The sequence below is a fragment of the Collinsella sp. LCP21S3_A9 genome (assembly GCF_052118785.1).
Taxonomy (GTDB): Bacteria; Actinomycetota; Coriobacteriia; order Coriobacteriales; family Coriobacteriaceae; genus Collinsella.
The window spans coordinates 1-57,671 of sequence record NZ_JBQKGN010000009.1 but is presented as its reverse complement, the minus strand read 5'-3'; the positions used below and the strand labels follow the sequence as shown (position 1 = coordinate 57,671).

At 59.7% G+C, this 57,671-nt stretch carries 37 protein-coding genes, 1 tRNA gene and 1 other RNA gene (1 of these 39 running past the window's edge); 16 read left to right on the top strand and 23 right to left on the bottom strand.

The annotated features are described in order from the left end of the window. On the top strand, positions 1 to 278 hold the final stretch of the coding sequence (locus ACTQ05_RS05455) for a restriction endonuclease subunit S (protein WP_441538249.1). The gene continues 910 nt to the left of window position 1, outside the view; 278 of the gene's 1,188 nt are visible here — the last part of the coding sequence; its start codon lies beyond the left edge, outside the window; its stop codon occupies positions 276 to 278. Here the strand turns inward: ACTQ05_RS05455 and ACTQ05_RS05450 are convergent. Next, entirely contained in the window at positions 244 to 714 is a 471-nt protein-coding gene (locus tag ACTQ05_RS05450; RefSeq protein ID WP_441538248.1) for a restriction endonuclease subunit S, read from the bottom strand. The genes ACTQ05_RS05455 and ACTQ05_RS05450 overlap by 35 nt on opposite strands. Further along, on the bottom strand, positions 711 to 2,279 hold the full coding sequence (gene xerA / locus ACTQ05_RS05445) for a site-specific tyrosine recombinase/integron integrase (RefSeq protein WP_441538270.1): 1,569 nt from the start codon (positions 2,277 to 2,279) through the stop codon (positions 711 to 713). The genes ACTQ05_RS05450 and xerA overlap by 4 nt, the downstream gene beginning before the upstream one ends. 629 nt (positions 2,280 to 2,908) lie before the next feature. On the opposite strand from xerA, the gene ACTQ05_RS05440 reads away from it, so the two are divergent. The 6 genes from ACTQ05_RS05440 (at position 2,909) to ACTQ05_RS05415 (ending at position 8,203) form a co-directional block, all read left to right on the top strand. After that, positions 2,909 to 3,151, top strand: a complete 243-nt coding sequence (locus tag ACTQ05_RS05440; RefSeq protein ID WP_441538246.1) for a hypothetical protein — start codon at positions 2,909 to 2,911, stop codon at positions 3,149 to 3,151. Between the two features lie 38 nt (positions 3,152 to 3,189). Beyond that, a complete protein-coding gene (locus ACTQ05_RS05435) occupies positions 3,190 to 3,546 on the top strand; it encodes a hypothetical protein (RefSeq protein WP_204672427.1) in 357 nt (118 codons plus the stop codon). 15 nt (positions 3,547 to 3,561) lie between these two features. After that, positions 3,562 to 4,956 carry an FtsK/SpoIIIE domain-containing protein gene (locus tag ACTQ05_RS05430; protein WP_441538243.1) on the top strand — a complete coding sequence of 465 codons (1,395 nt, stop codon included), beginning with the start codon at positions 3,562 to 3,564 and terminating at the stop codon, positions 4,954 to 4,956. 171 nt (positions 4,957 to 5,127) lie between these two features. Further along, positions 5,128 to 6,315: a Rep family protein gene (locus ACTQ05_RS05425; RefSeq protein WP_441538241.1), complete on the top strand. Its 1,188-nt coding sequence runs from the start codon at positions 5,128 to 5,130 to the stop codon at positions 6,313 to 6,315. 82 nt (positions 6,316 to 6,397) lie between these two features. Beyond that, positions 6,398 to 7,591, top strand: coding sequence for a tyrosine-type recombinase/integrase (locus tag ACTQ05_RS05420; protein WP_441538239.1), 1,194 nt, complete (start codon positions 6,398 to 6,400; stop codon positions 7,589 to 7,591). A gap of 165 nt (positions 7,592 to 7,756) precedes the next feature. Beyond that, positions 7,757 to 8,203, top strand: a complete 447-nt coding sequence (locus ACTQ05_RS05415) for a low molecular weight protein-tyrosine-phosphatase (protein WP_441538237.1) — start codon at positions 7,757 to 7,759, stop codon at positions 8,201 to 8,203. Positions 8,204 to 8,357: 154 nt separating this feature from the next. Here the strand turns inward: ACTQ05_RS05415 and ACTQ05_RS05410 are convergent, their stop codons facing one another. From ACTQ05_RS05410 to ACTQ05_RS05400, 3 genes are all read right to left on the bottom strand, one after another. Beyond that, positions 8,358 to 9,719: an ATP-binding protein gene (locus ACTQ05_RS05410; RefSeq protein ID WP_432317693.1), complete on the bottom strand. Its 1,362-nt coding sequence runs from the start codon at positions 9,717 to 9,719 to the stop codon at positions 8,358 to 8,360. A gap of 182 nt (positions 9,720 to 9,901) precedes the next feature. Further along, entirely contained in the window at positions 9,902 to 10,231 is a 330-nt protein-coding gene (locus tag ACTQ05_RS05405) for a TIGR04076 family protein (protein WP_427747806.1), read from the bottom strand. After that, complete coding sequence (locus ACTQ05_RS05400) at positions 10,224 to 11,048, bottom strand: PfkB family carbohydrate kinase (protein WP_441048922.1); 825 nt, start codon at positions 11,046 to 11,048, stop codon at positions 10,224 to 10,226. The genes ACTQ05_RS05405 and ACTQ05_RS05400 overlap by 8 nt, the downstream gene beginning before the upstream one ends. A gap of 675 nt (positions 11,049 to 11,723) precedes the next feature. On the opposite strand from ACTQ05_RS05400, the gene ACTQ05_RS05395 reads away from it, so the two are divergent. The 4 genes from ACTQ05_RS05395 (at position 11,724) to ACTQ05_RS05380 (ending at position 18,572) form a co-directional block, all read left to right on the top strand. Next, a complete protein-coding gene (locus tag ACTQ05_RS05395) occupies positions 11,724 to 12,230 on the top strand; it encodes a MarR family winged helix-turn-helix transcriptional regulator (RefSeq protein WP_441538235.1) in 507 nt (168 codons plus the stop codon). Next, complete coding sequence (locus ACTQ05_RS05390; protein WP_441538233.1) at positions 12,223 to 14,037, top strand: ABC transporter ATP-binding protein; 1,815 nt, start codon at positions 12,223 to 12,225, stop codon at positions 14,035 to 14,037. The genes ACTQ05_RS05395 and ACTQ05_RS05390 overlap by 8 nt, the downstream gene beginning before the upstream one ends. Next, positions 14,030 to 15,949 (top strand): ABC transporter ATP-binding protein, encoded by a 1,920-nt coding sequence (locus ACTQ05_RS05385; RefSeq protein WP_441538231.1) that lies wholly within the window; start codon positions 14,030 to 14,032, stop codon positions 15,947 to 15,949. Before ACTQ05_RS05390 ends, ACTQ05_RS05385 begins: the two co-directional genes overlap by 8 nt. 475 nt (positions 15,950 to 16,424) lie before the next feature. Next, positions 16,425 to 18,572 (top strand): Tex family protein, encoded by a 2,148-nt coding sequence (locus ACTQ05_RS05380; RefSeq protein ID WP_441538229.1) that lies wholly within the window; start codon positions 16,425 to 16,427, stop codon positions 18,570 to 18,572. A 224-nt stretch (positions 18,573 to 18,796) separates the two neighbouring features. On the opposite strand, the gene ACTQ05_RS05375 is transcribed toward ACTQ05_RS05380, so the two are convergent. The 5 genes from ACTQ05_RS05375 to ACTQ05_RS05355 form a co-directional block, all read right to left on the bottom strand. Then, positions 18,797 to 19,501, bottom strand: coding sequence for a transaldolase (locus ACTQ05_RS05375; RefSeq protein ID WP_441538227.1), 705 nt, complete (start codon positions 19,499 to 19,501; stop codon positions 18,797 to 18,799). 325 nt (positions 19,502 to 19,826) lie between these two features. After that, complete coding sequence (locus tag ACTQ05_RS05370; RefSeq protein WP_089573144.1) at positions 19,827 to 21,218, bottom strand: PTS ascorbate transporter subunit IIC; 1,392 nt, start codon at positions 21,216 to 21,218, stop codon at positions 19,827 to 19,829. 71 nt (positions 21,219 to 21,289) lie between these two features. Next, positions 21,290 to 21,565 carry a PTS sugar transporter subunit IIB gene (locus ACTQ05_RS05365; RefSeq protein ID WP_022094539.1) on the bottom strand — a complete coding sequence of 92 codons (276 nt, stop codon included), beginning with the start codon at positions 21,563 to 21,565 and terminating at the stop codon, positions 21,290 to 21,292. A 75-nt stretch (positions 21,566 to 21,640) separates the two neighbouring features. After that, the gene (locus ACTQ05_RS05360) at positions 21,641 to 22,087 is read right to left on the bottom strand and encodes a PTS sugar transporter subunit IIA (protein WP_154517874.1); all 447 of its coding nucleotides are present in this window, start codon (positions 22,085 to 22,087) and stop codon (positions 21,641 to 21,643) included. Positions 22,088 to 22,096: 9 nt separating this feature from the next. Continuing rightward, positions 22,097 to 22,807: a transaldolase gene (locus tag ACTQ05_RS05355; protein WP_117564350.1), complete on the bottom strand. Its 711-nt coding sequence runs from the start codon at positions 22,805 to 22,807 to the stop codon at positions 22,097 to 22,099. A 348-nt stretch (positions 22,808 to 23,155) separates the two neighbouring features. Here ACTQ05_RS05355 and ACTQ05_RS05350 point away from each other — a divergent pair, with 348 nt between their 5' ends. Then, positions 23,156 to 23,947, top strand: coding sequence for a DeoR/GlpR family DNA-binding transcription regulator (locus tag ACTQ05_RS05350; protein WP_195838607.1), 792 nt, complete (start codon positions 23,156 to 23,158; stop codon positions 23,945 to 23,947). Positions 23,948 to 23,988: 41 nt separating this feature from the next. On the opposite strand, the gene ACTQ05_RS05345 is transcribed toward ACTQ05_RS05350, so the two are convergent. Next, on the bottom strand, positions 23,989 to 24,819 hold the full coding sequence (locus ACTQ05_RS05345) for an HAD-IIB family hydrolase (protein WP_441538225.1): 831 nt from the start codon (positions 24,817 to 24,819) through the stop codon (positions 23,989 to 23,991). 75 nt (positions 24,820 to 24,894) lie between these two features. On the opposite strand from ACTQ05_RS05345, the gene rlmKL reads away from it, so the two are divergent. Continuing rightward, positions 24,895 to 27,462, top strand: coding sequence for a bifunctional 23S rRNA (guanine(2069)-N(7))-methyltransferase RlmK/23S rRNA (guanine(2445)-N(2))-methyltransferase RlmL (rlmKL, locus tag ACTQ05_RS05340; protein ID WP_441538224.1), 2,568 nt, complete (start codon positions 24,895 to 24,897; stop codon positions 27,460 to 27,462). 95 nt (positions 27,463 to 27,557) lie between these two features. On the opposite strand, the gene ACTQ05_RS05335 is transcribed toward rlmKL, so the two are convergent. The 4 genes from ACTQ05_RS05335 to ACTQ05_RS05320 all read right to left on the bottom strand — a co-directional run bounded on the left by ACTQ05_RS05335 (position 27,558) and on the right by ACTQ05_RS05320 (position 33,145). Beyond that, the gene (locus ACTQ05_RS05335; protein WP_441538222.1) at positions 27,558 to 28,271 is read right to left on the bottom strand and encodes a response regulator; all 714 of its coding nucleotides are present in this window, start codon (positions 28,269 to 28,271) and stop codon (positions 27,558 to 27,560) included. Between the two features lie 4 nt (positions 28,272 to 28,275). Beyond that, the gene (locus tag ACTQ05_RS05330) at positions 28,276 to 29,901 is read right to left on the bottom strand and encodes a sensor histidine kinase (RefSeq protein WP_441538220.1); all 1,626 of its coding nucleotides are present in this window, start codon (positions 29,899 to 29,901) and stop codon (positions 28,276 to 28,278) included. Positions 29,902 to 30,089: 188 nt separating this feature from the next. Beyond that, positions 30,090 to 32,117, bottom strand: coding sequence for a KUP/HAK/KT family potassium transporter (locus ACTQ05_RS05325; RefSeq protein WP_427719648.1), 2,028 nt, complete (start codon positions 32,115 to 32,117; stop codon positions 30,090 to 30,092). A gap of 158 nt (positions 32,118 to 32,275) precedes the next feature. After that, positions 32,276 to 33,145, bottom strand: coding sequence for a nitroreductase family protein (locus tag ACTQ05_RS05320; protein WP_441538219.1), 870 nt, complete (start codon positions 33,143 to 33,145; stop codon positions 32,276 to 32,278). 213 nt (positions 33,146 to 33,358) lie between these two features. On the opposite strand from ACTQ05_RS05320, the gene ACTQ05_RS05315 reads away from it, so the two are divergent. Continuing rightward, a complete protein-coding gene (locus ACTQ05_RS05315; RefSeq protein ID WP_441538217.1) occupies positions 33,359 to 35,659 on the top strand; it encodes an LTA synthase family protein in 2,301 nt (766 codons plus the stop codon). A 312-nt stretch (positions 35,660 to 35,971) separates the two neighbouring features. Here the strand turns inward: ACTQ05_RS05315 and bilS are convergent, their stop codons facing one another. The 6 genes from bilS to tadA form a co-directional block, all read right to left on the bottom strand. Then, the gene (bilS, locus tag ACTQ05_RS05310; protein ID WP_427727654.1) at positions 35,972 to 36,523 is read right to left on the bottom strand and encodes a flavodoxin family protein BilS; all 552 of its coding nucleotides are present in this window, start codon (positions 36,521 to 36,523) and stop codon (positions 35,972 to 35,974) included. Positions 36,524 to 36,634: 111 nt separating this feature from the next. Continuing rightward, on the bottom strand, positions 36,635 to 38,494 hold the full coding sequence (locus ACTQ05_RS05305) for an ABC transporter ATP-binding protein (protein WP_441538215.1): 1,860 nt from the start codon (positions 38,492 to 38,494) through the stop codon (positions 36,635 to 36,637). Next, entirely contained in the window at positions 38,495 to 40,378 is a 1,884-nt protein-coding gene (locus ACTQ05_RS05300; RefSeq protein ID WP_441538213.1) for an ABC transporter ATP-binding protein, read from the bottom strand. 341 nt (positions 40,379 to 40,719) lie between these two features. Then, an RNA gene (gene ffs, locus ACTQ05_RS05295) (signal recognition particle sRNA small type) lies at positions 40,720 to 40,815 on the bottom strand. Positions 40,816 to 40,909: 94 nt separating this feature from the next. Next, positions 40,910 to 52,885: a Spy0128 family protein gene (locus ACTQ05_RS05290; RefSeq protein WP_441538211.1), complete on the bottom strand. Its 11,976-nt coding sequence runs from the start codon at positions 52,883 to 52,885 to the stop codon at positions 40,910 to 40,912. A gap of 573 nt (positions 52,886 to 53,458) precedes the next feature. Next, positions 53,459 to 55,240, bottom strand: coding sequence for a tRNA adenosine(34) deaminase TadA (tadA, locus tag ACTQ05_RS05285; RefSeq protein ID WP_441538209.1), 1,782 nt, complete (start codon positions 55,238 to 55,240; stop codon positions 53,459 to 53,461). 51 nt (positions 55,241 to 55,291) lie between these two features. Between tadA and ACTQ05_RS05280 the strand changes: the two genes are divergently transcribed. Further along, positions 55,292 to 55,381, top strand: a tRNA-Ser gene (locus ACTQ05_RS05280). A 2-nt stretch (positions 55,382 to 55,383) separates the two neighbouring features. Here ACTQ05_RS05280 and ACTQ05_RS05275 read toward each other — a convergent pair. Next, the gene (locus tag ACTQ05_RS05275; RefSeq protein WP_427747789.1) at positions 55,384 to 55,968 is read right to left on the bottom strand and encodes a TetR/AcrR family transcriptional regulator; all 585 of its coding nucleotides are present in this window, start codon (positions 55,966 to 55,968) and stop codon (positions 55,384 to 55,386) included. 211 nt (positions 55,969 to 56,179) lie between these two features. Here ACTQ05_RS05275 and ACTQ05_RS05270 point away from each other — a divergent pair, with 211 nt between their 5' ends. Next, on the top strand, positions 56,180 to 56,731 hold the full coding sequence (locus ACTQ05_RS05270; protein ID WP_427719860.1) for a LemA family protein: 552 nt from the start codon (positions 56,180 to 56,182) through the stop codon (positions 56,729 to 56,731). 517 nt (positions 56,732 to 57,248) lie between these two features. Here the strand turns inward: ACTQ05_RS05270 and ACTQ05_RS05265 are convergent. Then, on the bottom strand, positions 57,249 to 57,671 hold a 423-nt coding region (locus ACTQ05_RS05265), incomplete at its 5' end, for a transposase (protein WP_441538207.1).

Below are 57,671 nucleotides of genomic sequence, written 5' to 3'. Positions count from 1 at the left end.
GCAAGTTCATCGCCCTGGCAAAAGATCGAGCAACGACAATGGGCCATATCAAGCGCTCTGCATTGGCCGAAGCTGAGGTGTTAATCCCACCTGCAGATGTCTTGGGCAAGCTGACTGAACAAATGCAGCCTGTTGTTGATCAAATGATTGGGCTCAAGGTTGAGGCGCGCAAGCTTGGCGAGCTTCGTGACGTACTTCTGCCCAAGCTCATGTCTGGCGAAATCGACGTCTCGAAGGTCGACCTTACGCCGCTAAATAATCATTTGTGCGCTGGTTGAGACTAATCTTTTTATCGAGATCGCCCAATAGCTTAGCGGATCGATTCTGCACGGAAAGACTGGGAAGTTCGACAATCTGCCTAGCCAACATCCTGACTGACAGGCCTGGCTGGGCAGATTGAGCTGAAAGTCGTCCAAGATTCATTATTGATAGAAGGTAGGCAAGATATCTCGTATTGTGATTGCTATTTGCCTGAACAACGACGGCGTGCTCTGTCATGTACGCTTTCCCCGAAAAGTAGCGCACGTTGCCACAAGCAGCTCCTTGTCTTCCTACGACCGCACATTCGCCTTCAAAGTTGAAGGTACTTGTATATCCTCGAATGCCGTTTCCCCCTATAACGGGAAACTCGCCGGTCTGTTTTATCCTTGAAGCAGATATTCCTTTTCCACTTTTTATCCGAGAGCACACTTCGTTCAGCTGATATGAAATCATTCCAAGTACCTTCTATGTGATGCTTTCACGTTGTTCTGGTTCACCATCGCGTAATGCATGGTGGTGTCTATTCTCGCATGCCCGAGAAGCTTTTGCACTTGTTCAATGGGCATGCCCTTATCAATTGCGTGTGTAGCGAGCGTCCTGCGGAACTTGTGGGGGTATACGCGTTCGACTCCGCTACGTTTGCCGAGCTCTCTTAGACGTGCCTCGACTGTCCCTATGCTCAATCTCGAGGCTCTTCCGCAAAGGGACACAAACAAGGCAGGACAATCGTCTTTTCTGCTATCAAGATAAGCTTGCAGATGAAGTTTTGCTCTGGCATCAAAGTAAACTGGCCGCTGCTTATTCCCTTTACCAGTGACAATGCACTCTCGCTCTTGAAGGTTGACGTCGGCTACGTTGAGCCCAACAAGCTCCCCAACACGCATGCCGGTGGTGGCGAGCAAATCGACCAGCGCAAGATCACGTATAGAAGAGCATGCGTCGCGAATGTTCTCTAAATCCTCGTCCTGTAGAATCTCTTTCGCTCTTGTTGCTGTTTTCACCCGTTTTATCCTTCTGACAGGACTCTTAACAATGTAATCTTCGTCTTCCAGCCAAGAGAAAAAGCTTGAGAGAATGCGACGGATGTTATCTATAGTGACTTTACTAGCCCCTCTGCTGCGCTCATATTCATTGAGGTACCGGCGCAGGTCGTCGCTCTCGATTAGTACGTATGGCTTTGCCACTGTCGCCGACATGGCCGCTATCGTGCTTTCGTAGTATGAAATTGTGCGTGGAGAGCAACCTTCAACTTTCTTTGCTGTGATGAAGAGGGATAGCAGCTCGGAATCGTCCTTCGGCATTGGGTTGAGCTCTTCTCGTAGTACTCCGACAAGTCGTTGTAGCTGGCTACTTGAGAGGACTGTTCTCATCCGCTTCATGATGTTGTTGATTGCTGATTCCATCTGAATTCCCTTCTTCGGAGGCGATGGAATCATTTTCTCGAAGTTACAAGCTGGACGAGAAAAATGATTATTTGGCTGCATAGGCACTTCGACTTGCGAGACGTCTATTTCGCCGGACATGAGTTTGGGAAGTATGGAGTCTCTTAGCGCCTCGAGCGCTTTGTTTTCTTCAACGTTTTGACGATACATCTCAAACAAGTCGTTCAAATTGTAGATCTCATCTGGGCTAGGCATTGTAAGCCGCAAGTTCTTCAGATTCCTCTGGCTAATCTTCATCTGTACAGCGCCGGTGACAATGTGTTTGATAGCTGTCCTGGAGAGCGCAATGTATATCGCCTCGAGTGAATAGATTGAGGAAGCCTTGAGAATGTGGGCATGGTTGTTTACCCAGTACTTGCCCCATACATACTGAAGAATAGGTTTGCCGTCGTCGCTGATAACGGTTCCATCTTCTCCTAGTAGTATGCGAATCCCATCAAACAGATAATCGTCCACGTAATCCATGATGGCAGTCGCACCGTAATAGGGATATGGACCTTTGCGCTGCGCTCGATCTCGACTATTCAGTGGAATACGTTTTGAGTCTTCCAGGTCGACAATATCGCCGAGTGACACCTCTGTGTGGGATTTGTCTAGCGCATGCTCAAAAAGAGCGGTAGCCAACTCAAGTAAATAATCATTTGCCGCTCAGAGCAATAGAGATGCCAGATCTGAACGATATTGGATTTTGAGATTCCTGGTCTTCTCCGAGAGAAGGTTGAGACGAAACGAGAGGCGCACAGCATCTCGATTCATCTGATTGATTGTGTGTTGCTTAACCTTGATGCCTCCAGGCATTCAATCCAATACGGTCCCGAGTTACAGCGACTAATTGGCAAAGAGCGCCGATTAAATAAATCCGCCACCTTATAGAGGGCTCTCCAACTTATCCATTTCACATTTTGTTCACAATCAGACGGAGGGAATCTTCTCATAAACGAGGGGAAGTCCTTGCGTTCTCCCAAAAGACAAAAGATGCCTTCTACCTGGTCTTTTATTAGGGTATAGTGGCAGCAGCAAAGGAAATTGCAATCTGTAAGTTCCTCTGCAGACATTGTCCATTGACCGTTTCCGGTGCGAGATGCGCCTAGGCGCTGACAGAGTGATTATCCCGGATTAAATCAAGGCAATGCGACGGAATGATCTGTCCTTCGTCGCCAATCCTCCGATCGGTTCAAAGAAGAACTTGAAAGGAGGTGAGTTGCGTGGATAAGTGCATCGATTACTACTTCGACATCCGTGATATGGGCACCATCCTTCTTGAAGAAGGCGCATATGATGCCCTGCGCAAGGATTGCCATCTGCTCGGGAGCACCACTGCCCGTGTTGAGCGATACCTTAGCGGCAGCACACAGGACGATTTGGAGCTTCAAATCGGCCCGCTCAAGCTCAGGGTTCGCGGCTTCGATGAAGCAGGGTATCTCCACTCAGCGTTAATGGACGTCTAATCGCACATGTAGCAACTCCAATGGAAAGGAGGCTTCTCATGAAGAAGCTTTCGCAGTTCAACGTTTTCGATTTCGAGGCATTTTCTAAGGGCAAGCTCTATCTTTGCACGGGTCAGTCCGAGTGGAAGGACTACAACACGGGCGAGCACCTTGGGACCAAGGTCGAGGTCGTAATCTACCGTGACGACACTGCGTACGTCCAGAAGGAGGGCGAGTCTGTAAGCAACCGCTTCGAGAAGCTCACCTTCAAGGTGAAAAAGGATGTTGAGGTTCCCACCGAGGCCATCATCGAGCCGGTGGACGCGGTCGCCACCATCTACGGCGATTACCGCAACCAGCTCTCGGTCAAGTGCGCGGATATCAAGGTCCTTCGCACCAAGAGCCAGAACGGGTAAGGCAGGCGGTGCGGCATGCTGTACTTCAGCAAAGACGCGCCCCGCCTCGCATTCGCGGCCCCCAGCGTCCAGCTAGCGGCGCTGGGGGTCGCCCTTTTCCTGTCGGGACTTGGGGCGCAGGGGCTTGCGCTTGCCCTAGAATCCATTCCTCCCAACTTGCTTGATGATCCCAGAGCGCTCATCGAAATCAGCTCTGCTTTCCGGAACGTTGGGGCCGCTCTCCTTGCATCCGCGTTCCTGACTGCTGTGCTCGCGCTTATCATCTGCTGGAAAGCGACCGACGCCCAGCGAATGCGGATCATGGTACGCAGGGGGCTCTTCGACTACTCAATGGGTAACCCGCTTCACCTCAAGGAAGGCGAGCGACTGCCGTCCGTTCGCTGCAGGAGGACGGAACTAGGATCATATGAGATCGTTGTCGGGATCGCTGCTTCACGGGTTGAAGACATCTCGAATATCTCGTCGAGCATCAGCGCGAGCCTTTCCAGCCGCTTCGAGGGTCTCGCCGTTACCCAGACGGACATCGACGTGGCATTCAACTCTGTAACATTCACCGTTGAGGACGTGACCATCGACCGAAGCTTGTATTGCGATAGCGTGGAAGACCTTCGCTCCGGCAGACCTCACATCCTCGTCGTCCAAAGGGGCGCTTCCATCGATCTCTCGACGTCTGGGTCCATGCTGGTCGCAGGCAAGACAAGGAGCGGGAAGACCACGGGCATCATCGCGCTCCTTCTCCAAGCCCTTCATGCCGGGCCCGATGACCATGGTTCCCGCGTAACGATCATCGACCCGAAGAGGGCGGAGCTTTCGCAGCTTCCCCATGTGGTAACGCTCGACGCAGACGGGGGCGGGCGCGCCGTCCTCGACGCTCTCCGCGACTTCGCCGATTCCGTGACAGAGCGGCAGGCATACCTCAACACGCTGGCTCGAGAACGGGGCGACGCCGTCAAGTGGTGGGACGCAGGCCTCCATGTCTCCCTGCTCTTCATCGATGAGTACGTCAGCGCTCGGACGATATTCCCGCCGCGTGCGTCCAAGGATGACCCAGACTACTGCCTTGCGACGTTCGACAACCTAGTCAAGCGCATCGTGACGATGGGGGCGAGCGCGGGTTGCTACGTGATCATCAGCATCGCGGAGGCGTCTGTCGAAAGCGGCGGCTTGCCCGCCATGCTCCGAAGCGCGATGAGCACGAAGGTGCTGTTCAGACCGACGCTCCCCGAGGCCCGCCTCATGTGGGACGCCGAGAAGGTGAAGGACATGCCTGCTCGCACGTATGGCCCGGGTGACGCCTGGTTCTCAAGCACGGACGGCATCCACGACCGCGTTTCCTTCGTTCACTTTCCGGTGATGCGCTTTCCCGTGTATGGGGAAATGGGCCGTCTCCTGAATCTGTACTACTCGTAACCGCCAATGCTCCCCGCCGAGCGTAGCGAGGCGGGGAGCACGTTCTTTGTTCCATCCAGTCGTTTCTATTCATTTATGCCGTGGGCCGGGCTTGTTATGGCCCACGGCACCCGATAAGAGGTGCCAAAACCACCCCGCAAAGCCCTCGATTATGAAAGGAGTGCCGGAACAATGCCAAAGCGCACCTCAATACCGAAGAGCCGCACCCTCATGTATACGCAGCAGCTATCGCATTTGCCCTTCAGCGACGTCGATTCCCTCTACGAGGCCGTCGAGAGCAGGCTCGGCCCGAGGCGCTATGCGGGCATCATCCACGACCATGACATGAAGGACAACGGCTCGCCTGTTGCAGACCACGTCCATGTGATGATGTCGTTCAGCAACCCGCGCTCCCCCTCAAACGTCGCGAAGCTCTTGGGCGATAAGCCGCAGAGCATCGAAGTCTGGACGGGGAAGACCGCGGAAAAGAACGGCTTCTCCTACCTCTGTCACCGGACCGCTGGCGCACGAGGAAAGTTTCAATACCCACTCGATGCCGTCCGTGCGAACTTCGACTACGTCAAGGAGATGGAGAGCATCGAGGCCGACGTCATCCGCTCCACCAGTCATTCGAACATCAAGGTGCTCCTCGACGCGCTTCTTGACGGCTCCATCGACAGGGAAGCGCTTATCTCGCAACTCTCGGGTTCGGAATACGCCCGCGCGCGGAAGCAGATCGATGATGTATACGCCCGCAGGCTTCAGGTGCAGGCGGCGGAATGGCGAAAGCGGATGCTCGAAGAGGGCAGGGAGATCACCACCATCTGGATCTTCGGCCCACCCGGCGCAGGGAAGACGTCGCTTGCAAAGAAGTATGCGGAAGAACATGGCACAGGCTACTTCGTGTCCGGCTCCACGCGCGACATCTTCCAGGGATATACGGGGCAGCACACCGTCATCCTCGATGAGCTGCGACCGAAGTCTATCGGGTACGCCGACCTCCTTCGCATCACGGATCCGCATGCGCTGGAACATGAGGTCATGGCTCCCGCTCGCTATTTCGATAAGGCGCTTGCAGTCGAGCTCATCATCGTCACCAGCCCCTACGACCCCCTGCAGTTTTACAGCGAGCAGGTCGGCGGCATGCGCTCCCTGCGCAGCTATGACGTGGTCGACGGCTTCGGACAGCTTGAGCGCCGTCTGGGTCTCGTGGTCGAGATGCAGCAGAAGGAGATTTGCGAATCACGCTTTGACGCAAAGCTGGGTAGCTATTGGCCCGTCAAGGGTTCCGAGCGCCCGAACCCGTTTTCCAGCTTCGGGCGCGGCGCTCAACCCCCAAACCGCAACAGCGAACAGCTCTACGAATCGCTGCTGGGTTAGGAACCTGGCATTTCAACCGCCTCGCTACGGTAGAATGGGCCCATCGTTTGCGAGGCTCCCTTCATAGAGAAAGGAGGCTCACATGGCCGAAAGAAGAGACAGCAAGAATCGCATCTTGAGGCCCGGAGAGAGCCAGCGCGCTGACGGCAGATACATGTACAGGTACACCGACTCCAACGGCAAAAGACACGCTGTCTACAGCTGGACGCTTACCGATAAGGACTTCGCTCCCAAGGGCAAGAAGCGGGGCACATCGCTTCGAGCCCAAGAGAAGCAGATCGAATTCGATATGCTCAACCAGGTCGTTCCCAATGGAAACAACCTTACGGTTCTCAGCCTTGCGGAAGCGTATACGTCTCTGCGAGCCGGGGTGCGGAGCAGCACCCGCGCCGGCTACAAAACGGTGCTCAACGTCCTGCGTAAAGACCCTTTTGGGTCTCGTCGCATCGACAAGGTGACGTTTGCGGAGGCCAAGGCGTGGCTCGCGCGTCTTCAAACCGTGGATGGTCGCGGCTACAGCAGCATCCATTCGATTCGGGGCGTCCTTCGCCCCGCCTTTCGAATGGCCGTCGAAAACGACTGGATTCGAAAGAACCCCTTCGACTTTGAGCTGGCCGCGGTCGTGGTGAACGATTCGGTGACACGGGAAGCGCTGACGCGGAAACAAGAGCGCAGGTTCCTTGAGTTCGTCAAGGCCGACCGTCACTACTCGCGTTATTACGAGGGCATCTTCATCCTGTTCAAAACCGGGTTGAGGATATCCGAGTTCTGCGGCCTGACAATTGCCGATATCGACTTCGGGGCGCGACGCATTCGGGTCGAGCGGCAGCTACAGAGAACGAGCGACATGCGCTACGTGATCCAGGAGCCGAAGACCGAGAAGGGCATCCGGTTCGTCCCGATGTCCGATGAGGTTGCCGAGTGCTTTCGCAAGGTCATCACGCAGAGGCCCGCGCCGGAAAGCGAGCCCGAAGTCGACGGTATTAGCGGCTTTCTGTACTTGGACAAGAACGGTATGCCCTTGGTCGCCTTGCATTGGGAGCACTACTTCCAGCGCATCGTCGCCAAGTTCAACTCGATCTACAAGGAGGAGATCCCCAAGGTGACACCTCATGTCTGCCGTCATACGTTCTGCAGCAACCAGGCTCGCGCCGGGATGAATCCCAAGGTGCTCCAGTACGTGATGGGCCACAGCGAGATCGGGGTGACGCTCAACACGTACACGCATCTTGGCTTCGAGGAGGCTCGCGAGGAGATGAACCGGCTATCCGCCTAAACATGCGTGGTGTACGGAGCTCGGTTTTACACCATTTCCTACACCGCATCGGGATGAAAAAACCGGTTCGTATATGAGAGGACGCGTTTTACGGAGTATCGGAAGTCGAAGTAGGATATATGCTGTTATCTGCACTTTTGCTCATATATGAAAGGGTTTGGGACGATGCATAGAATCCTCTTCGTCTGCCACGGCAACATCTGCCGCTCGACGATGGCCGAGTCGGTGTTTACCGAGCTCGTGCGCCGCGCTAGGCGCGAGGTGGAGTTTGTCATCGATTCCGCCGCGACCTCGACCGAGGAGCTTGGCAACCCGCCACACCACGGCACCGTTGCCAAGCTGCGCGAAGTCGGGATTCCCGTCGTCGCCCACCGCGCACGCCAGGTGCGTCGCGCGGAGTATGGCGACTGGGACCACATTGTCTATATGGACGACGAGAACGCGCGTGGCCTGCGTCGCATCTTTGGCGACGACCCCGACGGCAAGATTACGCGCTTGCTCGATTGGACCGAGCGGCCCGGCGACGTGGCCGATCCCTGGTACACCGGCAATTTCGATGCCACGTACCGCGATGTGCTCGCCGGCTGCACGGCCATGCTCGAGCAGCTGTAGGCAAGCGAGGTCGCGGGCCACGCCTTCGGCGCGAAACAAGCGCGGATAATCTTCCACATGAAAAATGAGCGTGGGTTTTCTCCCACTTTGAGCGTTCAAGTGCGCTCTAAACGGGAGAAAACCCACGCTCATGAATGTGACAAAGGGACTAGCCCTAGACCGGCTTGACCTCCAGCTTTATCCCCTCGGCGCAGGAGTCGCCCAAAACATCCGAAAGGGCCCAGGTCGCATATAGCGGCAAATAGAGAACTGCTCCGTTGCGCTCAACGTTGCCTCTCGAGAAAACAATCCCGAGCCTTACGCCATATTCAGCCGTATCAAGCACATGACCGAGCGCTGCGTGCGCGTGGTAATAGGAGCCCGATTTAACCTCGATCGGAACAGCCGTCCCATCCGGTCCATCGACCACAAAGTCCACTTCACCGCGCTTTTTTGTCTGATAGTAGTAAAGCTGGCGATTTTGGGCAGCCAGCTGCTGGGCCACCACGTTTTCGTAAATGCCGCCCAGATTGGGCTCCTTGCTATCAAGATACGCCGCTTGGGCGACTCCAACGGGGTAGCGCGCCATCAACATGCCCGTATCCGATTGATAGAGCTTGAACTGCGATGGCCGTGCCGTCTTGAGCAGGGGCGATTTTGGCTCGGTTACGATATCGGCTTTGAGAGCAACGCCGGCATCGACAAGCCATACAAAATCTCGCTGATACTTCTCGTAGTGAGCCTTGGGGTCAATGGAATTGAGCACGAAGCGCTTGTTTTCGCCCTCGAGCATAATAGGGAGCTGATCGTAGATGCTCTGCACCTGAAGGGCTCGCCCGCTTGCATACTTGGAGATATCCCGCCGGTACTGTTCATTGAGCTCTGACTGTAGCTGACGAACAGAGGCAAGGTCGCCCTGCGTGTCAAGGAAACGCTGCACGACCTCCGGCATTCCGCCGACAACGGTATAGGTCCTGAAGTTTGCCATCATCGCGTCATGAATGTAATCAGGAATGGGCCTCTCGCTGATACACGCGTCACGTATCGTTTGGCGAGCCCCCTCGCTCACCCCGATTGCCCAGCAAAACTCCTCAAAATCGAGCGGGAACATCCTAAGCTCGTGGACATACCCCACGGGATAGGACCTGACGCCCTTGAACTGAGTCCCGAGCATTGACCCCGAAAACGCCCAACGGCACCTCCCGTCCTCAACAAGGAACTTTGCCATCGTCATGATGTCGGGGGCCTCTTGGACCTCATCGATAAACACGAGCGTTTTGCCCGGCGCAATCGACTTTCCCGAAAGAAGCGTCACCCTGCTGATGAAATCATCGGCATCCCGCGCCTCGAGAAGAGCATCTTTTGCCTGGCGGTTTTCCATGAGGTTAAGCTCGATGTAGGTTGCATGGTTGGCTTTGCCAAATGCGCGAATCGAATAGCTTTTGCCAATCTGGCGAGAACCCGTAATGAACAAGGCCTTTTGCTCGGAAGACTTCAGCCAACGCTCCAGCTCTGCCGCTATTTTCCTGCGCAGCATAGGCTCCCCCTCAGTGTCATCAAATGAAATGCAAAGTTTTATACGCTTAATTATCGATGAAACGCAGAATTTTTAGAACCTAAAATCGGATGAAATGCAGAGATTTGAGATTATAAGCAAAAAGAAGGGGCACCACCGGCGAATGTGGCAAATGGACTGTCCCTTTGCCACATTGCGCTCAACTACTCGTCGACGATCTCGGCAAGCCAGACGTTCAGCGTATCGACCTCGGGGCAGCAGAACTTTGCCGTGCCGGGCTCGTTGCCGGGCACAGTTCCGCCATAGCGCAGAATGTCGATATAGGGAAAGCCAACGTGACAGGCCATGGCGCACATCTTGCCGCGATCGCGGTCGAAGTCGAAGACGTCGCCCGGCTTGTGACCATGGTGGCAGCGACACGTCCCCAACTGGTCCACGCAGCTCACTCGGATACGCGGACGCTTGCCCCGCGGCGCGCCGAGTGGCTTGTTCTCGCCCGCAGGCCTGATGCCGCCCTCGCCAGCATTACTCATGGTCAATCACATCCAGGCAGGCCTCGATGGGAAGACCGGCCGACTTGTCCTCTTGGTCGGCATTGCGCTCGATAAGCTCGGCCACCACACGCATGGCATCGGACGTCGCGCGCTGCAGACTCCAACCTGCCATAACGCGGCCGACGAGCACTGCCGAGAACGTATCGCCCGTGCCCGGGAAATAGACCGGAATGAGCTCAAAGGGAATCGTAAAGTACTCCCCCGCTACATGGTCGTAACCGATAACCGCGTTCGTGCCATTGACCACGGTGCTCGTAATGACCACCGACTTGGCACCCAGCTCGCGCACGGCGTCCACAAGGGCGCGGGCCTCTTCGGGCGTAATTTGCTCGGCAATAGGCCTATCGGCAAGCAGGCACGCCTCGGTATAGTTGGGCACCGCGTAGTCTGCGCACTCCAGCAGGTGCCGCATAAGGCCAATCGTGGACTCGGGCACGCCCGCATAGAGCTTGCCGTTGTCGCCCATGATGGGGTCGACGAACACCTTGGTGCCCTTTTGCGCACGGCGGTGGCAAAAGTCCGAGATGATGCGCGTCTCTTCCTCGGTCACGATAAAGCCGGTCGAGATGGCGTCGAACTCAAAGCCGAGTTCTTCCCAGATGGCAAGACTCTGACGCACGTACTCCGTGGTGTCGTGGATGTAGAACTTGGGATAGTTGAGCGTATCGGACACAAGTGCCGTCGGCAGATTGTGGATACGGTAACCCATGTGCGACAGCACCGGCAGCATGGCGGAAAGCGCGACCTTGCCGTAGCCGCACATATCGTTGATCAGCAATAGCTGAGTGTTCTTCATGAGTGTCCCCCTTGGATCGGGCGCGGCGCAACGGCGCCACAGTGCAACTAAGTGTAGCGCAGGGGACGTTGCGAGCGGAGTCGAGCGGCACGAAGGGCAAATTGTTGCGGAAAGGTTTCGGAAACGAGGGGCTAGCTTGCTTCATTGCGGCTCATTTGCCGCCACTTATTCAGTGCCATTTCAAAACTATGCCGGATTACGGGGCTGAACCTGAATGAGCCAACCACACCCCTTATTTTCAAATCATAGCGAACCTTCTACCTGCGGTTTTCTTTTTACCAATTTCGGCATGGTCGGCAATCCGTCATTCAGCCCCGTAATCCGGCATAGTTTTTAAGTTAGTCGTTGGGGACGTTCTTAAACGACTAGTCAAACAAGAACGTCCCCAACGACTATCCCAACAAGGGCAACGCCGATGTTTTGGCGAAGTCAGCGAAAACCCGCCAGAGTGAGCAAGGTGCCTTGAAACGAGGCGGCATTGACCTTCTGGTCATGCCGCCGAAGTTGAAAGGCAGATTGCCGCTCTGGCGGGTTTGCAGCGTCGAGCCGTTACGCGGTTTGGTAAAACCGCGTAACCACTAGTTTGGTACCTTGACATTGATTTCTCACGCTCCTAAATTGGTTAGGCACAAAACAATTCCACTACCTAACTAAAGAAAGGAGCAGCACTAATTTATGTGCGATGAACCTCTTAGCCTTTGTTCGCACGAGCCCGGCGGCGACCCGTCACAGCCGGCGGATGTATCCGAAGCGGTTAGCTCGGAAGACAAGCTTGCCAAGCGCATCCTCAATAACCTGGGCTTTTGCGGCCATTACATGCATTTTCATGGCGGAGGCGTGTCCGGCAAGGCGCCCATCATCTGCCTACTGGCCAAGCAGCCCGGCGGCGAGATGTCGCAGCAGGAACTCGGCATGCACTTCGGCCTCAAGCCGGGGTCGCTTTCCGAGATCCTGTCCAAGCTCGAGCTCAACGGCCTCATTGAGCGCAGCCGTAACCCCAAGGATCGACGGCAACTCACCATTCGCCTGACCGAAACCGGCCGGGAAAACGCCCGCATCGACCAGGCGGCCCGCATCCGCTTTAGAGAACGGGCCTTTAGCGCGCTCACCCACGACGAGCGCGAGCAGCTCGCCGAAATGCTCGATAAAGTCCGCAAAACCTGGGAGGAACTGGATGATTAAAACCCTCATGGGCAGCATCCGCGACTATATGAAAGTCACCGTTGCCACGCCGTTGCTCGTGCTTGGCGAGGTGCTCTGCGAGATGCTGATTCCATTTATCACCGCCAACCTGATCGACGCCATCAAAGACGGCGCCACCGTAGCCGAGATGCTTCCCACCGCGGGCTTTTTGGTGCTCATCGCGCTGACGTCGCTTGCCTTTGGCGCCGCTGCCGGCGTCACCTGCAGCCATGCGAGCTGCGGGTTCGCCAAGAACCTGCGTCACGACCTGTTCTACAAGATCCAGACGTTCAGCTTTGCCAACATCGATGAGTTCTCGACCTCCTCGCTCGTCACGCGCCTGACCACCGATATCAACAACGTGCAGCAGGCCTTTATGATGATCATCCGTATCGCCGTGCGCGCGCCGCTGGTATTGATCTTCGCCTTTACCATGGCGTTTATCATGGGCGGCAGCGTTGCCATGGTCTACCTGGTTATCATTCCGCTGCTGGGCTTTGGGCTGTTCTTTATCATCTTTAAGGTGCGCCCCATCTTCTCGCGTGTGTTCCACAAGTATGACGCCCTTAACGAGTCCGTCGAGGAAAACGTCACCGGCATGCGCGTGGTCAAGAGCTATGTGCGCGAAGACTTTGAGAAGGAGAAGTTCGCGACCGCCGCACGCGACGTCCAGATGGACTTCACCCGCGCCGAGAAGCTGCTGGCCTTTAACAACCCCATGATGAACATCTGCGTCAACGGCGCGTTCGTCGTCATCATCTACCTGGGCTCCAAGCTCATCATCACGAGCCAGGGCACGCTGTTCGACGTGGGCCAGCTCTCCTCGATCTTTACCTATGGCTTCCAGATCCTTATGAGCCTGATGCAGCTGTCGATGATCTTTGTCATGGTAACTATGGCCGACGAATCGGCGCACCGCATTACCGAGGTGCTGGCCGCCGAGTCCACGATCGCCGATCCCGCCGAGCCCGTGCTCGAGGTGGCCGACGGCTCCATCGACTTTGACCACGTGAGCTTTAAGTATTCTGCGCATGCGAAGCGCCAGGCGCTCGACGATATCGACCTGCACATTACGAGCGGCGAGACCATCGGCATCATCGGCGGTACCGGCTCGGCCAAGTCCACGCTTGTAAACCTCATTGCCCGCCTGTACGACGCCACCGAAGGCACCGTGCGCGTGGGCGGCGTGGATGTGCGCGACTACGACTTGGACGCCCTGCGCCACCAGGTCGCCATGGTGCTGCAGAAAAACGTGCTGTTTAGCGGCACCATCGCCGAGAATCTGCGCTGGGGCGACCCGAACGCCACCGACGAGGAAGTCCGCGAGGCGGCACATCTGGCCTGCGCCGATGAGTTTGTCGACGGCTTCCCCAAGGGCTACGACACCTGGATCGAGCAGGGCGGCTCCAATGTTTCCGGCGGCCAGAAGCAGCGCCTGTGCATTGCGCGCGCCCTGCTGCGTCGCCCCAAGATCTTGATCCTGGACGACTCCACCAGCGCCGTCGACACCAAGACCGATGCCAAGATCCGCGCAGGGCTGGCAAGCTATCTGCCCAACACGACCAAGCTCATCATCGCCCAGCGCATCAGCTCCGTGCAGGACGCAGACCGCATCATCGTCATGGAGGGCGGCCGTATCGCTCAGATCGGCAACCATGACGAGCTGCTCAAGACGAGCGAGATCTACCGCGAGACCTTTACCTCGCAAAACAAGATGTCTGCCGAGGGCGAAGGGGCCGTCGAGGCCGACACCGAGGCATCCGCAACGCAAGCCCAGAACCAGGAAGGAGGCGAGGCACATGAGTAAGGCAACCACCGCCGAGCACGCGCTCAACCGCAAGAGCGGCACCATGTCGCGCCTCATCAAGACGCTCTTTGGCTTCTACCCCGTGCTTTTGCCCCTCGTCGTCGCCGGCGTGGTGCTCTGCGCCGTCATCAACTCCATCGGCGCGACCTTCCTTCAGAGCGCCCTGCAGATTATTAGCGAATCGTGGCAGTCGGGCGATTGGGAAGCCGCACAGCCCAAGATCGCGCAGCTCGTGACCACCCTCGCCTGCATCTACGGCGTCGGCATCCTGTCCTCGCTGTTCTGGAACCGCACCATGGCCATCATCACGCAGGGCTCGTTGGAAAAGCTGCGCGAGAAGATGTTCAACCGCATGCAGGACCTACCGATCCGATACTTCGACACGCACCAGCGCGGCGACATCATGAGCCACTACACCAACGACATCGACACGCTGCGCCAGATGATCAGCCAGTCGCTGCCCAACCTGCTCATGACGATCATCGTCATCGTCACGGTGTTCTTTATCATGCTGTACTACAGCGTGTGGATGTGTCTGGTGATTATTGCCGGCGTCGCCTTTATGACCTTTATGACCAAGCTGCTCGGCTCCAACTCCGCGCGCTTCTTTATTGCGCAGCAGACCGAGCTCGGCGTGGTCGAGGGCCATATCGAGGAAGTTATGAACGGCCAGAAGGTCGTCAAGGCATTCTGCCACGAGTCTGCCGCCGAGGCCGATTTTGACGAGCGCAACGAAAAGCTCTTCGAGGTCTCGCAAAAGGCCAACATGTACGCCAACATCCTCATGCCCATCCTTATGAACCTGGGCAACCTGCTCTACGTGCTGGTCGCGCTGGCGGGCGGCATTTTCCTGGCGCTGGGCGTGCCCAACCTGAGCATCTCGGGCATGACGCTGTCCATCGCCGTCGTGGTGCCGTTCCTCAACATGACCAAGCAGTTCTGCGGACAGATCGGTCAGATCTCGCAGCAGATCAACGCCGTGGTCATGGGTCTCGCCGGCGCCGACCGCATCTTTGAGCTCATCGACGAGAAGCCCGAGACCGACGAAGGCTACGTGACGCTCGTCAACGCGCAGGTGAACCCCGATACCTGGCAGCTCGAGGAGGCCGACCACCACACCGGCATGTGGGCATGGAAACACCCGCACCGTGCAACCGGCGAGATCGAGTACGTACCGCTGCGCGGCGACCTGGTCATGGACAACGTCGACTTTGGCTACACGCCCGACCACGAGGTGCTGCACGGCGTGTCCGTGTTTGCCAAGCCGGGCCAGAAGGTCGCGTTTGTCGGTGCCACCGGCGCGGGCAAGACGACCATCACCAACCTCATCAACCGCTTCTATGACATCGCCGACGGCAAGATCCGCTACGACGGCATCAACGTCAACAAGATCCGCAAGGCAGATCTGCGCCGCTCACTGGGCGTGGTGCTGCAGGACGTGAACCTGTTCACCGGCACTGTGATGGACAACATCCGCTACGGCAACCTGGACGCCACCGACGAGGAGTGCATCGCGGCGGCCAAGCTCGCGGGCGCCGACGACTTTATCACCCGCCTGCCCGACGGTTACGACACCATGCTCACCGGCAACGGCGCGCAGCTGTCGCAGGGCCAGCGACAGCTGATTTCGATCGCACGCGCTGCCGTCGCCGATCCGCCGGCAATGATTCTGGACGAGGCCACGTCGAGCATCGATACCCGCACCGAGGCCATCGTGCAAGCGGGCATGGATAAGCTCATGGAGGGCCGCACGACGTTTGTCATCGCGCACCGCCTGTCCACCGTGCGCAACGCCGACGCAATCATCTGCCTGGATCACGGCCGCATCATCGAGCGTGGCAACCACGACGAGCTGATCGCCAAGCGCGGATATTACTACCAGCTCTATACCGGAGCGTTTGAGCTGGAGTAGCTCAAAACATCCCCTACGCTCCCAACGGAGCTCCCCGAGGGAGACGGGGTGTTTACTCCGTGCTCAAACATTCTCGCTTCGCTGCGAAACTGCGCGCGGAGCAAACACCCCCGTCTCCCTCGGGGAGCGCCTGCGCACACGGTCTTTTCTCGCAGCCTGAAAAGAAGTGGTGAGGCCCTGGCCGTTTGGCCAGGGCCTCGTTTTGTAAGGATGATTTGGGAGGTGGTGGAGGAACAGTCTTTTTGGGACGGGGCTAAATTAGCTGGTTCTCCATCCCAATATCGATGAATCAACAAATCGCAACTGAGCCCTAATCCAAAAACAGCTAATTTAGCCCCGTCCCAAAAAGACTGGTCAAGCTAACGGAACGCCGTAGCTAAAAAAGCCCCGTCCCAAAAAGACTGCTTTGGCAGAACGTCGGGTGGTATCCTTGGTAGCCCTGTGCTGCAAACGCACCTTAAACGCAAGGAGTCCCATGGATCTTATCGCCCAGCTCGCCCGCGAGCTCAACCTTAAGGCCGCCAACATCGAGGCAGCCGTCAAGCTCATCGACGAGGGCAACACCATCCCCTTTATTTCGCGCTACCGCAAGGAAGCCACGGGCGGCATGGACGACGTCGCCCTGCGCGCACTCGACGAGCGCCTGTCCTACCTGCGCAATCTTGAGCAGCGTAAAGAGGACGTCATCCTGCTCATCGACACCCAGGGCAAACTCACGCCCGAACTCGAGCAGCAGATTCGCGAGGCCACGCAGCTCCAGCGTGTCGAGGACCTCTACAAGCCCTACCGCAAAAAGCGCATGACTCGCGCGCAGAAGGCCCGCGAGGCAGGCCTTGAGCCGCTCGCCAACATGATCATCATGCAGGCCTCGGCCAAGGGCAGCGCACTCGACGCCGCCGCGGCATACGTCAACGAGGAGGCCGGCTTCGACACGCCCGAAAAGGCGCTTGCCGGCGCGGCAGACATCGTGGCCGAGACGGTGGCCGAGGACCCCGAGAACGTCGCCGACCTGCGCGCCTTTACGCAGAACACCGCCGACATCGTCGTCGAGGCCACCGACCCCACCGAGAAGACTCCCTACGAGCCGTACTACAGCTATGACGAGCCGCTGCGCCGTATACCCAACCACCGCGTGCTGGCTATCGACCGCGGTGAGCGCGAGGGCAAGCTCCGCGTGCGCGTGAACGTCGACGGCACTGCCGCCACGGCACGCCTCGGCAGCCGTTGGCCCCGACGCCAGGGCGTGTTTGCGCCCGTCTTTGATGCCGCCATCGCCGACGGTTACAAGCGCCTCATGGCCCCCTCGCTGGAGCGCGAGGCTCGCGCCAAGCTCACCGCCCGCGCGCAGACCGAGGCCATCAACGTCTTTGCCAAGAATCTCGAGGGCCTGCTCTCGGCACGCCCCGTACGCGGCGCCCGTGTGCTCGCACTCGATCCGGGCTACCGTACCGGCTGCAAGGTCGCCGTCATGGACGAGACCGGCAAGCTACTCGACCACGGCGTGGTCTACCCCACCAAGCCGCGCCACGACGTCGCCGGCACCAAGCGCGAGCTCGCCCGCCTCGTCAAGAAGGACGGCGTCAACACCATCGTCATCGGCAACGGCACCGCCAGCCGCGAGACCGAGGAAGTCGTCTCGGAGTTCATCGCCGAGCAGGCGCCTGGACTGCGATACACCATCGTCAACGAAGCCGGCGCATCGGTGTACTCCGCCTCCGAGCTCGCCAGCCAGGAGTATCCCGACCTGGACGTCACCGTGCGTGGCGCCATGAGCCTGGGCCGCCGCCTGCAGGACCCGCTGGCAGAGCTCGTCAAGATTCCGCCCCAATCCATCGGCGTTGGCCAGTACCAGCACGACCTTGACCAGGCCGAGCTTTCGCGCACCCTGGGACATGTGGTGGAGGACGTCGTCAACCGCGTGGGCGTCGACGTAAACACCGCAAGTGCGAGCCTGCTGGGATACGTATCGGGCATCACGCCGAGCGTAGCCAAAAACATCGTGGCCTACCGCGAGGAGAACGGCGCCTTTACCGATCGCCGCCAGCTCAAGAAGGTCCCCAAGCTGGGACCCAAGGCATATCTCAACGCCGCGGGCTTCCTGCGCATCAGCGGCGGTAAGAACCCGCTCGATGCGACGAGCGTCCACCCCGAAAGCTACGAGGTGGCCACGGCCGTCCTGGAGCGTGCGGGTGTGGCGGCAAGCGAGCTCAGCCGCGGCGGCGTGCCCGACATCGAGCGGCGCACCGGCAGCATCTCGGCGCTGGCAAGCGACCTGGGCTGCGGCATCCTCACGCTCATCGACATCGTAAACGAGCTCAAGAAGCCCGGCCGGGACCCGCGCGACGACGCGCCCGAGGTGGTCTTTAGCCGCTCAGCACTTTCCATCGACGACCTGGAACCCGGCATGGAGCTCAAGGGCACGGTGCGCAACGTTGTGGACTTTGGCGCCTTCGTCGACGTGGGTGTGCACCAGGACGGCCTCGTGCATATCTCCAAGCTGGCCAACCGCTTTGTCAAGCACCCCAGCGACGTGGTGCGCGTCGGCGACACGGTCAAGGTGTGGGTCGAAAAGGTCGATCGCGACCGCAAGAAAATCTCCCTCACCATGGTGCAGGGCAAATAGCCGCCAAAGCGGACGTCCCCCTCTTCGCGGCGTGCAAAATTGCGAGTATTCAGCATCTCCCGATAGCCCCGCGGCGCTTCAGAGGGCCATAAAAGCAAAAACGGCCCCCGTTTTGGCGTTTTAGGGCCAAAACGGGGGCCGTTCCGCGCTTCAACCAGCTGGTAAAAGTCTTTACCATGCTGAAAACTCGCGATTTTGCACGTCGCTGCAGGGGGTACCCTTGCTTAGGGCAGAATATGGAAACCCAAAGCGGCGATATCCTTGGCAAAACCGCGCACGGTATCGAGCGAGACCTCGTACGGGTCACGGCCGATGTTCTTGCGCTTGGCCAGGATGCTGTTGGGCACCGTGATGATCTGGCAACCGCAGGCCTCGGCCTGGTAAATGTTGATGAGCTCGCGCGTGGACGCCCACAGGACCTCGCAGTTGGGCTTGGCGGCGGCCTTCTTGACTGACTCCGTCATAAACGGAATGGGATCGACGCCGGTATCGGCGATGCGGCCGGCAAAAAGCGAGATGATGGACGGCGTCTCGGCGTCAACGACCTCGACCATCTCATCGACCTGCGTAGGCGTAAAGATAGTGGTGACGTTGACCTTGATGCCATCGGCCGAAAGCTTGCGGACCAGCTCGGAGGTGGACTCGCCCTTGGTGGTCACGCACGGAATCTTGACGTAGACGTTATCTGCCCAGGTAGCAATCTCGCGCGCCTCGACCTCCATGGTCTCGACGTCGTCGGCAAAGACCTCAAACGAGACGGACACATCGGTGATGTGGGCCAGAACCTCCTTGGCAAACGCGCGGTAATCCGTCACGCCACCCTTCTTCATAAGGGACGGGTTGGTCGTGAAACCCTGAACGTTGCCGTTCTCGTACATGTCGAGCATGCCCTCGAGGTTTGCACCGTCAGCGAACACCTTGATTGCCATCTGCCTGATTCCTTTCGTTTGCATACGGCCGATAAACTGCTAAACACTTTACCTACGTTTATCAAGGCGTGAACTGCGGTTTTTTTATCTTCTCGGCGAACGATTTTGCGGTTTTATCATTTTTATATCGACGCCCCAGCGGCAAAACGTTTTTGCTAATCATCGCGGTTGCTTCCGTTCGCGGCGCTGAAACAGCGCTTCACCGGCGCGTTTTCACAACCGCTCCAAAACAAAAAGCGGCGACGCCTCATTTGAGACGTCACCGCTTCCGTGTAGGAGCCGGTTATCGGAGCTCCGCCCGATTAGGGCTTAACGTATGCCTGGATTACTCTTCCTCAACGTGGTTGATCACAGCACCCTTGGTGTGGATGAAGTTGGGGACGAAGGCGACGACCAAAAGGACAGCGAGAATCGCGTAGACACCGGTGGTACCGAAGGCCTCGGCAGCGCGGCCGAGCGTAATACCAATGACGGAGAAGTCGAAGTCGCCGAACGTAGTGTTCTTGAAGCCAAAGACGTCAAGAACGGGCAGGAGCAGGGCCGGGGCAAAGGTGATGAGCAGGCCGTTGACGAAAGCGCCAAGAGCTGCGCCCTTGCGACCGCCGGTAGCATTGCCGTAGATACCGGCGGTAGCACCGCAGAAGAAGTGGGGAACCATGCCCGGGATGATGAAGATGCCCAGGGTAGCGCCCACGATGAACATACCGACAACGCCACCGATAAAGGAAGCGACAAAGCCGAGGATGACGGCGGTGGGAGCATAGGGGAAGAAGACAGCGCAGTCGACGGCGGGGATGGCACCGGGGATCAGCTTGTTGGAGATGCCCTGGAAAGCCGGGACCAGGTCGGCGAGAATCATGCGAACGCCGTTGTAGACGATAGTGACACCGACGGCGAAGGACAGGGCACAAGTCAGGGCATAGACGATCACATTGTCGCCGCCAGCGGTCTTGGTAACGACCGCAGGATCTGCGATGTAAGCGGCAAAAGCGGTAACCAGGTAGAAGAAAGCCATGGTAAGAGCCGTGGAGATGGTGGTGTCGCGCAGGAAGGCAAACTTCTCGGGAACCTCGATCTTCTCGGTGCTGTTCTCCTCGGCGTCCTTAGCAAAAAGCGTACCGACTGCAGCGGAGATGTAATAGGCGAGTGAACCGAAGTGGCCCATGGCGATTTCATCGCCATCGGTAACCTTCTCGGTGAAACGCTGACCAACGGCGGGAAGCATAGCACTCACGAGGCCCAGGAACATGCCGCCCACGATGACAAGCTGGACATCCTGGAAGCCAGATGCCTGCAGAACGGCAGACAGCAGGCAAGCCATAAACATGCTGTGATGGCCCGTCAGGAAGATGTACTTAAACTTGGTAAAGCGGGCAATGATAATGTTTACGACGTAGCCGAGAATCAGGATCATCATGGTCTGAACGCCAAGGACGCTCTGAGCCATCGAAACGACGACCTCGTTGTTAGGCACGACGCCGGTGATGTGGAAACCGGTCTCGATGAAGGTCCCCAGCGGAGCAAGGTTCTCCTGAACAACAGCGGCGCCAGCAGACAGCATGATGTAACCAAGAATGGGCTTCAGGGTTCCCGTCATCACCTTGTGGGCAGGGCGCTTGAGCGCAACAAGGCCCACAAAGGCAAACAGACCCATGATCCACGCTGGCTTGGTCAGAATCGATTGGATAAACTCAAGTATGGGAAGGATGGCTTGCATCTGCGCTTCCTTTCTCTCTAACGTGGGCGCGGTTCCCTCTTCCACAGGGAACCGCCCTTTTTTATGCCGCTTTAGGCGTTAGCAGCGGCCGCCTTAATTGCCTCAAGGGCGTCTTCGCGGATCTTCTTCTTGTTCACATAGCTGCGAACGATCACAACGTTGCCGTGGAGCTCGGGGGCGAGCTCCTTAACGGTGATGAACAGATCCGGATTTGCGGAAGAAGCACCGTTCAGGTCCATAGACTCAACGTCGGCCTTGATGCCCTCCTCCTCGCAAAGCTCCTCGACTTTGCCAGCGAGCATCAGGCTAGACCCGATGCCGTTTCCGCATACGGTGATGATATGCATGGCAACCTTCCTCTCCTACACGTGACGGTTTTCCGTCTATCCAAAAGCGGCGACGCATCGCCGTGCCATTAAGGCCTAAAAAAATGAACGCATGGTCTCCAAAACCTGCTCGGGCGTATCGCATGCGCTGAGCTTGGCAACGCAGTCCTCGTCCTCGAACATCTGCGAAAGCTCCGCCAAGCAGCCAAGATGAGCCTTGGGGTCGGGTGCGCAAATACCCACGAGCACGTGAACCGGATCGAAATCCTCATGTCCAAATGCAACGGCAGGGTCAAGCGTGACAATGCAGATGCCGGCCTCGCTCACATTGCCATCGGCCTGAGCGTGAGGCATGGCAATGCCCTCTTCCAAGACCATATAGGGACCGAATTTGTGAACCGACGAAATCATGGCGTCAACATAGCTCTGGTCGCATTTGCCGGCGTCAACGAGCAGCTTACCGCATGCCTTGATCGCTTCCTCCCAATCGGAGGCCTCGACGTGGCAGGCAACAAGCTCGGGCTTAAGAAGATCGGTCAGCATGCTCGCCCCCTACTCCTCGGGCAGGATATGGAAACCAAGTGCCTGAATGTCGCGGGCGAAGCCCTTGACCGTATCAAGCGAGTACTCGAGTAAATCTTTTCCGAAATTCTTGCGCTTGGCAAGAAGGGCATTGGGAACCGTAATGATCTGGCAGCCAACGGACTCCGCCTGGAAGATATTGAGGACCTCGCGCGTAGACGCCCAAAGAACCTCGGCAGCAGGCTTGACGGCAGCCTTCTTTACGGACTCCGCCATGAGGGGCAGCGGATCGACGCCGGTATCGGCAATGCGACCGGCAAAGATGGACAGAATAGAGGGGGTCTCGGCAGAGACGGCATCGACAAACTCGTCGACCTGCTCGGGCGTGAAGATGGTAGTGACATTCACCTTGATACCGTCGGCAGAAAGGCGCTTGACCAGCGCGGCAGTGGACTCGCCCTTGGTGTTGAGTGCCGGGATCTTAACGTAGACGTTGTCTGCCCAGGTTGCAATCTCGCGGGCCTCGGCTTCCATACCCGCCTCGTCGTCGGCAAATACCTCAAAAGAGACCGACACATCGGTGATGTGCTCAAGAACCGTCTTGGCAAAAGCGCGGTAGTCAGTCACGCCACCGGCCTTCATAAGGGAAGGATTGGTCGTGAAACCCTGAACGTTACCATTGTCATGCATGTCAAGCATGCCTTCGAGGTTAGCGCCGTCGGCAAACACCTTGATCGCCATGTTCGGTCCTTTCTCATCTAGCACTATTGCTATCGAAAGCCTTCTTCTTTGTTTCAAAAGCTTTTCGGTTTTCTTTTATAAACCATTTCAAAAGCTATCGAAAGCTCAATTGTCATCTTTCCGTGAACGGTCGAATATCGGGTGTGAACGTACTTCTTTTGGGCGGCACCTTCAGAACAAGACCCTCTACACGCTATTTAAGTGTAAACTATCTGCTACGCATGCATTTGGGACATGCCATTCCGTTCATTTGATTCATTCGATTTTGCCTTGTCCTTTTCATATCGATACGTTATATTTCGATTACGAAAGGCGTATCTTTTGCCTTTCGTTCAAAAGGAGCGGCATATGGCATCTACTTCAGACCTTTCACCGGCCGAGCGTCAGCGATTTATTATGAACTGGCTGGCCGAAAAGCCAAATATCTCGGTATCCGACATCGTTCGCCGTTTTTCGGTTTCGGAAGTCACCGCACGACACGACCTCGTCTCGCTGGAATCCGAAGGCAAGCTGCGTCGCGTACGCGGCGGAGCGGTATCGCTTTCTCGCTCCAACGCAATCTCGTATCCCGAGGAGCGTATCAATGTCCAAGTCGAGGCCAAAGAGGCCATCGCCGCAACCGCGGCAACTCTTGTTGATGATGGCGATGTTCTGGTAATTGATATCGGCACCACAGGCTTTTACTTCGCTAAGGCCCTCATGGACAAGCGTGAGATCACCATTATCACCGGCGATCTTGCAATCGCGAACTATGCCAGCTTTAATCTCCCCAATGCTTCGGTAGTGCTGCTGGGCGGCTCCGTGCGCAAGGGCCACCTCTATCTCGCGGGCGCACTAACGCTCGACTGCATGAGCAAACTCCATGCCGACAAGGCGTTTGTCAGTGCCGACGGATTCCACCCCGACCACGGTTTTACCGTCGAGCACGACTTCTCAGCCATGATCAAGCATATGTACCTGACCAACTCAAACCAGAGTTACATGATGGTTGACCAGGGAAAGTTCAACAAGACCAGTTTTTATCAGTCCGCGCAGATCGATGACCTCGATGGCATCATCGTTGATGGAGACGACGAGGGTATCATGACGGCGGCGATCGAGAGCAGTCGCAGCCATCCCAAGCTCTATATTGCAAAATAGCTCAAATGGCCGGGTCGCCCCCCTGCGGGCGACCCGGCCATTTATTCAATCAACCCAAAATGCCGCATCGCTGTGACGGTGCCGTCGTGTGCGACATCGTCGGTCACGTAGTCGGCGACCGCCTTGACCTCGGGCATGGCGTTGCCCATGGCGACAGCCGTCTCGACCGAAGCGAGCATGCCCAGGTCGTTGCCCGAATCGCCAAAGCCAAAGGTGCGCGCATTTCCCTCGCGGCCCAGATACGTCAGCGCTCGCGCCACGCCCACGCCCTTGTTGATGCCCTTGGGGCTCAGCTCGCGATTCTGGCCACCGGTGTTGCAGGCCTCAAAATAGCGCTCGATAAAGCCGTCATCGTTGGCTACGCGAGCCAAACTGGGCACATTGAGGCATACCTTGCCCACGCGCAGACGGCCGTCGACGCGCATTTCCTCGGTGCTGTGCACCACAGAAGTGCCGATCAGAGACGACTGCTCAACACCCGCGGGTTCCAGGGCAAAAGTAGCAACGTTGGTCTCGAAAAAGGCCTCAATCCCTGCCGCGGCCATACGGCGTGCAAGCTCCTCGACAACGTCCTCGTCAAAGCAGTCCTCGTGTACCACGCGTCCCTCGACCTCGAGCGTGGCGCCTGCCATGGCCACGACGCCCGCGGGGTCGAGCGCACGCAGGCTATCGGCGATAAGCCACAGGGGGCGACCCGTGCAGATAAATGCCTCGTGCCCTGCATCGCGCAGTGCACGGAACGCCTCAACCACCGTCTGCGAGGGGCGAGCCGCCGAAAAGTCCTTATCGGTCATATCGTCGGGATCGAACGACGTCAGCGTGCCGTCCACGTCAAAAAAGAGCACGGCGGAATCGGGGCACGCATCAATCATATGGGTTCCTTTCGGGGATGAGGGCAAACGAAGCATCCATCATATAATGGAGCGACGCAACCAGAGAGGTCACCCATGGAATTTTACGCAAGCTGCCCCGAGGGCTTTGAGTCCGCACTCGCCGATGAGCTTAAACGCCTCGGGCTTTCGCATGTCCGCCGGCTGAAGGGCCGCGCTACGTTTGAGGGCGAGCTCGAAGAAGGCTACCGCGCCTGTCTGTGGTCGCGCCTGGCGAGCCGCGTGTTCGTGGTTCTTGGGCGCTTTGAGGCGCAGGATGCCGACGAGCTGTACGATAGCGTTTACGACATCGCCTGGGAGAACATCATCCGTCCCGGCGCAACCATCGCCATCACCGCCCGCGGCGTGACCGAGCAGCTGCGCAACACGCGCTTCTCGGCCCTGCGCGCCAAGGACGCGCTGTGCGACCGTCTGGCCGAGACCACGGGCCGTCGTGCCGATGTCGACGCCGCCGACCCCGATGTTCACCTGCTGCTTTCGCTGCGCCAGCGCCGCGCGAGCATCAGCCTGGACCTTTCGGGCGACCCGCTGTTCAAACGCCTGCCGCCCGCAGCGACCCGCGCCGGCGAGGGCGCGCACGTGCTGCGCCCCGACTACGCCGCCCTGGTGCTGGCGCAGGTCGGCTGGACCGCGCTGTGCGAGCGCGAGCTCACAGCCGATGATTACGAGAACGAAGCCCTGCCCACGCTGATCGACGCCTCGTGCGCCGGCGGCGGCCTGCTGCTGGAAGCCGTGAACATTCTGACCGACCGCGCCCCGGGCGCTGCACGCGAGCGCTGGGGCTTTGAGGGCTGGCAGCCGCACGACGCCGCCCTGTGGGAGCAGCTGCTTGCCGAGGCACGCGAGCGCGAGGCGGCGGCGCGCGAGCGCCAGGCGCGCATCGTCGCCGTGGACATTGACCCCGCTGCCCGCAAGACTGCCGAGCGCATGGTCAAGTGCGCCGGCTACAAGCGTTTTGTCGACTTTTGCGCTGCCAAGCCAGCCACCGTGCTGGACCATGCAGGCGCTGTTGCCGGTGCCGCCGTGGTCGCAGACACCACCGAGACCCCGCTTTCGCTCATGCACGACGCCATGACGCTGGTCGGCGAGCTGCGCCGCGCGCCCGAGCTTGCCGCGGCGCCGGTCGCCGCGCTCACCCGCGATGGATTGCTGGCCCGCTCGCTCCACGCCGAGCCCGAGCGCTCGATCGCCGTCATGCCCAACAACGAGGAGGCGACCGTCGAAGTCTGGCCGTCGCTCGACCACGCCGCCGCAGCGTTTGAGGCTGCGACCAGCGCAGATGCCGAGGCCGAGGTTGCGGATACCAACGAAGTCAACGACAAAGCCGCCAGCACCCCCATGCCCGAACCTGCCGCCACACTCGACCTGGGCGACGGCAAGCCGCTGCCCGTGCTCATCCCCGAGTCCGAGCAGTTCGCCAACCGCTTGCGCAAGAACGCCCGTCTGCGTCGCAAGTGGGCAAAGCGCGAGGGCGTGAGCTGCTACCGCGTCTACGATGCCGACCTGCCCGATTACTCCGCCGCCATCGACCTGTACGAGGGCAGCCCGCAGACGCCGGGCCGCTGGCTCGTCATCGCCGAATACGCCGCGCCCAAGACCATCGATCCCGCGCTTGCCCAGGCCCGCATGCTCGACATTCTGGCCATCGCGCCGCGCATCCTAGATGTTCCCGCCGAGCACGTGCACGCCAAAGCCCGCATGCGTTCGCGCGGCGGCTCGCAGTACGGCAAGCAGGGCGCCGGCAAGGGCGGCTCGGGCGAGCGCGCCAATATCGCACGCCGTCGTCTGCCGCTCATCGAGGAGGGCGGCCTTACCTTTGCCGTCAACTTTGACGACTACCTGGACGTCGGCATCTTCTTGGATCACCGCATCACCCGCAACCTGGTGCGCGAGCACGCCAAGCAGGCGCGGCGCTTTCTCAACCTGTTCGCCTATACCGGCACCGCTACCTGCTATGCGGCAGACGGCGGCGTCGAGGAAACTGTGACGGTCGACCTCTCCAACACCTACCTGGACTGGGCCGAGCGCAATATGCGCCAGAACGGCTTTGTTGGTCCGCAGCATCATTTTGTGCGCGACGACGTGCTTGCCTGGATTCGCGACCAGCGCCAGACGCGCAACCGCTGGGACCTGATTTTTGTCGATCCGCCCACGTTTTCGAACTCATCAAAGATGGGCCGCCGCACCTGGGACGTCCAGCGCGACCATGTTGAGCTTTTGGCCGGCGTATCGCGCCTGCTCGCACAGGGCGGCCACGCCATCTTTAGCTGCAACCTGCGCGGCTTCCGCCCCGAGACGCGCAAGCTCGCGCGCGCGGGCGTCGTGCTAGAGGACATTACGGCGCAGACCATCCCCGAGGACTTTGCGCGCAACCAGAAGGTGCACCATTGCTATATCGTGCGCCGCCTGCCCATCGAGGACGCCATGGCCGAAGTCGGCTTTAGCGCCGAGGAGATTGCAGAGCGAACCGAAGAGCTGCGCAACCCCGAGGCCCGCAAGCCCCGCGCAACGGCGCCCGCGCACGCGCAGGCCGGAGACCGAGGGTCGCGCGGCGACGGCAAGCCTGCCTGCGCCGGCAAGCCCAAAAAGAAGAAGTTCTACGCCAGCAAGCCCAAGGGCAAATAAACCAAGTTGCGGTGGAATACGGACTGTTTTGCTTGGAATTAGGCAAATTTAGACCGTATTTCACCGCAACTCATATTGGGATGGTGGTTGGCGATCTAGCCCTGGGTGACCAGGCGATAGCCGATACCCACGTGCGTCTGGATATAGCGCGGATGCGCCGGATCGGACTCGATCTTCTTACGCAACGTGCCCATGAAGACACGCAGGCTCGCCAGGTCGCTCTTAGTTGCCGTGCCCCAAATCTCGTGCAGGATAAACTGGTGCGTCAGCACCTTGTCGGCGTTGTGCGCCAGCAGGCACAAGAGCTTGTACTCGATCGGCGTCAGATGCAGCTCCTCGTCATCCATCGTGGCGATGCCGGCATCAAAATCGATATGCAGCTCACCGGTATCGAACGAGCCCTCGGAGGCAACGCCACCCGTTTGCGTATACGAAAGGCGCCTGAGCGTCGTGCGAATGCGCGCGAGCAGCTCCTCGACCGAAAACGGCTTGGTCAGGTAGTCGTCGGCACCGGCATCGAGTGCGCGAATCTTGTCCGCATCCTCGCTGCGCGCCGAGACCACAATGATCGGCATGCCCGACCACGCGCGCACCGACTCCACCACCTTGACGCCGTCCATATCGGGCAGGCCCAGATCGAGCAGCACAATGCTCGGTGCCTGCGATGAGGCGGCGGCGATGGCGGCATGGGCGGTCTCCACGGCCATATGACGCAAGCCGTGCGCCTCGAGCGCGGCAACGATAAGGTTGCGGACGGCGGGGTCGTCCTCAACGACCAAGATGAGCGGTTTCATGGCAGAGTTCGACACAGCGTTACTCCTTATCAAACGAAACGTCGGCGGCGGGAAGCCCAATCGTAAAGACCGAGCCGTGCGGGTCCGCCGCGGCAACCTCTATGCTACCGCCATGCGCCAACATAATGGATCGACAGAGCGAAAGCCCCAAGCCCACGCTGCGATGGCTATCAGCCAAGCCATGGTTGACAGTGTAGAACGATTCAAAGATCCGGCCCTGCTCATCGGGCGCAATACCGGGACCGTCATCGGCGACGGAACATGCCACCTTTCCATCGTTCGCCATAATCGAAATCACGATATGCGAGCCCGACGGCGTATAGGCAATAGCGTTGTTCACCAGGTTCACCACCAGCTGCACCATCAGGCGCGCATCGACGTTGACGAGCGCCGGCTCGTCGCACGGCACCACCTTAAGATCGTGCTCGCGTACGGCCGGATTCACGTGGCGCAGCGCCTCCTCGACGATATCGTCCATGAGCTCGAGCGTGGTCGACAGATGCATGCCGCCGCCCTCGAGCTTTGTGATGGCGAGCAAATTCTCGACGGTGGCGTTGAGCCATTGCGCATCCGAACGAATGGAAAGGAGCATGCTGCGGCGCGTCTGGCTATCGAGCACGGCCGTGCCGGTCGAACCCTGGTCGAGTAGCACGTCAGCATTGCCCGAAATGCTGGTAAGCGGTGTGCGCAGATCGTGCGAGATGGAGCGCAGCAGATTGGCGCGCAGCTGTTCGTTTTTGGCGAGCACCGCCGCCTCCTCGCGGGCCTCCATGGCGCGGGCGCGATCGAGTGCCAGCTCGCCTTCGCTCACGATGGCGTCGGCAAGTGTCCGTTCCTCGTGCGTCAGCACGTCGGGCTCGGCAACGATAGCCAGCACGCCCACCACCGAGGCGGGGTCGCCCGAGCGCACGAAGCCGTCGCCTGCGCAAACCGTCAGGTAGACGCCATAAAACGCCGAGCCGCCATAGGTGGCATCGAGCGGCGTTCCCACATAGGCGGACGCCGAGAGCCGCGGCGGCATCTGGGGCGTCAGCTGGTGCACCGGCGAGGCGTCACCCACGGCCGTGTACGTCGCACGCGGCAGCAAGTCATCATCGTCGGCGTCGGCGCTGTACCACACGACCGGACAGCCCGAAAGACGCGCCAGCTGCGTTGCCATGGCATGCACAATCTGCTGCTGATCGGAACACCGCTGCAGCATGCGGTTGGTCTCGAGCACCATATGCGTGCGACGGTCGCTGGCGGCAGCCTGTGCCAAGGCGCGGCGCAGGGCCAACGCAATCGAGCTCGACACAAGCGAGACCACAAACATGATGAAGAACATGCCGGGATAGACGCGGTCGATAAACGATAGCGAGCAGCGCGGGTCGACAAACAAGAAGTTGTAGAGCGCTACGGCGGCAGCCGAGCTCAGCAAGCAATACAGGCGGCTCCAGGTAAAGAATGCGCACAGCTGCACGGCGAACACATAGACGATCATGATGCTCGGCGCGAGACCAGGATGGTCGAGCAGCGCACCCACAATCGTCGCCGCGACCAGCAGCCCCGCCGATACGCAGGCGTCATACAGAGGGCTGCGACGTGTCAGCGTTGTGCGCCGCCACCAAAAGCTATCGGCAATATCGCCGTCCGCACGGACGTCCATCGGCACCCCGCCCCTCTCTTAAAAACAAAAACCACCACAGAGGGGACAGCACCTTTGTGGTGGTTTCCCTTGTGGTGGTTCCAAGTGTATAGCCTTTGCAGTCTGCGGTCGTTAGACAAACAGCACGTGCGCGAGCAGTGCGCACACTCCTGTCCATCGAAGGCCAACTCCATGCAACCTGTCGGCGACTACGGGCGCTCGTTGGGGGCCAGGCGCTGCATCTTGTTCACAGCCTTGAACTTGGTGAACAGCGGCACATACTCAAAGCTCACGTTGGAGTTCTCCAGGCCATACCAGCGCGCCGGCGTACCGGCAAAGCGGCGGATGATGTACTTGAGCGTGATGGCCGTGCGCTCGCTCGGCTCCACGTCACTCTCGGGCGCCAGGAGCTTGCGGATCATGACGAACTTAAACGTGCCGATGTTGCCCGGATCCTTGTAGACCGAGTAGTCATGCATCTGCGGCGGCAGCTCGCCAGTGGCGGCCAGATCCTGAACAACCTGGCGCAGGTAGGCGTTCACGCGCTGGTTAACCTTGTAGCCCAGGTACAGATGCACGCGGAAAACATAGTCGGTGCCAAACGTCTCGACCGAATAGGCAAAGGTATGCGGTTCGTCCATGGTCTCGACGTTCACGAACCACCAGGCGCGGGCGCGCTTGGGATGCTTGTCCAGAATCGAGTAGACGATATCGCGGTCGATGTAGTCGGTATTGGTGTCCTTGGTCAGGTACACGATGTTGTCGCTCATAAGCTCATAGCGATCGTCGTCGCGCAGGCGCTTGAGCTGCGGCAGATAGCTGCGCAGCGGCAGCAGCGTAAACTGACGCCGCTCGACCGCCGTGCCGTTGTACCAGCACAGCATAACGCCCATGATGAGCATGGCCATAAGAATAGTGAAATAGCCACCGTGGAAAAATTTGGTGAGCGAACTCACAAAGAAGAAGCCCTCGAGCATAAGGAAGAACACAACGAAGATATACGGGACGACCTTAAGGCCGCGATCAACATGCAAGTAGAAGAAGAGCAGCAGCGTCGTGCACATCATGGTCAGGGTAATCGCCAAGCCGTAGGCGGCCTCCATGTGCGCCGAGCTCTGGAACAGCAGCACCACGATGACGCAGCCCACAAGCATGACGTTGTTGACCATGGGAATATAGAGCTGGCCCTTGGTCTCGGCAGGATAAAAAACCTGCATATGCGGCATGAGGTCCAGGCGGCTGGCCTCGGACACCAACGAGAAAGCGCCGGTGATGAGCGCCTGCGAGGCAATGATGGCCGCGACGGTGGAAAGGCCGACGGCAAAGGGACGCAGGCCCGGGGTGAGCATCTGGTAGAAGGGGTTGAGGTCGGCGATACCCATGAGCTCCGGGTTGCCGGCGTTGTTGATAAGCCACGCGCCCTGGCCCATGTAGGACAGCAGCAAGCAGCACTTAACGAACGGCCAGGTTGCGTAGATGTTGCCACGGCCCACGTGGCCCATGTCGGAGTAGAGCGCCTCGGCACCGGTGGTGGCGAGGAAGCAGCTGCCCAGAATCATGATGCCCGCATGGTTGTTGGGGCTCAACAAAAAGGCGATGCCGCGCACCGGGTTGAGGCACAGCAGCACGGCGGGGTGCTGGAAGACAAAGAACAGACCCGTGCCGCCCAGGAACAGGAACCACAGCGTCATGATGGGGCCAAAGGCGTGGCCGATCTTGGCCGTGCCGATGCGCTGCACCAAGAAGAGCGCAATGATGATGGCAAGCGTGATGGCCACGACGCGGGCCTGATCGTCGCCCAGCACGGCATGGACTGCCGGAATGGTGCGCAGGCCTTCGATAGCCGTAGTCACGGTAACGGCAGGCGTGAGGATGCCATCGGCGAGCAGTGCCGCGCCGCCCAGCATGGCGGGGATGATGAGCCATTTGCCGCAGCGCTTAACCAAGCTGTACAGAGCAAAGATGCCACCCTCGCCATGGTTGTCGGCGCGCAGCGAGATGAGCACGTACTTGACGGTCGTCAGCAGCGTGACCGTCCACACGACAAGGGAGAGTGCGCCGAGCACGAACTCCTCCGTGACGCTTCCGATGCCGCCGTTGCCGGCAACGAGCGCCTTGGTTACATACATGGGGCTGGTGCCGATATCGCCATACACCACGCCCAGCGTGACGAGCATCGCCGAGATGCTCACAGGAATCGCAGCGTGCGAGGCTGCCTCCTTGGCCTTTTGTTCCATAAGCCGGTTTCCTCCCAACTTTAACGTTCGAGGGGATTATAGATAATCGTCCCATGTTTTAATGCACTGTTTTCCCAGCTAGATAAACATTTATACGGCCTTTAGGCCACCGCGGCGATATGGAATGCGACAAAGGGACTGTCCCTTTGTCACATTCGTCATTTTCCGAGCCAGTTTTTGAACCACCACTCCATGGATCGGCTCATCTCGGCCATAAAGGGGCTCGTGTGCTTGCGGGTGTAGATATCCGCGACGCGCTCCCCCACCTCGCGGGCATGCGGACGGAACATCGCGTCCATCTCGGCCACCTGCGCATCCATGGTCGCGGCATCGGCGCGGCGATAGCGCTCCTCGTGCACCAGGTTCACCACGGGATGCGCAATCGCCGGGCGCTCCTTGCGGGGCGTGCCGATGATGAGCATCGACAGCGGCATGGTATAGGGCGGCAAGTCCAGCAGCGCAGCAACTTCCTCGGCGTTCTCGACGACATCGCCGATATAGCAGCTCCCCAGCCCCAGGGCCTCGGCGGCGACCACGGCGTTTTGGGCAGCGATCACGGCATCCTGCGCCGCGATGGCAAAGTCGCCTAAACCCGGCGCGCGGCGGGGCGCCTTGCCCGTGCGCTCGACAAACTCGGGCTCAAAGCAACCCACGTGCTCAAACAGATCGATCCACTTGGCATAGTCGACCACAAATATAAGTGCCCAGGGCGCCTTGGCGATCATGGGCTGGTGGTCGCACAGGTCGGCCAGGCGATCGAGCGTTGTCTGCTCGCGGATACTCACGATGGAATACATCATCATGGCGCCTGCCGACGGCGCGCGGCTCGCCGCATGCAAAATCGCCGCCCGCTGCTCGTCGGTCACCGCTACGGGACGGTCGTTGTCATCGCGCGCAAAAGCGCGCGTGGACGAACGGTGCTCCAAAATGTCCAGCACCGCGTTGCCCGTGGTCTCGACCGGATAGCCGCCCCCGCCCATGCCAGCGCCCACGTCGCCCGCACTCGTCATACAAACCTGCTCGTTCATCGCCTTAACCTCGCCATTTCTTTAAGAAGCCTTTACGTTTCCGTGTAATTCCCGTCCATTATCGCGCAGGTCGCCACTACATTGCGCCACACCGCCACACATGCGCGCTAATATGGCTGGTTGTTGTGCGCAGCCACCAATCGCAGCGCATATCTTGGTAACAATCGGGTAAACCCCCGCTTTCGTAGTTTTAAGTTTGTGAGGAGTCTCAGCATGTTCGCAGCCGCCATCTCGCTCGTCGGTCTTGCGGCGACCGTCTTCCTTGTCTTGCGCGAGGCCAAAGCCATTCGCGCGCAGTCGGGCACCGTTGCCAAGGGCGCTCTTGCCTGGAGCGTCGCCTTCGGCCTGTTCCAGCTCTTTTTGACCATTTGGGGCGCCATGGGCCTCGTCGCCCAAAACGAGCCGCTCGCCTTTGTGATGCTCATCCTGACCAACGCCATCCTCACCGGCTGCGCCTGGGCCAGCATCGCACGCGACCGCATCGCCCCGCGCGTCCTTGCGTTCGCCGCGCCCGACGCCCCCGCCCCCACCGGCAAGCTCGCCCGTCTGCGCGGCGCCTTTGTGGGCAAACCGCTCATCGCCGCCGTGCTGTGCCTGCTGCTCGCCGGCGTCTTTGCGCTGCTGGGCATGGAGGTCTCGTCCAACCACGACTTTACCTGGGTCTACCCCCTGTGCATACTGCTCGAGTGGGCCATCATCACCACGCTCATGGTCGGCCTGTTCTTCCTGTTCCAGCGCCGCGGCGCAGCTCCCGCCGTCCTGACCTTCGCCCTCTTTATCCTGGGCATTGCCGAGTTCTTCGTCATCACGTTTAAATCCATGCCCATCCAGCCGGGCGACCTTTCGGCCATCTCCACCGCCGCGGCGGTCGCCGGCAGCGGCTACACCTACTCGATCTCGCTGTTCTGCGTGCTGTCCATGGGCTTTACCGCCATCGCCATGCTGCTATGCGAGTACGCCGGCCTGGTAGCACCGCACCGTCAGAAGGGTGCCGCCAACGCCAAGCGCATGCTGCTCACCAACCTGCTCGTAGCGGTGCTGTGCCTGGGCGGCGTGACCGCGCATGTCACGCTTATCGACTACTACAACACCCTCGGCATCACCGTCTACACCTGGCGCCCGCTCGAGAGCTACTGGCGCGAGGGCTATCTGCCTGCCTTTATTAGTGCGGCACAGTCCATCAAGCCGCCCAAACCCGCCAACTACTCCGCCGACGACGCCAAGGCAACGCTCAAAAAGTATGCCAAGGCCTATGACAAGTCCGATGCCGCCACAAGCGACGCCCGTACCGCCGCCCAAGAGCAGTTCGATAGCGAGAAGCCCACGGTCATCGCCATTATGAACGAGACCTTCTCGGATCTTTCGATCTATCAGGAGATGCACGCCGGCTACGAGGGCCCGCAGTACTTTAAGAACCTGTCCGACTGCCTCAGCCGCGGCAAGCTCTACGTGAGCGCCTACGGCGGCGGCACCGCCAATACCGAGTTTGAGTTTATGACCGGCAACTCCATGGCCAACCTGGGCTCGGGCGTGTACCCCTACACCATCTACAACATGGAAACGACCGGGAACCTGGCAGAGCAGTTCAAGTCGCTCGGATATTCCACAACGGCCATGCACCCCAACCACGCAACCAACTGGAACCGCGAGAACGTCTACAAGGACTTTGGCTTTGACCAGTTCCTGTCTATCAACGACTTCCAGGGAGCCGACACCTTGCGCGGCATGGTGACCGACCAGGCAACCTACGACAAAATCCTTGAGCTGCTCAACCAGAACGCCGACCCGCAGTTCATCTTTGACGTGACCATGCAGAACCACTCGGGCTACGATACGGGCCTGCTGCCGGCAGATAAGCAGATGCACCTGAACATCGACACGACCGATCTGGACGCCAAGACCATCGAGGACGGCACACTCTCCGATGTCGACGAGTACGTCTCGTGCATCGAGCAGTCCGACCAGGCGCTGCGCTACTTCCTCAATGCCCTGCGCAATCTCGACCGCAAGGTGGTCGTGGTGTTCTGGGGCGACCATCAGCCGTTCTTCCCGTCCAAGTTCAACGATAAGTGGTTTACCGGCGAGGACGACGCTACGCATCAGGAGCGCCTGTGGCAGACCGACTACATCATCTGGGCCAACTACGACGTTGCCGGTTGCGACCAGACGAGCGAGGTCGACGACCTGTCCATCAACTACCTGTCCACCCAGCTGATGCAGCTGATCGGCGCACCACTGACCGACTACCAGAAAGCGCACATGACGCTGCGCAAGTCGCTGCCCGCCATCAACTCGGTGGGCTACGAGGACGCTAGCCTGCGCTGGGCGCTCTCCTCCAACGTCACCGGCGAAGACGCCGTCGCCGCGGCGGCCACCAAGGCGCGCGAGGATTACGCCAAGATGCAGTACTACGAGATGTTCCGCGACGGTAAGAACGTGTACACCGAGCACCTCCAGACCGAGGCCAACGAGACCGACCCCAACCTGGCGCCGGGTACGACCAAGATCAAGTAGCGGAGATCAAGTAACGGGGTCGGGGGCCCAAATCGACGGCAGGCGGAGGTACGGGAAAGGTCTGCTGCTCAAACAGTCCTGCGCAAGACGGGGGCCACATTAAGTGGCCCCCTTTGCGTGCGGAACTCGCGACAGACCTTTCCCGTACCTCCGCCTGCCGTCGCCCCTCACCCGTTGCGGGTTGAGTGGGCTGAAGAGAAACTGCGCTCGCCACACGCTTGCCACGGTTGCTCCCGCGAGTGTCAAGAAAAAGCCTCGAGGATCTCGAGGCTTTCGCTTCTGTATTATTTCGCACGCGCGGCAGCGATAGACCTACTCGCCCAGCACGGCCTTCTTGGCGGCTGCCGCCATGTTGTCCAGATCTTCCTTGGTCGGATGGTCCTTCGCGGCAACCCAGTTGTCGAGCAGCAACTTAGCGCGGGCGTTGTCGGAATCTTGCTCGAGCATGGCCTCGTAGCGCTGCTTGACCGCAGGGCCCATCTTGCCCTGGCACATCGCCCAACCTACAAGCTCGGCATCATTGGCCAAATTGGAGGTCACGCGATCGATAATCTGCTGATAATAGCTCTGGTCGGCGCCAAAACCGCAGGTGCCAAACAAAAAGACGCGCTTGCCGTGCAAGGTGGAGAGCAACGCCGCGACCGAAGGCGTGCACGCGCCCTTGTCACACCAAAAACCGACGAGCACCGTGTCGGCCGCACAGGCGCCCTGCGCCTCGAGCGCAACCTGATCTGCATCCGCATCGTCGCTCAACGCCGCGGCATGGACAAACTCAACACCCGCAGCCTGCAGAGCGCGCTTGATCGCGCCCGAAACCATCCTGGTATTGCCGCTCTTGCTGTTAACCACCAAAGAGCACGTCATAGTCACGTTGCCTCGTTTCCCCCAAAACTAAAGCCACTAATGCAATTTATTAGATGAATATCTTAGTACCAACGTGACAGATGTAAACCACCTGCCGCTAATCGGTGGCCCCTACTGGGCAAACTGGCTGCGGTAAAGATCGGCATAGAAGCCGTCTGCCGCCAGCAGCTCGTCGTGTGTGCCGCGCTCGATAATCTCGCCGTCGCGCATCACCAGAATGCAGTCGGCGTTGCGAATGGTGCTCAGGCGGTGCGCCACCACAAAGCTTGTGCGACCGGCCATGAGCTCGTCGAATGCCGCCTGCACCTGCAGCTCGGTGCGGGTATCGATGCTCGAGGTCGCCTCGTCCAGCAACAAGATCGCCGGGTCGGTGAGCATGACGCGCGCGATGCACAGCAGCTGTTTTTGACCCTGGCTAAACGTGCCGCCGTCCTCGCCAATCACCGTGTCGTAGCCCTGCGGCAGCTGCACGATAAACTTGTGCGCATGCGCGCGCTTGGCAGCTTCGATAACCTGCTCGCGCGTGGCATCGGGACAGCCGTAGGCTATGTTATCTGCCACCGTGCCCTCGAACAGCCATGTATCCTGCAACACCATGCCAAAGGCACGGCGCAGGCTTGCGCGCGTGTAGTCACGCGAGGAACGGCCATCGACCGCAATGCGGCCGGCATCGATATCATAAAAACGCAGCAGCAAATTGATGAGCGTTGTCTTTCCACAGCCCGTAGGGCCGACCAGGGCAAAGCGCATGCCGGGCTTGGCCTCGATGCAGATATCCTGCAGCAGCTTGCGGTCGGACACGTAGCTAAAGTCCACATGCTCAAAGGCGACCTCGCCCTGCGGTGCGGCAAGCTCTACAGCGTCCGACGCGTCGGGCTCCTGCTCGCGCGCATCGAGCAGCGCAAACATGCGGCGCGCCGAGGCATACGCCGCCTGGATCTGCGTAATAACGTTGGTGACCTCGTTGAACGGCTTGGTGTACTGGTTAGCATAGGACAGGAAGATCTGCACGCCGCCCACCGTAAGCGCCGCCGGCACGCCCGTGATCACGCCCGCGCAGCCGATCACAGCGACCACGGCATAGATGATGTTATTGATAAAGCGCGTGCCGGGGTTGGAGAGCGAACCCATAAACTGCGCGCGCTCGCCCGCGGTGTAGAGCTCGGCATTGAGGGCATCGAAGCTCGCTTGCGCGTTGGAGCCATAGGCAAAGGCGTCGACAAGCTTCTGCTCGCCCACGTACTCCTCGATATGACCGCCGAGCTGGCCTTGGATGCGCTGCTGTGCCGTAAAGCTTTTGTTGGAGAGCTTGGCAATAGCACCGGCTGCAAAAATGGAAAGCGGCGTGACGAGCACCACCACGAGCGTCATGGTCAGGTTGATGGAAAGCATAAACGCGAGCGTGCCCACGATGGTGATAACGCCGGTGAAAAGCTGGGTAAAGCCCTGCAGCAGGCCATCGCCCACCTGATCGACGTCGTTAACCACGCGGCTCATGAGGTCGCCGTGGGCGTGGCTGTCGATAAAGCTGAGCGGCATGCGGCTGAGCTTGTCGCTCGCCTCCACGCGCATGTCGCGCACCGTCTCGTAGGACAGGCGGTTGACGCAGTAGCCCTGCAGCCACTGGAAAGCCGCAGCACCTACGACGACAATCGCGAGCTTGGTGACAAGCGGCAGCAGCGCGTCGAAGTCCACCTGCCCGGCGGCGACGATCAGGTCGATGCCCTCGCCGACGAGGATGGGCGTGTAGAGCTGCAAGATCACCGAAGCGGCGGCACTCACAAACGACGCTACAAACGAAATGCGATGCGGACGAACATAGCCCAGCAGGCGGCGGGTCACCGCACCCACGGGATAGCGCTCGGGATCGCCGGGCTGGCGCGGGCCGTCACCCAAGTCACTGAGGTTATCGTTGCCGGACACGTTGGCCGTCATCGTGGCGACCGAACCGGAGGAAGTGTAGGGATTCATTTAGCAGCCCTCCTTTGCGCAGACGGATGCGGGGGCGGTCGGGGCGCCTGGGGCGGACGCGGGGCTTGGAGCGGGCGTGGGCGCCGTACTCCCCTGCTGACCCTCGAGCTCCTCGCGGCGAAGCTGCGACTGGCAAATCTCGCGGTAGAGCTGGCAGCTTGCATACAGCTCATCGTGCGTGCCCAGGCCCGCGACCGAGCCATGGTCGAGTACGCAGATCATGTCCGCATCGCGAACAGTCGAGACACGTTGGCTCACGATGACAGTCGTCAGCGGCAGCCCGCCCTCGGCGGCACCGCGCACGCTGCGCTCGCGAATGGCATGACGAAGCGCCGCGTCGGTCTTAAAGTCGAGCGCCGACGCGGAGTCATCCATGATCAGGATCTGCGGAGAGCCCACCAGGGCACGTGCGATGGTCAGGCGCTGGCGCTGGCCACCGCTAAAGTTCTTGCCGCCCGCCTCGACCGGGGCATCTAAGCCCTGCGGCTTGTTGCGCACAAACTCGCTGGCCTGCGCCATATCGAGCGCCGCCCAAAGCTCCTCGTCGGTTGCCGCCTCGTCGCGCCAGGTCAGGTTGCTGCGGATAGTGCCGCTCACCAGCGACGCGCGCTGCGGGACGGTCGCGACCACATGGCGCAGCTGGTCGAGCGGCCAGGTGCGCGCGTCGGCGCCCATCACGCTCACGCTGCCGGCGCTCGCATCGTACAGGCGCGGGATAAGCGAGACGAGTGTGGACTTGCCGCTGCCCGTGCCGCCGATAATGCCGAGCGTTTTGCCCACCGGCAGCTCCAGGGTCACATCGTTGATGGCGTTGGCAGCGCCCGCGCCAAACGAAAAGCTCGCATGGTCAAAGCTCAGTGCGGGAACCGGAACAGCGCCACCCGCCAGTTCGCTCGGCTTGGGCAGCGCGACCGGCTGATTGCCCTCGTCGGTGATGCTCGGCTCACAATTGAACACCTCGTTGATGCGCGACGCGCTGGCGCTCGCCTTGGTAAAGACTACGACCAGGTTGGCGACGTACACGATGGAGGTGAGCGTCTGCGTCATGTAGTTGACGAACGCCATAACCTGGCCCTGCGTAAGCTCACCCACGTTGACCTGGATGCCGCCCACCCACAGGATGGCGCACACGCCTAGGTTCATCACCAAAAACGTGACGGGGTTAAGGATTGATGAGAGCTTGCCCACCGCGATGGCAACATGCGCCTGCTCGTCGGCGGCTAGGGCAAAGCGCTCGCGCTCGTGATCCTCGCGCACAAAGGCGCGGACCACACGGGCGCCCGAAAGCCCCTCGCGGCAGACAAGCGCGATGCGGTCGAGCTTTGCCTGCAGCTGCTTGTAGTACGGAATGCAGCGCGCCATGACAAACCAAAACACCAAGCCGATGGCGGGCGTGCAAATCAAAAAGATCACGCCGAGCTTAAGGTCGATGGCAAGGGCCGCGCACATGGAGCCCACCGCCAGGAAGGGCCAGCGGATGAGCATGCGCACGCCCAGCGCCACGGCAAGCTGCACCTGGTTGACGTCGTTGGTGATGCGCGTGATGAGCGACGGCGCGCCAAAGCGATCGAGTTCGGCATAGCTCAGCTTATTGATGTGCTGGTAGAGTGCGCCGCGGATGTCGGTGCCCATGCCCTGCGAGGTGAGCGCCGCCATCTTTTGGCAGACGAGCGTAAACGAGATGCCGATCACAGCCATGGCGGCGAGCACCATACCGTAGTGGACGACGGCGTTGACATCGCGTGCGCCAATACCCTTATCGATCATCTGGGCAATCACGAGCGGCGTAAGCAGGTCAAAAATCACTTCGATCAACTTACACGCAGGGCCAATCACCATATACCGGAGAAACTTACCACCAAAACGCCTGAGCAGCTCAATCATAGAAGGCGCTCCCTATCATCATCTCTCTTCAATCTGATTCATGATAGTACGGCGAGCCCTGGAGATGCGTAAGCAACTCGTTACAGATGTAAGGGCGACGGTCACTAGCGCCCAAGGCATGTAGCAGCCGATGTTTTGGCAACGCCAGCGAGCGCCGCAAGACACGGGATTCAATTCTTCAGATAAATGCGCCCTCTACGGGTGATTTTTGGACGAAGTGGTCCCGGTGCCGGCGGGCTGTTTGGTAGTCGAGCGATCCCGCAGGCAAAGCCGAGGACCAGCGAGACACCAAACAGCCCGCCGGCACCGGGACCACTTCGCGGCACCAAAAAGCGCCCGTGCGCTCGATGGATTCGGATGCCCGGCAGAGGCTCCTTATGGCTGCTTCCTTCCGGACCTGACCAGATTCGGAACATGTCGTCATCCGAACCCATCGAGCGCGCTTGGCGCTCGGTATATCTTACCCGCTCCTGCCCGCTACGGCAAGTGGGGCGAACCCATCTGATGGATTCGCCCCACTCGTTCATATCGCTAGCGGCGCCTGTGGTACAGGATCGCACCGCCCGCGACGGCCAGCGCGCCGGTGCCGGCTATGACCGCGAGCGCGGCCGCCGGCAGGCTGCGGTCGCCGGTGTCGGGCATACCGCCCTTGGAGCCATCGCCACTGGAGCTGCCGCCGGAGCCGTTATCGGAACCGCCACCCGAGCCTCCGCCCGGTGTGCCGGGGTTCTCGGGGGTGCCGGGGGTCCCGGGATTCTCGGCGTAGCTGTTGGTGAAGACCGGCGGCATGTTTGCGTCGCCCTCGTAGGAGACCTTCGCCGACAGATAGCCCGTCTTGGTGCCGTCTGCCGCCTCGTCGCCCACCGTGACGACGATCTTGTGCACCGCCTTGTCGTAGGTCACGTGCGCCTGGCTGTCATCGACCTCGCTCACCGTAAAGGTGTAGGTGCCGGCCTGCTTGAAGGTCAGCGCATCGAACGTGACGCTGCCATCGGCAGCATTCTTGGCGGTCGACATGACCTTGCCGTCCCGGCTCTTGAGCTCAAAGCTAAACTGGCCCGCCATGAGCTCGGCACCCTTGAGTACCTTGGCGGCGCCCAGCTTGAGGGTGACGGGTGCGGCCTCGTAGCCGTTGGTAAAGGTCACCGAGGTGTCGCCCACAGCATTGCCCTCGGCATCCGCCAGCTCGTGCTTGACGGTGAGCGTGCCGTTTTTGGCATCGGCAACCGTCGTGCGCACGCGGTACGTCGCCCTGTCGTATGTCACGCCGCCCGCCGTGCCGGCGACCTCGCGCAGCTCGTAGCCGTGCGTGCCGGGCGCGGTGTAGGTGACGGGGCTGAGCGCGACCGTGCCGTCGGCGGCGTTCTTGCCCGTCGCCGCGACGCTCTCGCTGCCGTCGGCGGCAAGCTCGACCAGCCGGAACTCGAACTCGCCCTCGGCCAGGTCACGGCCCTTGAGCTTCTTGCTCACCTTGATCTGGTTGGTGACGGAGCTCGGCGTCGGGTTCACGATGTAGGTGTTGGTGAACTCGAACGCGCCCTTGCCCTCGGGCGTGCCCTCTGCGGGCAGGACCTCCGCGGCGAGCGTGCCCGCGTTGGTGTCCTCGACGACCCTGACCGTGAAGGTCCTGGTCGCCGTCGCGTCGTTGACCACGCCGTCGACCGAGCCGGACTCGCTCACCCGGTAGGCGAACGTCTTGGTGCGCAGACCTTGGCCGTCGATCTCGGCGTCATCGAGGTCGCTCGGCTGCTTGAACGTGATGTGGCCCAGCTTGACGTTGCCAGCGGCATCGTTGGTCGCCTCGGTCACCGTCTTGCCGGAGGCGTCGACCGGTGCGGGCGCGCCGTCCAGCGGCTCAATCTTAAAGGTGTACTTGCCCGCGATGTCGGCCTGCGCCAGGCCGAGTCCGGCCTGGCTAAGCGCCACCGTCTTGGTGCCCGCGAGGTCGACCGTCGCCTCGTTGGTACCGTAGCCGTTCACGAACGACAGCGTGCCATCAGAGCCCTCGGGATAGACCACGCTAACGTCCAGCCCGCCCTTACCGTTATCGGTCACCTTGACCGTGATGTCGAAGCTCGAGGCGGCCGCCGTCACGCCCGCGGGTAGCCGGTCCGTGCCGTCCTCGGATACGGTATAGGGAATGACCCATGAGCCGTCGGCGGCCCTGGTGGCGGTGCCGTCCGCCATCATCTGCTCGAGAGCGTCGGTGGTGTAGGCGATGGGCGAGAACGCGAGCCCCGCGGCCTCGCCGTCGCCGGAGGCCTGGTTGGTCGCGGTCGCGACCACATTGCCCTGGGCATCACGGACGGAGAACGAGAACTCGCCCGCCGCCGCGGCGCGACCCGTCAGCGTCTTGGTGGCATTAATTGCCACGTTGCCCTCGCCGCCGAGCGTTCCGGTGGCCTCGTAGGAGTTCTGGAACGCGACCGTCACGGGCGCGGGCGCCGCCGTGGCATCATCTGCTGTGGAGACCTCGCCGCGGGCGACCTCGACACCGTCCTTGGCAACTGTGGTCGTGACCGTGAGCTTGCCCGTCGCGGCGTCGTAGCCGGGCGCGATGGTCACCGTGCGCGGCGCGGTGTCGTTGGTGTAGCCCACGCCGCCGAGCTTGGTCTCGGTGAGGGTGAAGCGGTAGACCTTGCCCGCGTCGGCGTCAGTGAACTTCACGTCGCCCTCCGCGGCACCACCGATGAGATCGACCAGGTCGGCCTCTCCGTCGTCAGCCGCGGCCACGGCGTAGGCGTCCCTGTCGGTCTTGAGGCCGAGCTTGGCGGCCGTCTCGGCGTCGGCGGTCACGGTGAAGGCAAACTGCCCCGCCTCCATGGCGCGGCCGGAGAGCGTCTTGGACAGGCGCACGCCCGCGCGGGCCGAGTAGTCGAGCTCGGTCGTGTAGGTGTTGACGAAGTCGCCGCCGCTCGCCTGCGCGATCGCGGGTGTCGTGGCCGTGAGGTTGCCGGAGCCGTCGTCGGTCACGGTCACCGTCATCGTGGCGGCGTGGCCGTCGTAGGCCACGCCGGCGATGGCAGAACCGTCATCGGGCCTGACCTCGCGCACCGTGTAGGTGAAGGTCTTGGCGCGCACGCGCTTATCGCCGACCTCAGCGAACCCGGCGTCCTTGATGTCGTTAAGCGTGTAGCGAATGGAGCCAAAGTCGAAGGCGACCCTATCGCCCGCCTTGGTGCCGGCGGCGGCCGTCACGCTGACGGTCTTGGAGCCGTCGACAGAGCCCTCGGGCATGGGTGCGCCGCCCTCGCCCGTGAGCGTGAACCGGAAGCTGTCGCCCTCCGCCCAGTCGCGGCCCTCGAGCGCCTTGGTGAAGAGCCCCGCGGTGGAGACGTCCCTGCCCTCGGTGGCCGTTCCGTACGTGTTGGTGAACGCGACGGTCGCGCCGTCCTCGGTCACGGCGCCTTCGGCCTTGGAGCCGTCAGCCCCGTTAACAGCAGTCGTGTAGCCCTCGGCGGCGTCCTCGGTCACGATGTAGCGCGCGTCCACGGGCAGGCCGGCGATGGTCTTCTCCTCGCCGTCCTTGAGCGTGAAGGTTGCCTTGCCGTCCGCGAACGTCACGGCGTCATCGCCCTTGCCGAAGGTGCCGGAGACGGGCTCGCCGTCCCCGTCGGTCAGCGTAACCGCAAAGCCAAACTCGCGTTGGCTGTCGCCGTCGACGACCTTCTTCTTGACGGTGAGGCTACCGGTCTTGGCGGTGTTGGTAAAGACCGCCGCCTCGACCGTGCGCTTAGCAGCGTCGCCCGCATCATCGGTCAGCTGTGCAATCTTGGTCTTGGCAGACAGTTTACCGGCGCCGTTGTCGGTCACCGTGACGGCGGCACGATAGGTGGCCTTCGAGAACGTGAGTGTCGCCTCGTCACCCGGCTGCTCGGTAATCACATAGGTATAGGTGCCGGGCTTGGTGTAATCGATGGTACCGAAGTTGCCGACCTGGGCATCCTTGTGCAGCGCAATCGTCGACACGCCCTCCTTGGCGCCCTTGGGCATAGGTGCCTCACCCTGGGCAGTCAGCGTCATGGTAAAGGCATCCGATGTCATCCAGTTGCGTCCGGAGATCTTCTTTTGCACCTTAAAAGCGTTTTCCACCTTCGTGGACTCCACGCTGTAGACGTTGGTGAAACCCACCTGCGTCGCCTGCCCAACGGTACCTTTCTGGGGATTCGCCTTATCGGCAATCGTAAAGCCGTCCTCGCTCGTCATGAGGTCGCCCTTGGAGTCGAGCTCCTGTACCACGTAGTGCGCACCCATGGGCAAGGCAACCGTGACGGAGCCACCTGCCTTAAGCACGATGGCGTCCCCGCTCTTGATCTGTCCACTTACATAGGTGCCATTGGTGCCGCTGGGACGGCCAGCATACGCAAAGGTACCGGTCAGAGGCGTTGCGCCATCGGCCTGGTAGAGCAGCACCTTAAAGGTGAATGCCTTGTTGGGCGCGACAATGCCTTCGGCGGCCGCGACCGTCTTGCTCAACGTCAGGCGCCCGTCAGAGACCTCATCGGTAGTGGTGTTGGTCTTGACGGCAGGGTTGTTGCCGACCGTCACCGACGCCTGGTTGGAAATATTGCCCGAAGCGCCACCGCTCTTAAACGCGTCCTCGGTCACGCGGACCTTAAACTGAACCGTGCCCTCCTTGCCGGCGGGAACGTCCGCCAGCGTCCAGGTGAGGTTGCCGTCATTGTCCTTGGAGCCGGCATCCTTATGGTCGCCCGCGAACTCCACGAACTCGGTCCCCGCGGGAACGGCATCGGTGATCGTCACCGTGGCAGACGCGCCCTCGGTGTTCTTGTAGCCGATGGTGTAGGTGAGCTCATCACCCAGCGCCACACCCGACTCATTAGGATCCTGGGCATCGCTCTCGGACTTCTTGGGCACGTAGTTGGTCGTGGTGCCGGTATAGCTCTTGTTGTCAACCGTTACGGTAGCTTTGTTCTCAACGGTGCCGACCGCACCCTGGGCGTCCTTCACAGCGTCCCCGGTAATCTTGACGCGCACGCGCACCGAACCGTGGCTGCCCGCAGGCTGCTCACCCAGGTTCCAGGTAAGCAACTGACCGCTCGCGGCGCCCTTATCGGCATACTCGCCCTCAAAGGCCTCGAACACGACGCCCGTGGGAAGCTCGTCGTTCACGGTCACGAAGGCATCGGCCTCGGTATTGACCCAGTTGATGGTATAGACGTAGGAGTCGCCCACAGAGAGCAGCTGCCCGTCGATGTCCACATTGGGCTTCGCGACCGTGCCGATCGTCTTGACCTTATCGCGCGTATTGTGGAAGACGATCTTGCCGTTCTCGGTACCATTGCGATAGGTCACCTTGGGCGTCAGTGTGCCGTTGTTGTTGTCGGTCACCTCGAGCAGCACGCGACACGTCGCAGACGTATCCACGGGACGCACGCCCGCGGGCAGTTTGGCCAAGCGCTCCTTTGCCACCAGGTTAAAGCTATAGGTAGTGGTGTGGTCGGCATTGTGCCGTTTGATGGCAACGCCATCGTTGACGGCGCGGGCAAGGTCAATCGTCTGCTCATGAGTTTCGCTGGCAGCATCGCCAAGCTTAAAGTAAACCTTGCCGAAGTCGACCGTTGCGGTACCGTTCTCGCCTGCTTGGGTCGCGCCCTCATCCATCTTTTCGAGCGAGCCATCGGCCTTCTCGGCATACAGGTCAAACGTATACTGGCCAGCCTCGATCTTGTCGCCGGAGTCCATCACCTTCTCGGCAGTAAGACCGTCGAATGTTCCGGTCGCAGCGTAGCTGTTGGTAAAGAACACCTGAGCCTTGGCAACACCGTTCTCGGAGCTAAAGGTCTTTGCGTCGTGGACATCTTCATCTCCGTTGGCGCCATAGTGCTTGGCCGTGGTCACGGTGTAGAGCGAACCATCGCCGCGTTTCTTAACCGCAATCTCTACCTCCCAATAGGTGGAGTCGTATGTATAGCCGCCTTGGCCTGCGTCGTTCTCGACCACCTTATAGGTAAACGTCTTACCCGCATCTTTCGTCGCAAAGGTCAGGCCTCCCAAAATACCGGTATGGGACGTGCCATCGGTTTGCGGCTCATCGTTTGTAACGACAAGCTCGCCCTTATCCTTGTCCGCACGCAACAGCTCCTTAAGCTTTTCGGTTGAGGCGGTGTCCTCGCCCGTCACCGTAAAGCCAAACATGCCAGCATGCAGGCCGTGCCCGCTGAGCGTCTTGACGATCTCAAGACCGCCCTGGAGCTCGTAGCTCGTTGAAGTTTGGTAACTATTGGTAAAGATGAAGCCTTCCAAGCCGGTCGTGCCATCGGCACGCGCCACAAGCTTGCCGCCCTCATCGGTTACGGTAATGGTCAGGACATAAGGGTGCGTGTCATACTTCCACTCGCCGAGAACATTCGGAACTTGTTCGTTAATAGCGAACTTATACGTGCCCGGCTTGTTGAAGGTGAGCTTTGAGAAGTCAATCTTTTCGTGCTCCCCGTCCTTGAGGGCCGCCGTCGTTTGCTTCTCCTCAGCGTAGCCGTTGTCCTCGCTCATCGAAGAGCCGGTGATGAGCTTGCCATCGATGGCAGTCTTGGTAGCATCGTCAGCCGCGGTCATAGCAAAGGTGAACTTGCCCGGAGCATCGGCACCGGCAACCACCTTCGTCACGGACGGGGTGTAGGTTGCCGCCTCGGTGACCGTATAGGTGTTCTTGAATTTGACCGTCGCGACACCGGTGGACGTTGCACCAGACGGATAGATCCACTGGCCCTCGAGCTCATCCTCGCCATCGACCTGCTTGCTTACCGATGTCGTGACCCTAAGCGTGCTGTCGCCATTATCCGCCACGACAGCCTTAACCGTATGGACCGTCTTGTCGTACGTATAGCCCGTCGCCTTGTCGTCAATCTCGCCCACCGTATAGGTGAACGTCTTGCCAGCATCATCCTGAGTGAAGGTCAACCCACCCGCAGGTATCAAACTCACGGTCTTGGGGGCGTCGGCCTCGACATTTGCCGCCTCAAAGACCTTGCCGTCCGTGGAAATGCCAACCTTGCTGGCAGATATCTCGTCGGCAGGCTTGACGATATAACGGAACGTGCTCTTAGGCGAGCCAAAAATGGTCGCGTCCTTGGGATACGTCAACGTCTTCTCGATCTGCAGACCGCCAGCAGCGCCATAGTCGAGGCTTGCCTCATAGCGATTCACAAACGAGACGGCAGGCGTTGTGGCGCCGGCCTCACTTGCATCGTACTGCTGCACGTAGGTAGTCGAATCTTGCTTGAGCTGGACGACCTTTTCGTCCGTCAGCGCGCTCGCGTCGGCGCCTTCGCCCAGCAGCTCCATCACACCCGCGCCCTTGAGCACCGTCGTCACGGTGTAGAGCTTGGCAGGGTCGTTTTTGCGCGCAAGAACCTTGACGAGCACGATGGCGTCGCCCGTGTAGCCGGTGTCATAGGTGTAGCCGGCAGCCGCAGGCTGGTTCTCGCGGATGCGATAGGCAAACGTACGCCCCAGATCCTGCTCCGTGAGCTCACGGGCAAAGAGCTTCTCTTTCCCGCTTGCGCCCATCACGGCGCTGGACACGCCGGCCCCCGCAGCCGTATTGGACAGGCTAGCCTCGGAGCCATCGACCGATGTCTGAATGCCGTTGTACCAAAGGCCCGTCACAGCAAAGGTGAACTGGCCTGCGGTAGAGGCGCGACCCTCAAGGGTCTTGCTGACCGTCACGCCACCAAAGGTACCCGACGCATGGTACGCGTTGGTAAAGGCGGCCTTGCCGGTTACGGCCTTGTCCGCATCGGAGGCGCCGGTGTTGGCGTAGCTCACGCTCGACACGCGCAGCTTGCCCGTGTGATTACCCAACTCATCCAGATCGGTCACCACAACGGTCGCTCGTGCGGTGTGTTTGTCCATGGACATGCCCGCCTGGCCATCCTGCGCGGCGTTCTCGGTGATATTGAAGCTAAAGGTGCCCGCGCGGTTGAACGTCACGGTCGGGGCGGCTTCGGTGCCAAAGACGAACGAGGCCATGCGCCCCGACTCGGGCGCACTGGCGACAGCTTGGTTAGTGCCGATAACAACGGCCCCATCCGTCACTGCCTTTGCGGTGGTCTTACCCAGACCAGTTGCGCCGGTATCGTCCGTAGCGGCGGCAAGGTTAAAGGTATAGCTCTCGTCCTGGTTCCAGTCGCGACCGCTCACGGTCTTCTGACCCTGCAGGGTCACGCTCGTGGGATCCACGCTATATATATTGGTAAAGGAAGGCGTAACGTTCGTGTCCAACTGCTTTACCGAGCCGTCTTCTGCAATCTTGTAGTACTCGATCGAAGTCTGGATGCCAGCACCCTTCTCGGCGTTGCGCACCACGGCGTAATAGACCGATCGATCGTAGTCCATGCCCGCAGTGCTACCGAGACTCTCAGCGAACTTGTACACGTAGGCGCGTCCCGCATTCGCCTTGGCGGTATAGGAGATTTCCGGCCACGTCACTGTACCGTCGGCGTTATTGCCCACGGTTGCGGTGTTGCCCTCGGGCATGGGAGCCGTCACGCTCGTATCGACCGCATCGGGGTTGAACGTTGCGTTGACATCCGCTAGGCCGCCAACGCCCTCGAGTGTAAAGCTAAAGGTGTTCTGGGCAAGTGGGAACGTCCCGGCGTTGTCGGTCAGAATCTTTTGAGCATGGATGATGATCTTCGTTTCGTGTATATCGTAGCGGTTGGTGAAGGTTGCGACCCTATCGGCAACATCCGTCTTGGTCTCGACACCCGCGTCGTTGCACTCCTGCACTACCTTCACGCTCGTAACGACCAGAGCGCCGGCTTGGTTATCCTCCACCACAACCTTCGCAGTATAGGAGGCGGCAGAGTAGCTTATGCCGTCTGCCCTGGCATCGGATCCGGGGATAACCTCCGAGATGGTATAGGTGTAGGTACCCGGCTTGGTATAGGTAATATCGCCAAATGTCGCCGTCTGGGTATTCTTGGTGAGCTCAACCGTAGCCACCTTGCTCTTGGCACCGCCGGGCATGGGAACGCCGTCGTCGGCCGTAAGCTGCACGGTAAAGGAATCGCCATCGACCCAATCGCGACCTTCGAGCACCTTCTTGGCGCTCAGACTATTCTGGGCGTCGAGCTTTACGGGGCTGGCGCTGTAGTTGTTGGTAAACTCGAGTTTGTTGCTCGCAGGGATCTCCCCGTCCACGAGCGTTACAATCTTGCCCTCGATGGTGTTGCCAGTTCCCGACTGCTCCTCGCCACCGGCTTTGCGGCTCACGAGGCTAAAACCAGCCGGAAGCACCGACTCGTCGGCAGAGCCGGTCACAGCGTTGACGATACTCGCCAACACGTCGCCGCTGGACGCCTCGCTCTTGGTGGTGAGCTCGCTCACGCTATAGCTGTCGCCCTGCTTAAGGTCGTATACGCGGATGGTCTCGCCGGCCTTGATGGAATGGGTGTAGCCGTTCTTGAGCGTGAAAGAGTCGCCCACGGCTTTGCCGTCCGCATCGAACACATGCGCCTCGTAGCCCTTCTGGGACTCCGGCAGGGTGAACTTAAACGTAAAGGTCAGGTCGTCGCCTTTCGCATCCTTAGTGGGTGCAGTAAGACCAGTATCTGCCGTCACCGTCTTGGTCACCTGCAGGCGTGCCACACGACGGTCGGCATACTGCACGCCCGTTCCCGTGGTAAAGAGATGATTGAGCTGAAGCGTGCCCAGATTAGTACGGGTCTTGGAGGCATCGTCTATATATTTTGGATCATCCTCTTGATAAAGGGCCATGCGGTTTACGCCCGTGTCCGCATAGATAGTAGCCAGCTTGTTGTCGCGCTCGCCACCGTCCTCCACATAGCGCAGGATGGTCTTGGCACCTTGCGTCGTCTTGTCATAGCGCATATGCATCAAGTTGCCCGCAAGAGAAGGCGTCACGCCCTCGGCGGTACTTGTCTGGCCCCATGCCAGGTTTCCGTTGGCGTCAACGACCGCACTCTGCAGCTTACCCTTGATGTGCGTAAGCGTATTGTCGATCGAGTCGGGAGAGCCAAACTGCGCCAGGGAGGCAATCAGCGAACCAGGGCCGCTCATGCTGAGCACACCGTCGCCTTTCTTGCCGGCATCCACATACACACCCGAATCGTCCACGATTACCTTGGTGATGGTGTTGTTAATCTCATGGCCATCTGGACTTACAGACTCACGCAGGTAGTACGTACCCTTGATAAGGGGCGCATGATTTGTCGAATCGAGCGGGAAGCATGCGGCACCCTCTATGTCATACGGATAGGTCATGCCGTTTGCCTGCACGGTGTCATACGGCGTGGCGCCGGTTTTAATGGCATACGTGCTGGGGCTATCGCCGGTAACATCCTCGGCCTTGTATAACTCAAACGTTGCGCCGTTCACGGGTTCGCCCAGGTCGTCAACCTTCTGCACAAACAGACGGTTTTGAACGTTGGTGAGGTGGATCACCGTAGAGAACTGCCTGTTTGTCATTTGATATTGGACCATAGAGGTGTTGTCGGTGGTTGCCTCCGCCAGAGATGATGCCGTGGTGTGATACACCGCCACGGTATATTCCGCCTTCGACTTGTCCGTCATCATGGCGGCGTACTTCTCGATATCTCCGGGCAGCGACCTAACCGTTACCTCGTAGTCGCCCTTGGTGTTGACGGCAAAGACACTCGTGTCCGCCGATTTGGCAGCCTCGACCGCACCGGCAATGCCGTGCGCGGAGCACAGCATATAGCCATTGAGCGGGTTGCCCGTGACCGCCGTCCACGCACTTTCGTCCGTGTCTTTCTTAGTTTTATCGGTGCGTTTGAGCACGACAGCAAATGTCGTACCCGAGCTAATGGGATTGCTCTTATTGTCTTGCGTACTTTCAGGAAGAGAGATGGTCTCCTTGGCAGCCAGATAACCACCGTTGAGCCACATGCGGCTACCCGTCCATTGCGTTGCGTCGTCGGCCATGGTGACCGTTGTTTGCGGCGCAACCACCACGCCGCCCGTGCCACTTGCCGCGGCTGGCTTGTACTGCAAATGCAACTCGCCTGGCGTTGCAGTGGTCGACGAGGTCAGGCTCGAGCGGTATCCCGCGGGCAGGCCAACCTCTTTGAGTACAAAGTAGTCGCAATGATTGGTGTTGTGCTCTTCGTCAAACGAGAGGACGGAACCGTTCGACTTTTGAAGTATCAGCTGACCCCCGTCTTTCGTCGTACCCTGAGCGACGAGCTCACCCTTATTCCAGTCGGCATCTGGTCCATCGGACCGGTACAGCTTGAAGGTTGCGTCATTGACTGCCTCGCCGTTTTGGTCGACCTTCGCGACCTCGGACGACGGCAGGGTGGTGAGGTTGAACTTGAGCGACATGTTCGATGCACCCGCGCCACGCTCCAGATAGAAGAAGCTCAGCGTGTGCTTGGTGCTGTTGAGGAAGGTGTTGCCGGAGAAGTTGGTGGTATCTGCGCCGGCGGCTTCGAACATCGCCCTAATGGTGGTGTCTTGAATTGTCTTTTCGGGATCATTTGCATTGTCAACATGACCGACATGCACGCCACCGGTGGCGAAGTTGATCTTGAGCGTCGCCTTCTCGTGGATGCCACCCAGATCGCCCACGAGTACGCCATCGATGTACACCCAGACGTCGTCGTCACCCGAGAACTCAAAGATCATATCCTCGTTTTTGGTGGTCTTGCCTTCCTTAGGCTGGACAAACTCCGTTGTCATGGACATGCCAAAGTGGTGGTTGAGCTTATCGTTCGTTCCGTCCGTTATTCCTATAGGAGAGAGCTGACCGTTCTTCTCTTCAAAAACCTTGCGGGCCGAATCAAAGGGGAAGAACTGGCCCAGATTTGTATCTGATACTTTGCTCTTATATACGCCCGCCTTATCGTAAACGTTAAAGGAGTTGGTCGTGGGGTTATATACGGCATAGTTGCCGTTAGAACCATACGAGTCGTAAACGTAATAGCCATCTTTGAGCTGGAAGAGCCCATTCACGTTGCTGTAAACGGCCTTGCCGTCCTGTTTGCCATTGGCCTGGCTGGCATTGTTAAAGAGATAGGCCAGCGATTCATCGGTGCAATCGCCTTTCGTGCCGTATGAGGTATAGGTGCCAGCCTTGATCTCGGGATAGCCATTCACCAGCGTGTTCTTCACAAATGGAAGACGTCCAAAGCCGTCGACGCCGCTTCTTCCCGTCCATTTATTAATGCCCGATCCGGCGCCGCCATTGAACTTGAGCTGGTGATCTTTGTTGATTCCAGTGTTGTTATTACCATTATTGTTGTTTATGTTGACGGACTTATCATTGTCACCGTTCACGACCCAATAGTCGAACAGATTTACCGTGGTGCCGGTGGGATTCACCGTCTGCACGGTGTGGTTGCTAAAGGGAACCGCTTGATCGGCCGACGCACTCGTCGCGCCAAACATGAGCGCGCACGCTGCCAGCGGGACAGTCAAAAACCTCAGGACACGCTTTGCGGTATTGGTTTTCTTGCCAAAAGGCTTTAGTATTTCTCGAACTCTCGCGCACACGCGATTCATGAAGGCCTCCCCAATCCATGAGGACGGCAAGAAGCGGCTCATTATATGTGTCGTCCTCCTCATCGATGTAAATATACGCCCCCCCCCCGCGCAGAAACGCAAGGCGAGACATCGCTATACAGTTAAAATTGTAACAATTTAAGCGACCCGAAATCCAACATCAGGTTGCCACTTAAGCTCAAAACTAACCATTCGCGCCCCACAAGGTAGCTAATTTGGGACGGAGCTATTTTGGCTACTTGGCCAAACCGGGCTCCCGGGGCAGTCTTTTTGGGACGGAGCTGTGCCACGGAAAGGGCCCATCTACTACGTTTAGGTCGCAGGGGTCGACCATAGCCGACTTTTTCGAAAATCGGCAAGCTCTCTACCTGCGGTTTTCTTTTTGTAAATTCCGGGATGGTCGAGGGTGGCCGGTTTAACGTAGTAGACGGCCGCATTTCGTGGCGAACGGTCCGACCCAAAGCAGCCAACCTCGAATGGACATTCTCGAAGTTGCGGTGGAATACGGACTGAATTGGCCCCTTAAAGGCAAAAACACTCCGTATTTCACCGCAACTTATAGGGAGATAGGTTTTAGAGGCGGCCGAGGTCGTAGGCTCGAGCGGCTGCCTCGCCGGCACAGATGAGGTTGGTTGTGGCTTCCTGGGGGTCGAGCGCTTGGTCAAGGGGCATGGGCCTGCGGCAAACCGGCAGAACCAAGTCGATACCCTGTCCATACACCGCATCCAGGTTGTCGGCACGACCGCCCACGACGGCGACCACCGGCTTGCTATATCGCTTCGCACGACGGGCCACGCCCACCGGCGCCTTACCGGCGGCGGATTGCTCGTCCATATTGCCCTCGCCCGTTATGACCAGGTCGGCATCGCGAACGCACTCGTCAAACCCAATCAAATCGAGCATCGTCTCCACGCCCGAGCGCAACTCCGCGCCGAGCGCCAGCAGCGCGGCACCCAAGCCGCCGGCGGCACCGGCACCGGGCACACCAAGCACCGAGCCAAATGACCGTGCACCCTCGGGCGCGCGCAGAAGCTTCTGGGCTCGCATCTCGAAAATCGCCGCATCGAGCAGACGACCGTAGCCGACCATCCAGCCGTCGTACCCGCGCAGCGCCTCGACGTCACCCGTCGGCAGGCCTTTCTGCCCGCCAAACACCGTCAGAGCGCCTCGGCGCCCCACGAGCGGATTCTCAACATCGGAAAGCACCACGATACGCACGCCATTCAGCACCCGAAGCGCTGGCGCCAAATCGATACTCACCACGTGTTCGAGACCCGCAAGACCGGGGGCGATATTGCAGCCACACTCATCGACAAGATTCGCGCCCAGCGCCTGCAGCATACCGGCGCCGCCATCGTTGGTAGCGCTGCCGCCCAAGCCAATATAGATAGTCTTTGCCCCAGCACGGACCGCGCGAAGCATGAGCTCGCCCACGCCATAGGTTGTGGCAGCCAACGCCGCCGATTCCGTGCAGGGCGAATACCCGATGCCCGCCGCCTCGGCCATCTCAACTACAGCCGACTCGTGCTCACCGTCCACCAGCATCCGTGCAGACACGCGATCGCCCAAGGGGCCTGCAACCTCGCAGGTCACAAGCTCGCCGCCGCGCGCGGCGACGGCGTCGAGCGTTCCCTCGCCACCATCTGCCAGCGGCAAAGCGCTCAGCTCGACATCGGGCCACACCTGGCACACGCCTTCGGCAACGGCCGCCTCCGCCTGCGCGCTCGAAACGCTGCCCTTAAAGGAATCGATCGCCAACAGCACACGGCGGGGTCGGCGGCACGCGACACCAAAATCGACCGCCTCAACGGCAATATCTTCGGCACACGTGAGTGCCTTGGCATGAGCGACATGTGCCTCAAAATCGGCCCCACAACCGCAGACAGCACCATCGGTGTCACGCAGCCCACTAAAATAGCCGCTCAACACCTCACGACACTCGTCTGCCAGCACGCCAGCGGTCACATTAAACCGATGGTTCAGGCGCGAATCGGCATTGAGGTCATACAGCGAGCCCACTGCGCCCGCCTTGGCATCGGCCGCGCCATACACGCAACGCCCCACGCGCGCGTTAACCATAAGCCCCGCACACATGCAGCAGGGTTCGAGCGTCACGTAGACTGTACAATCGGAAAGGCGCCAACGCCCAAGCGTCTGAGCGGCGGTGCACAGGGCCAAAAACTCGGCATGTGCCGAAGGGTCCTGGTCGAGCTCACGGCGATTATGCGCCCTCGCGACAATCTCGCCCGCACGCACCACCACAGCACCAATCGGCACCTCGCCCACTGTCGCAGCGGCGCGCGCCTCCGCCAGCGCCTCGCGCATGAACTTCTCGTCGATTTCGGTGATCGTCATCGTTCGCCTTCCCTGTTGCAAATTCAAAACGATGCTATCATTACGACTCACGGAGAGATGGCAGAGCGGTTGAATGCGGCGGTCTTGAAAACCGTTGAGCGCGAGAGCGTTCCGGGGGTTCGAATCCCCCTCTCTCCGCCACCTTAGTGATTCACCGGCGTCATGGTGCGCTCAAACAGCGCATCGACCACGTCGGCCATCTCGGGTCGACGCTCAAGATCGTGGCCCGATTCCCACCAATTTGTGAACACTCGAATAATGCCACCGGCGATAAATTCCGATGTCGTCTCGAGCGAAACGGGCGCCAGGGCGTCTTCGGCAAGCGAGCTCATCACGCGCTCACGGATGGAATGCGCGATGCGGTCGCAAATCATGCCGGTCAGCATGCCCGACATGCTGCTCGCCAAAAGGTTATCCATGAGCTGCTCATGCGCCAGTACCATATTCATGGCATCGTCAAAGACCTCATGGCGAAGCGCCTGTACATCCACAAGCGGCTCCGCGTCCGCTGCGTCGGTCTGGTTTTGCGGCAAGCCCGTCATAAGCTCATCGATATAGAAGGCAAAATAATCGTTTTTATCGCGAAAATGCTTATAGAACGTCGTGCGGCGAATCAGGGCCCGGTCGCAAAGCATGGCAACCGTCAAATCCTCAAACCGATGCTCTTCCAAAAGCTCGGTAAAGGCGTCGAACAGGGCACGATAGGTTTTCTTGATGCGAAGGTCCATCCGTATCGCCATCCTCAAGGCGTAGACAGCATTCCGTAATTTGTCGCATATCTTACACCTGTACCAACCGTTCGATATTGGCGCCCCCTCCCTGGTTGAAACAAAACGCTTACCGGAAAGTTCGGCACCGCCAAAGGTTGCGGGTATACTAGATACGTTATACCAACAACGGCCGGCGCAAAACGCCGCTGCCATTCGAAACGGAGACATCATGCTTCCCGTCATCATCGGTATCGTTGTTGTCGTTGTGATCGTCTGCGCCATCGCTGGCATCTACAACAACATGGTTACCAAGCGCAATCGCATCGATAACGCCTGGCAGAACATCGACACGCAGCTGCAGCGCCGCAACGACCTGATCCCCAACCTGGTCGAGACCGTCAAGGGCTACGCCAAGCACGAGCAGGACACGCTCGCCGCCGTGATCAACGCGCGCAACACCGCCGTAAGCGCCACCACCCCCGAGGCCAAAATGGAAGCCGACAACGTGCTGACCGGTGCACTGCGCCAGCTCTTTGCCGTGGCCGAGGCCTACCCCGACCTTAAGGCGAACACCAACTTTATGCAGCTCCAGGCTACGCTCGAGGACACCGAGAACAAGGTGAGCTACGCGCGCCAGAGCTACAACGACTGCGTGCTCAGCTACAACAACGCCATCCAGACGTTCCCGGCCGTTATCTTTGCCGGCATCTTCCAGTTTAAGGAGCGCCAGGGCTTCGAGGCCGCCGAAGCTGCCCGCCAGGCACCGACCGTCAAGTTCTAACAGATCCGCAGCGTATCCTTAATCGGGTATATGCATAAACCGCATAAACCGTCCCGTCGAATGCATACTTCGGCGGGACGGTTGCTTTTTGCCCACAGGTACCCCAGAGGGCGGCGTGCAAATTTTGGAGTTTTCAGCATTCTGGAGCCCAAAGGAACAGGAATGGGCCCACAAAACCGCGTTGAAAACCCTGATTCTGAGCCCTCAGCACCTCAGGGATCACTCATTTTCTACAGGATGCGGCTCACGGCGCCTGACTTTCGCCCAAAATCCCGTATGCATGCGCACCCGGCTGCTGAAAACTCCCAAAAATGTACGCCCCGTCCCACCCCAGGCGAGCGGCAACCGGAAAACCGCGCACGCACCTCTTCCTGGTGCGCGGTTTTCCTACAGAACTGCGCGGGGTCATTAGGGCCAAGCTCCTTATGGAGCCCACACCCAGGCGCACTCCGCAGGATGAAAGAACCCCCGCCGCACGTTGAACTGCACCCCAAAACCTGGACGGCTTAAATAAGAACTACGCCGCAAGGGACTGTCTCCGGAACTCCTCCGGGGTCAGTCCCTTCAGTTTAACCTGGCGCCTCCTCGTGTTCCAATGGACCACGAAGTCGTCGAGGTCCGCCTTGAAGGACTCGAAGTCCGGCCACGTCCTTCCGCGGAAGAACTCGTCCTTGATGTGGCCGAACACCTGCTCCGTCGCGCCGTTGTCGATGCAGTTGCCCTTCCGGGACATGCTCTGCACCACGCCGGCCTCCTCCAACCGTCTGCACCAACCGGCCTGCTGGTACTGCCAGCCCATGTCCGAGTGCAGGATCGGCCTGGAGCCCTTGGGCTTCTTGGACACGAGCTGGTCGAGCAGCTCGTGCTGCTGAGCCATGTTGGGGTGCAGCGACGTGGACCAGGCGACGATCTCCTTGCTGCCGAAGTCGTAGACCGGCGC

Bases quoted from the DNA above. Each gene is read 5' to 3' on its own strand.
- ACTQ05_RS05450 (WP_441538248.1), bottom strand. From the start codon at position 714: ATGATTTCATATCAGCTGAACGAAGTGTGCTCTCGGATAAAAAGTGGA.
- ACTQ05_RS05435 (WP_204672427.1), top strand. From the start codon at position 3,190: ATGAAGAAGCTTTCGCAGTTCAACGTTTTCGATTTCGAGGCATTTTCT.
- ACTQ05_RS05430 (WP_441538243.1), top strand. From the start codon at position 3,562: ATGCTGTACTTCAGCAAAGACGCGCCCCGCCTCGCATTCGCGGCCCCC.
- ACTQ05_RS05425 (WP_441538241.1), top strand. From the start codon at position 5,128: ATGCCAAAGCGCACCTCAATACCGAAGAGCCGCACCCTCATGTATACG.
- ACTQ05_RS05420 (WP_441538239.1), top strand. From the start codon at position 6,398: ATGGCCGAAAGAAGAGACAGCAAGAATCGCATCTTGAGGCCCGGAGAG.
- ACTQ05_RS05415 (WP_441538237.1), top strand. From the start codon at position 7,757: ATGCATAGAATCCTCTTCGTCTGCCACGGCAACATCTGCCGCTCGACG.
- ACTQ05_RS05410 (WP_432317693.1), bottom strand. From the start codon at position 9,719: ATGCTGCGCAGGAAAATAGCGGCAGAGCTGGAGCGTTGGCTGAAGTCT.
- ACTQ05_RS05405 (WP_427747806.1), bottom strand. From the start codon at position 10,231: ATGAGTAATGCTGGCGAGGGCGGCATCAGGCCTGCGGGCGAGAACAAG.
- ACTQ05_RS05400 (WP_441048922.1), bottom strand. From the start codon at position 11,048: ATGAAGAACACTCAGCTATTGCTGATCAACGATATGTGCGGCTACGGC.
- ACTQ05_RS05395 (WP_441538235.1), top strand. From the start codon at position 11,724: ATGTGCGATGAACCTCTTAGCCTTTGTTCGCACGAGCCCGGCGGCGAC.
- ACTQ05_RS05390 (WP_441538233.1), top strand. From the start codon at position 12,223: ATGATTAAAACCCTCATGGGCAGCATCCGCGACTATATGAAAGTCACC.
- ACTQ05_RS05385 (WP_441538231.1), top strand. From the start codon at position 14,030: ATGAGTAAGGCAACCACCGCCGAGCACGCGCTCAACCGCAAGAGCGGC.
- ACTQ05_RS05380 (WP_441538229.1), top strand. From the start codon at position 16,425: ATGGATCTTATCGCCCAGCTCGCCCGCGAGCTCAACCTTAAGGCCGCC.
- ACTQ05_RS05375 (WP_441538227.1), bottom strand. From the start codon at position 19,501: ATGGCAATCAAGGTGTTCGCTGACGGTGCAAACCTCGAGGGCATGCTC.
- ACTQ05_RS05370 (WP_089573144.1), bottom strand. From the start codon at position 21,218: ATGCAAGCCATCCTTCCCATACTTGAGTTTATCCAATCGATTCTGACC.
- ACTQ05_RS05365 (WP_022094539.1), bottom strand. From the start codon at position 21,565: ATGCATATCATCACCGTATGCGGAAACGGCATCGGGTCTAGCCTGATG.
- ACTQ05_RS05360 (WP_154517874.1), bottom strand. From the start codon at position 22,087: ATGCTGACCGATCTTCTTAAGCCCGAGCTTGTTGCCTGCCACGTCGAG.
- ACTQ05_RS05355 (WP_117564350.1), bottom strand. From the start codon at position 22,807: ATGGCGATCAAGGTGTTTGCCGACGGCGCTAACCTCGAAGGCATGCTT.
- ACTQ05_RS05350 (WP_195838607.1), top strand. From the start codon at position 23,156: ATGGCATCTACTTCAGACCTTTCACCGGCCGAGCGTCAGCGATTTATT.
- ACTQ05_RS05345 (WP_441538225.1), bottom strand. From the start codon at position 24,819: ATGATTGATGCGTGCCCCGATTCCGCCGTGCTCTTTTTTGACGTGGAC.
- rlmKL (WP_441538224.1), top strand. From the start codon at position 24,895: ATGGAATTTTACGCAAGCTGCCCCGAGGGCTTTGAGTCCGCACTCGCC.
- ACTQ05_RS05330 (WP_441538220.1), bottom strand. From the start codon at position 29,901: ATGGACGTCCGTGCGGACGGCGATATTGCCGATAGCTTTTGGTGGCGG.
- ACTQ05_RS05325 (WP_427719648.1), bottom strand. From the start codon at position 32,117: ATGGAACAAAAGGCCAAGGAGGCAGCCTCGCACGCTGCGATTCCTGTG.
- ACTQ05_RS05320 (WP_441538219.1), bottom strand. From the start codon at position 33,145: ATGAACGAGCAGGTTTGTATGACGAGTGCGGGCGACGTGGGCGCTGGC.
- ACTQ05_RS05315 (WP_441538217.1), top strand. From the start codon at position 33,359: ATGTTCGCAGCCGCCATCTCGCTCGTCGGTCTTGCGGCGACCGTCTTC.
- bilS (WP_427727654.1), bottom strand. From the start codon at position 36,523: ATGACGTGCTCTTTGGTGGTTAACAGCAAGAGCGGCAATACCAGGATG.
- ACTQ05_RS05305 (WP_441538215.1), bottom strand. From the start codon at position 38,494: ATGAATCCCTACACTTCCTCCGGTTCGGTCGCCACGATGACGGCCAAC.
- ACTQ05_RS05300 (WP_441538213.1), bottom strand. From the start codon at position 40,378: ATGATTGAGCTGCTCAGGCGTTTTGGTGGTAAGTTTCTCCGGTATATG.
- ACTQ05_RS05290 (WP_441538211.1), bottom strand. From the start codon at position 52,885: ATGAATCGCGTGTGCGCGAGAGTTCGAGAAATACTAAAGCCTTTTGGC.
- tadA (WP_441538209.1), bottom strand. From the start codon at position 55,240: ATGACGATCACCGAAATCGACGAGAAGTTCATGCGCGAGGCGCTGGCG.
- ACTQ05_RS05275 (WP_427747789.1), bottom strand. From the start codon at position 55,968: ATGGACCTTCGCATCAAGAAAACCTATCGTGCCCTGTTCGACGCCTTT.
- ACTQ05_RS05270 (WP_427719860.1), top strand. From the start codon at position 56,180: ATGCTTCCCGTCATCATCGGTATCGTTGTTGTCGTTGTGATCGTCTGC.